This window comes from Hydrogenophaga sp., assembly GCF_026125785.1.
GTDB lineage: Bacteria > Pseudomonadota > Gammaproteobacteria > Burkholderiales > Burkholderiaceae_C > Hydrogenophaga.
In genome coordinates, this window is sequence record NZ_JAHCKL010000009.1 from 1 (window position 1) to 53,430 (window position 53,430).

Annotated in this window: 56 protein-coding genes (1 of these 56 only partly in view); 19 read left to right on the plus strand and 37 right to left on the minus strand. The window is 69.0% G+C overall.

Annotation, left to right across the window (positions count from 1 at the left end):
- Positions 1 to 6: 6 nt before the first annotated feature.
- On the minus strand, positions 7 to 1,371 hold the full coding sequence (locus KIT53_RS10625; protein ID WP_297751837.1) for a M23 family metallopeptidase: 1,365 nt from the start codon (positions 1,369 to 1,371) through the stop codon (positions 7 to 9).
- Positions 1,372 to 1,575: 204 nt separating this feature from the next.
- Between KIT53_RS10625 and tyrS the strand changes: the two genes are divergently transcribed.
- The gene (gene tyrS, locus KIT53_RS10630) at positions 1,576 to 2,841 is read left to right on the plus strand and encodes a tyrosine--tRNA ligase (protein ID WP_297751839.1); all 1,266 of its coding nucleotides are present in this window, start codon (positions 1,576 to 1,578) and stop codon (positions 2,839 to 2,841) included.
- 25 nt (positions 2,842 to 2,866) lie between these two features.
- Here the strand turns inward: tyrS and KIT53_RS10635 are convergent, their stop codons facing one another.
- The 4 genes from KIT53_RS10635 to KIT53_RS10650 form a co-directional block, all read right to left on the minus strand.
- A complete protein-coding gene (locus KIT53_RS10635) occupies positions 2,867 to 3,541 on the minus strand; it encodes an ankyrin repeat domain-containing protein (RefSeq protein WP_297751842.1) in 675 nt (224 codons plus the stop codon).
- Entirely contained in the window at positions 3,538 to 4,017 is a 480-nt protein-coding gene (locus KIT53_RS10640) for a heme-binding protein (protein ID WP_297751846.1), read from the minus strand. Before KIT53_RS10640 ends, KIT53_RS10635 begins: the two co-directional genes overlap by 4 nt.
- 106 nt (positions 4,018 to 4,123) lie before the next feature.
- On the minus strand, positions 4,124 to 4,762 hold the full coding sequence (locus tag KIT53_RS10645; protein ID WP_297751848.1) for a response regulator: 639 nt from the start codon (positions 4,760 to 4,762) through the stop codon (positions 4,124 to 4,126).
- On the minus strand, positions 4,759 to 6,249 hold the full coding sequence (locus KIT53_RS10650; RefSeq protein ID WP_297751850.1) for an ATP-binding protein: 1,491 nt from the start codon (positions 6,247 to 6,249) through the stop codon (positions 4,759 to 4,761). The genes KIT53_RS10645 and KIT53_RS10650 overlap by 4 nt, the downstream gene beginning before the upstream one ends.
- A gap of 42 nt (positions 6,250 to 6,291) precedes the next feature.
- On the opposite strand from KIT53_RS10650, the gene KIT53_RS10655 reads away from it, so the two are divergent.
- Both KIT53_RS10655 and dtd read left to right on the plus strand, forming a co-directional pair.
- The gene (locus KIT53_RS10655; RefSeq protein WP_297751852.1) at positions 6,292 to 7,221 is read left to right on the plus strand and encodes a cation diffusion facilitator family transporter; all 930 of its coding nucleotides are present in this window, start codon (positions 6,292 to 6,294) and stop codon (positions 7,219 to 7,221) included.
- On the plus strand, positions 7,218 to 7,658 hold the full coding sequence (gene dtd, locus KIT53_RS10660; RefSeq protein ID WP_297751854.1) for a D-aminoacyl-tRNA deacylase: 441 nt from the start codon (positions 7,218 to 7,220) through the stop codon (positions 7,656 to 7,658). Before KIT53_RS10655 ends, dtd begins: the two co-directional genes overlap by 4 nt.
- Position 7,659: 1 nt before the next feature.
- Here dtd and ybeY read toward each other — a convergent pair whose 3' ends face one another.
- From ybeY to KIT53_RS10675, 3 genes are read right to left on the minus strand one after another with little or no spacing between them, the layout of a single operon-like run.
- On the minus strand, positions 7,660 to 8,115 hold the full coding sequence (gene ybeY / locus KIT53_RS10665) for an rRNA maturation RNase YbeY (protein ID WP_297751858.1): 456 nt from the start codon (positions 8,113 to 8,115) through the stop codon (positions 7,660 to 7,662).
- A gap of 9 nt (positions 8,116 to 8,124) precedes the next feature.
- Positions 8,125 to 8,553 (minus strand): MliC family protein, encoded by a 429-nt coding sequence (locus tag KIT53_RS10670; protein WP_297751861.1) that lies wholly within the window; start codon positions 8,551 to 8,553, stop codon positions 8,125 to 8,127.
- A 28-nt stretch (positions 8,554 to 8,581) separates the two neighbouring features.
- Entirely contained in the window at positions 8,582 to 9,520 is a 939-nt protein-coding gene (locus tag KIT53_RS10675) for a PhoH family protein (RefSeq protein WP_297751864.1), read from the minus strand.
- A 70-nt stretch (positions 9,521 to 9,590) separates the two neighbouring features.
- Between KIT53_RS10675 and ruvA the strand changes: the two genes are divergently transcribed.
- The 3 genes from ruvA to KIT53_RS10690 are packed head-to-tail and all read left to right on the plus strand — an operon-like array spanning position 9,591 to position 12,314.
- Positions 9,591 to 10,169, plus strand: coding sequence for a Holliday junction branch migration protein RuvA (gene ruvA, locus KIT53_RS10680; RefSeq protein ID WP_297751867.1), 579 nt, complete (start codon positions 9,591 to 9,593; stop codon positions 10,167 to 10,169).
- A gap of 7 nt (positions 10,170 to 10,176) precedes the next feature.
- The gene (gene ruvB, locus KIT53_RS10685; protein ID WP_297751870.1) at positions 10,177 to 11,232 is read left to right on the plus strand and encodes a Holliday junction branch migration DNA helicase RuvB; all 1,056 of its coding nucleotides are present in this window, start codon (positions 10,177 to 10,179) and stop codon (positions 11,230 to 11,232) included.
- A 26-nt stretch (positions 11,233 to 11,258) separates the two neighbouring features.
- Entirely contained in the window at positions 11,259 to 12,314 is a 1,056-nt protein-coding gene (locus tag KIT53_RS10690; RefSeq protein WP_297751873.1) for a rhomboid family intramembrane serine protease, read from the plus strand.
- On the opposite strand, the gene KIT53_RS10695 is transcribed toward KIT53_RS10690, so the two are convergent.
- Positions 12,281 to 14,050 (minus strand): lysoplasmalogenase family protein, encoded by a 1,770-nt coding sequence (locus tag KIT53_RS10695; protein ID WP_297751876.1) that lies wholly within the window; start codon positions 14,048 to 14,050, stop codon positions 12,281 to 12,283. The genes KIT53_RS10690 and KIT53_RS10695 overlap by 34 nt on opposite strands.
- A gap of 98 nt (positions 14,051 to 14,148) precedes the next feature.
- On the opposite strand from KIT53_RS10695, the gene KIT53_RS10700 reads away from it, so the two are divergent.
- On the plus strand, positions 14,149 to 15,234 hold the full coding sequence (locus tag KIT53_RS10700; protein WP_297751881.1) for an SPOR domain-containing protein: 1,086 nt from the start codon (positions 14,149 to 14,151) through the stop codon (positions 15,232 to 15,234).
- A gap of 285 nt (positions 15,235 to 15,519) precedes the next feature.
- Here the strand turns inward: KIT53_RS10700 and KIT53_RS10705 are convergent, their stop codons facing one another.
- Positions 15,520 to 16,695 carry a DSD1 family PLP-dependent enzyme gene (locus KIT53_RS10705; protein ID WP_297751884.1) on the minus strand — a complete coding sequence of 392 codons (1,176 nt, stop codon included), beginning with the start codon at positions 16,693 to 16,695 and terminating at the stop codon, positions 15,520 to 15,522.
- Complete coding sequence (locus KIT53_RS10710) at positions 16,679 to 17,326, minus strand: histidine phosphatase family protein (RefSeq protein WP_297751887.1); 648 nt, start codon at positions 17,324 to 17,326, stop codon at positions 16,679 to 16,681. Before KIT53_RS10710 ends, KIT53_RS10705 begins: the two co-directional genes overlap by 17 nt.
- Positions 17,327 to 17,434: 108 nt before the next feature.
- Here KIT53_RS10710 and KIT53_RS10715 point away from each other — a divergent pair, with 108 nt between their 5' ends.
- The gene (locus KIT53_RS10715; protein ID WP_297751890.1) at positions 17,435 to 19,786 is read left to right on the plus strand and encodes a PAS domain-containing protein; all 2,352 of its coding nucleotides are present in this window, start codon (positions 17,435 to 17,437) and stop codon (positions 19,784 to 19,786) included.
- Between the two features lie 14 nt (positions 19,787 to 19,800).
- Here KIT53_RS10715 and KIT53_RS10720 read toward each other — a convergent pair whose 3' ends face one another.
- The 5 genes from KIT53_RS10720 to KIT53_RS10740 all read right to left on the minus strand — a co-directional run bounded on the left by KIT53_RS10720 (position 19,801) and on the right by KIT53_RS10740 (position 23,981).
- Entirely contained in the window at positions 19,801 to 20,490 is a 690-nt protein-coding gene (locus KIT53_RS10720; protein WP_297751925.1) for a DUF4136 domain-containing protein, read from the minus strand.
- A gap of 34 nt (positions 20,491 to 20,524) precedes the next feature.
- Entirely contained in the window at positions 20,525 to 21,451 is a 927-nt protein-coding gene (ttcA, locus tag KIT53_RS10725) for a tRNA 2-thiocytidine(32) synthetase TtcA (protein WP_297751928.1), read from the minus strand.
- A gap of 62 nt (positions 21,452 to 21,513) precedes the next feature.
- Positions 21,514 to 22,776, minus strand: coding sequence for a divalent metal cation transporter (locus tag KIT53_RS10730; RefSeq protein ID WP_297751931.1), 1,263 nt, complete (start codon positions 22,774 to 22,776; stop codon positions 21,514 to 21,516).
- 25 nt (positions 22,777 to 22,801) lie between these two features.
- A complete protein-coding gene (locus KIT53_RS10735) occupies positions 22,802 to 23,182 on the minus strand; it encodes a dihydroneopterin aldolase (protein ID WP_297751934.1) in 381 nt (126 codons plus the stop codon).
- 7 nt (positions 23,183 to 23,189) lie between these two features.
- Positions 23,190 to 23,981, minus strand: coding sequence for an SDR family oxidoreductase (locus KIT53_RS10740; protein WP_297751937.1), 792 nt, complete (start codon positions 23,979 to 23,981; stop codon positions 23,190 to 23,192).
- Between the two features lie 28 nt (positions 23,982 to 24,009).
- Here KIT53_RS10740 and KIT53_RS10745 point away from each other — a divergent pair, with 28 nt between their 5' ends.
- The 4 genes from KIT53_RS10745 (at position 24,010) to KIT53_RS10760 (ending at position 26,927) form a co-directional block, all read left to right on the plus strand.
- Entirely contained in the window at positions 24,010 to 25,125 is a 1,116-nt protein-coding gene (locus KIT53_RS10745; RefSeq protein WP_297752250.1) for an SAM-dependent methyltransferase, read from the plus strand.
- 8 nt (positions 25,126 to 25,133) lie between these two features.
- Positions 25,134 to 25,328, plus strand: coding sequence for a DUF2905 domain-containing protein (locus tag KIT53_RS10750; protein ID WP_297751939.1), 195 nt, complete (start codon positions 25,134 to 25,136; stop codon positions 25,326 to 25,328).
- A gap of 74 nt (positions 25,329 to 25,402) precedes the next feature.
- Entirely contained in the window at positions 25,403 to 25,849 is a 447-nt protein-coding gene (gene trxC, locus KIT53_RS10755) for a thioredoxin TrxC (RefSeq protein ID WP_297751942.1), read from the plus strand.
- A gap of 76 nt (positions 25,850 to 25,925) precedes the next feature.
- Positions 25,926 to 26,927, plus strand: coding sequence for a glucokinase (locus KIT53_RS10760; protein WP_297751946.1), 1,002 nt, complete (start codon positions 25,926 to 25,928; stop codon positions 26,925 to 26,927).
- 6 nt (positions 26,928 to 26,933) lie between these two features.
- Here KIT53_RS10760 and KIT53_RS10765 read toward each other — a convergent pair whose 3' ends face one another.
- From KIT53_RS10765 to KIT53_RS10810, 10 genes are all read right to left on the minus strand, one after another.
- Positions 26,934 to 27,374 (minus strand): hypothetical protein, encoded by a 441-nt coding sequence (locus tag KIT53_RS10765; protein ID WP_297751949.1) that lies wholly within the window; start codon positions 27,372 to 27,374, stop codon positions 26,934 to 26,936.
- A gap of 62 nt (positions 27,375 to 27,436) precedes the next feature.
- Positions 27,437 to 28,345 carry a mechanosensitive ion channel family protein gene (locus KIT53_RS10770; RefSeq protein WP_297751952.1) on the minus strand — a complete coding sequence of 303 codons (909 nt, stop codon included), beginning with the start codon at positions 28,343 to 28,345 and terminating at the stop codon, positions 27,437 to 27,439.
- Positions 28,346 to 28,417: 72 nt separating this feature from the next.
- Positions 28,418 to 29,800: an alpha,alpha-trehalose-phosphate synthase (UDP-forming) gene (gene otsA / locus KIT53_RS10775; RefSeq protein ID WP_297751955.1), complete on the minus strand. Its 1,383-nt coding sequence runs from the start codon at positions 29,798 to 29,800 to the stop codon at positions 28,418 to 28,420.
- Positions 29,800 to 31,617, minus strand: a complete 1,818-nt coding sequence (locus KIT53_RS10780) for a glycoside hydrolase family 15 protein (RefSeq protein ID WP_297751958.1) — start codon at positions 31,615 to 31,617, stop codon at positions 29,800 to 29,802. The genes otsA and KIT53_RS10780 overlap by 1 nt, the downstream gene beginning before the upstream one ends.
- A complete protein-coding gene (gene otsB / locus KIT53_RS10785) occupies positions 31,614 to 32,354 on the minus strand; it encodes a trehalose-phosphatase (RefSeq protein WP_297751961.1) in 741 nt (246 codons plus the stop codon). Before otsB ends, KIT53_RS10780 begins: the two co-directional genes overlap by 4 nt.
- Positions 32,355 to 32,449: 95 nt before the next feature.
- On the minus strand, positions 32,450 to 33,730 hold the full coding sequence (locus tag KIT53_RS10790) for a multifunctional CCA addition/repair protein (RefSeq protein ID WP_297751964.1): 1,281 nt from the start codon (positions 33,728 to 33,730) through the stop codon (positions 32,450 to 32,452).
- 69 nt (positions 33,731 to 33,799) lie between these two features.
- Entirely contained in the window at positions 33,800 to 34,489 is a 690-nt protein-coding gene (locus KIT53_RS10795) for a glutathione S-transferase family protein (protein ID WP_297751967.1), read from the minus strand.
- 92 nt (positions 34,490 to 34,581) lie between these two features.
- On the minus strand, positions 34,582 to 34,926 hold the full coding sequence (locus tag KIT53_RS10800; protein ID WP_297751970.1) for a metal-sensing transcriptional repressor: 345 nt from the start codon (positions 34,924 to 34,926) through the stop codon (positions 34,582 to 34,584).
- A 95-nt stretch (positions 34,927 to 35,021) separates the two neighbouring features.
- Positions 35,022 to 35,975 (minus strand): complex I NDUFA9 subunit family protein, encoded by a 954-nt coding sequence (locus KIT53_RS10805; RefSeq protein ID WP_297751973.1) that lies wholly within the window; start codon positions 35,973 to 35,975, stop codon positions 35,022 to 35,024.
- Between the two features lie 14 nt (positions 35,976 to 35,989).
- Positions 35,990 to 37,945 (minus strand): lytic transglycosylase domain-containing protein, encoded by a 1,956-nt coding sequence (locus KIT53_RS10810; protein WP_297752253.1) that lies wholly within the window; start codon positions 37,943 to 37,945, stop codon positions 35,990 to 35,992.
- A gap of 75 nt (positions 37,946 to 38,020) precedes the next feature.
- Here KIT53_RS10810 and KIT53_RS10815 point away from each other — a divergent pair, with 75 nt between their 5' ends.
- Positions 38,021 to 38,671: a 5-formyltetrahydrofolate cyclo-ligase gene (locus KIT53_RS10815; protein WP_297751976.1), complete on the plus strand. Its 651-nt coding sequence runs from the start codon at positions 38,021 to 38,023 to the stop codon at positions 38,669 to 38,671.
- Positions 38,672 to 38,686: 15 nt separating this feature from the next.
- Here KIT53_RS10815 and KIT53_RS10820 read toward each other — a convergent pair whose 3' ends face one another.
- The gene (locus KIT53_RS10820) at positions 38,687 to 39,604 is read right to left on the minus strand and encodes a DMT family transporter (protein ID WP_297751979.1); all 918 of its coding nucleotides are present in this window, start codon (positions 39,602 to 39,604) and stop codon (positions 38,687 to 38,689) included.
- A gap of 87 nt (positions 39,605 to 39,691) precedes the next feature.
- Positions 39,692 to 40,741, minus strand: a complete 1,050-nt coding sequence (locus tag KIT53_RS10825) for a LysR substrate-binding domain-containing protein (protein WP_297751982.1) — start codon at positions 40,739 to 40,741, stop codon at positions 39,692 to 39,694.
- A 128-nt stretch (positions 40,742 to 40,869) separates the two neighbouring features.
- Here KIT53_RS10825 and KIT53_RS10830 point away from each other — a divergent pair, with 128 nt between their 5' ends.
- Positions 40,870 to 41,373, plus strand: a complete 504-nt coding sequence (locus tag KIT53_RS10830) for a DUF2917 domain-containing protein (protein WP_297751984.1) — start codon at positions 40,870 to 40,872, stop codon at positions 41,371 to 41,373.
- On the opposite strand, the gene KIT53_RS10835 is transcribed toward KIT53_RS10830, so the two are convergent.
- Positions 41,345 to 41,731 carry a TfoX/Sxy family protein gene (locus KIT53_RS10835; RefSeq protein WP_297751987.1) on the minus strand — a complete coding sequence of 129 codons (387 nt, stop codon included), beginning with the start codon at positions 41,729 to 41,731 and terminating at the stop codon, positions 41,345 to 41,347. The two genes, KIT53_RS10830 and KIT53_RS10835, sit on opposite strands and share 29 nt — an antisense overlap.
- Positions 41,732 to 41,790: 59 nt before the next feature.
- On the opposite strand from KIT53_RS10835, the gene KIT53_RS10840 reads away from it, so the two are divergent.
- The 3 genes from KIT53_RS10840 to KIT53_RS10850 all read left to right on the plus strand — a co-directional run bounded on the left by KIT53_RS10840 (position 41,791) and on the right by KIT53_RS10850 (position 44,816).
- Positions 41,791 to 42,405: a TetR/AcrR family transcriptional regulator gene (locus KIT53_RS10840; RefSeq protein WP_297751990.1), complete on the plus strand. Its 615-nt coding sequence runs from the start codon at positions 41,791 to 41,793 to the stop codon at positions 42,403 to 42,405.
- Positions 42,406 to 42,469: 64 nt separating this feature from the next.
- A complete protein-coding gene (locus KIT53_RS10845; protein WP_297751993.1) occupies positions 42,470 to 43,450 on the plus strand; it encodes an MBL fold metallo-hydrolase in 981 nt (326 codons plus the stop codon).
- Positions 43,451 to 43,538: 88 nt separating this feature from the next.
- Positions 43,539 to 44,816 (plus strand): anion transporter, encoded by a 1,278-nt coding sequence (locus KIT53_RS10850; protein WP_297751996.1) that lies wholly within the window; start codon positions 43,539 to 43,541, stop codon positions 44,814 to 44,816.
- Between the two features lie 203 nt (positions 44,817 to 45,019).
- Here KIT53_RS10850 and KIT53_RS10855 read toward each other — a convergent pair whose 3' ends face one another.
- The 6 genes from KIT53_RS10855 to KIT53_RS10880 form a co-directional block, all read right to left on the minus strand.
- Positions 45,020 to 45,769, minus strand: coding sequence for an amino acid ABC transporter ATP-binding protein (locus tag KIT53_RS10855; RefSeq protein WP_297751999.1), 750 nt, complete (start codon positions 45,767 to 45,769; stop codon positions 45,020 to 45,022).
- Positions 45,756 to 46,406 (minus strand): amino acid ABC transporter permease, encoded by a 651-nt coding sequence (locus KIT53_RS10860; protein ID WP_297752002.1) that lies wholly within the window; start codon positions 46,404 to 46,406, stop codon positions 45,756 to 45,758. The genes KIT53_RS10855 and KIT53_RS10860 overlap by 14 nt, the downstream gene beginning before the upstream one ends.
- Positions 46,399 to 47,070, minus strand: a complete 672-nt coding sequence (locus tag KIT53_RS10865) for an amino acid ABC transporter permease (protein ID WP_297752004.1) — start codon at positions 47,068 to 47,070, stop codon at positions 46,399 to 46,401. Before KIT53_RS10865 ends, KIT53_RS10860 begins: the two co-directional genes overlap by 8 nt.
- 29 nt (positions 47,071 to 47,099) lie before the next feature.
- Positions 47,100 to 47,891, minus strand: coding sequence for a transporter substrate-binding domain-containing protein (locus tag KIT53_RS10870; RefSeq protein WP_297752007.1), 792 nt, complete (start codon positions 47,889 to 47,891; stop codon positions 47,100 to 47,102).
- On the minus strand, positions 47,888 to 48,625 hold the full coding sequence (locus KIT53_RS10875) for a GntR family transcriptional regulator (RefSeq protein WP_297752010.1): 738 nt from the start codon (positions 48,623 to 48,625) through the stop codon (positions 47,888 to 47,890). Before KIT53_RS10875 ends, KIT53_RS10870 begins: the two co-directional genes overlap by 4 nt.
- Before the next feature lie 144 nt (positions 48,626 to 48,769).
- On the minus strand, positions 48,770 to 49,690 hold the full coding sequence (locus KIT53_RS10880; protein ID WP_297752012.1) for a DUF6279 family lipoprotein: 921 nt from the start codon (positions 49,688 to 49,690) through the stop codon (positions 48,770 to 48,772).
- On the opposite strand from KIT53_RS10880, the gene glmU reads away from it, so the two are divergent.
- The gene (gene glmU, locus KIT53_RS10885; protein WP_297752015.1) at positions 49,689 to 51,092 is read left to right on the plus strand and encodes a bifunctional UDP-N-acetylglucosamine diphosphorylase/glucosamine-1-phosphate N-acetyltransferase GlmU; all 1,404 of its coding nucleotides are present in this window, start codon (positions 49,689 to 49,691) and stop codon (positions 51,090 to 51,092) included. The genes KIT53_RS10880 and glmU overlap by 2 nt on opposite strands.
- Before the next feature lie 28 nt (positions 51,093 to 51,120).
- Here the strand turns inward: glmU and KIT53_RS10890 are convergent, their stop codons facing one another.
- On the minus strand, positions 51,121 to 51,855 hold the full coding sequence (locus tag KIT53_RS10890; protein ID WP_297752018.1) for a DUF2726 domain-containing protein: 735 nt from the start codon (positions 51,853 to 51,855) through the stop codon (positions 51,121 to 51,123).
- Between the two features lie 158 nt (positions 51,856 to 52,013).
- The gene (locus KIT53_RS10895) at positions 52,014 to 52,511 is read right to left on the minus strand and encodes an Lrp/AsnC family transcriptional regulator (protein WP_297752021.1); all 498 of its coding nucleotides are present in this window, start codon (positions 52,509 to 52,511) and stop codon (positions 52,014 to 52,016) included.
- A 136-nt stretch (positions 52,512 to 52,647) separates the two neighbouring features.
- Here KIT53_RS10895 and glmS point away from each other — a divergent pair, with 136 nt between their 5' ends.
- A protein-coding gene (gene glmS, locus KIT53_RS10900; RefSeq protein ID WP_297752024.1) for a glutamine--fructose-6-phosphate transaminase (isomerizing) crosses the window boundary here: on the plus strand, positions 52,648 to 53,430 show its start. The gene runs 1,071 nt beyond the window's last position; only the first 783 of its 1,854 coding nucleotides appear in the window; it begins with the start codon at positions 52,648 to 52,650; its stop codon lies beyond the right edge, outside the window.

Sequence of the window (53,430 nt, forward strand, 5' to 3'; positions counted from 1 at the left end):
GCCCTGCTACTCCGCGCTGGCTTGTTGCACGGTGGCGGCGGCGTCGAGTTGCATGCGCTGCAGTTGAGCGATGGCGTCGAAGCGGCGGCGCAGTTCGGCGGGCAGGGGGATGGCTTCGCTTTGGCGGGCGATTTCCAGCGGGTCCATGTGCACGCCGTTGTCGCGGAACTCCAGGTGCAGGTGCGGACCGGTGGAGGCTCCGGTGGAGCCCACGTTGCCGATGAACTCACCCTGGCTTACGCGCTGGCCGGTGCGCACGCCAATGCGGCTGAGGTGGGCGTAGACGGTGGTCTGGTTGTTGCGGTGGCGAACGTAGATCACGTTGCCATAGCCGCGTTGCACGCCGGCGAATTCGACGGTGCCGTCGCCGATGGTGCGCACGGGCGTGCCGGTGGGGGCGGCGTAGTCCACGCCCAGGTGGGCCTTGCGTTCGCCCGAGATCGGGTGGAAGCGCACGCCGTAGCCGCTGCTCACGCGGGTGAATTCGAGGGGGGACGAGAGGTAGTAGCGGCGTGAGCTCTGGCCGTCGAAGCCGTAGTAGCCGCCCTTGTGCCCGGGCTCTTCGAACCAGACGCCGGCGTGGGTACGGCCGTTGTTGACGAACTCGGCGCTGAGCACGCGGCCCGTGCGCAGGCTTTCGCCGTCGGCTTCCAGGCTCTCGAAGACCACGCTGAAGCGGTCCCCCTGACGCAGGTCGCGGCGGAAGTCGATGTTGCTGGAGAACATCTCGGCCAGTTGCACGGCGACCGAATCGGGGATGTTGGCTTCATCGGTGGCGGCGAACAGCGAGCTGCGGATCACGCCTGAGGCCAGGCGGGCGGAGGCGGTGAGCTGGCCCTGTTCCAGGCGCGAGGCATAGCCGCCACTGGGGGTGGCTTCGACGACAAGGCGCGTGAAGGTGTTGCCTTCGGTGGAGGTCAGCCAGCGCGACGTCAGGCGCAGCAGGCTTTGGCGGTCGGTGGTCTCGACGCTGACCAGGCGGCCGGCGCGGCCGGAGAGCAACTGGCGGGCCGTCGGGTCGCTGCGCAGAAAGGCCTGCGCTTGCGGGTCGACGACGCCCAGGCGCTGCAACAGGCTTTGGGCGGTATCGTCGCGGCGCGTGGTCTCGGTGCGGAACAGCACCAGCGGCTGCACATCGGTCAGGGGTGCGAGGTTGGACTGGATCAGAGCGGGCGTGTCGAGGGCCTCGACGACCTGACGCACGGGCAGGTCGGCGGCATCGGGGGCCAGCGGCGCAATGCCGAAGGCGGTCACACCGGTACCGAGAAGGAGGACACCCAGACCGCCCATGATGCGGCGGGGGTGCCGCGCCAGGCTCTGGCTCGTGGCATCGGCAAAGCGTGCCAGCTGGAGGAGAAGCGGTCGAATCAAAACGGGGGTTCCGGCAAGGGCATGCCCGCAGGCTGCGGGCACAACGCACAAAAAAAGAGCGCTTGAGTCACAACAAGTTCACTCAACCGCCCGGGGGGTGACGAGATGCCCTTGTTATCGTGCAAAAAGCGCGCCAACTAAAATCTGTCACCCTGGCCGCGCAGTATAGCCACTGCGACCCTTTCCGCATTCGAAGAAACGCGTATGAACCCCAGTCCGGAAGAAACCAAAAGTACTCTCTTGAACGATGCCTCGCCGCAAGCGCTGACGGACGGCGTGCGGGAGGCCCTGAGCGTGACCTTGCGCGGGTGCGAAGAATTGATTCCTCAGGCCGACTGGGTCAAAAAATTGTCACGTTCGCAGGCCACCGGCAAGCCGCTGCGCATCAAGCTTGGTCTGGACCCGACGGCGCCCGACATCCACATCGGTCACACCGTGGTGCTCAACAAGATGCGCCAGTTGCAGGATCTGGGGCACCAGGTGATCTTTCTCATCGGGGATTTCACCAGCCTGATCGGCGACCCCTCGGGCCGCAACAGCACCCGTCCCCCGTTGACGGCCGAGCAGATCAAGGCCAATGCCGAGACCTACTACAAGCAGGCCAGCCTGGTGCTGGACCCCGCGCGCACCGAGATCCGCTACAACAGCGAATGGAGCTTGCCCCTGGGCTCCATGGGCATGATCCAGCTGGCCGCCAAGTACACCGTGGCGCGCATGATGGAGCGCAACGATTTTCACCAGCGCTTCACCGCCGGGACGCCCATCAGCGTGCACGAGTTTCTCTACCCGTTGATGCAGGGCTACGACTCGGTGGCGCTGCAGAGCGATCTGGAGCTCGGCGGCACCGACCAGAAGTTCAACCTCCTGATGGGGCGCCATCTGCAGGCCGAGTACGGGCAGGAGCCGCAGTGCATCCTGACCATGCCGCTGCTGGAAGGGCTGGATGGCGTGGACAAGATGTCCAAGAGCAAGAACAACTACATCGGCATCACCGAAGACGCCAACACCATGTTCGCCAAGGTGTTGAGCATTTCGGACACGCTGATGTGGCGCTGGTACACCCTGCTGTCGTTCCAGTCCATGGCGCGGATCGACGCCTTGAAAAAGGCGGTGGACGAGGGGGCGAATCCCAAGGATGCCAAGGTCGCTCTGGCCAAGGAGATCACCGCGCGCTTTCACAGCGCGGCGGCGGCCGACGCCGCCGAGCAGGACTTCATCAACCGCAGCCGGGGTGGCGTGCCGGACGAGATTCCCGAGGTATCGCTGTCGGGCGCGCCGCTGGGTATTGCGGCCCTGCTGAAGTCCGCCGGCCTCGCGCCGTCCACCAGCGAGGCCAACCGCCTCATCGACGGTGGTGGCGTTCGGGTGGACTCCAGTGTGGTCAGCGACAAGGGTCTGAAGCTGGCTGCGGGGGCCTATGTGGTGCAGGTGGGCAAGCGCAAGTTCGCGCGTGTCACGCTGAACCCCTGACGGCCGCCCGTCCGTCCGTCCTGCCTCAGCGCCCGCCGGCTTTCTCCAGCATGGTCACCATCGCGGTGTAGCCGCGCGACCGCGCCAGCGCCAGGGGTGTCTGGCCATTGCGGTCGGTCAGTGCGAGGCTGGCGCCCGCATCGATGAGGGCGCGCAGCGTGGCCTGGTGGCGTGCGCCGCCGTCGCCGAGCACGATGGACTCGATCACGGCGGTCCAGTGCAGGTTGTTCACATGATCCAGTGGCGCGCCAGCCGCAATGAGCTGCCTGACCACGCCGTCGTGGCCCAGGTGGGCGGCGGCGATCAGGGCCGTGCCGTCGTAGCGGCTGGTGGTCTGCCCGGCGCTGGCGCCCAGTGACAGCAGCAGCCGCAGCGTGTCTTCGTCGTCGGCCACCGAGGCGATGGTCACCGCGTCGTAGCGGTCGTTTTCCAGTGCGTTCAGGTCCGCGCCAGCCCGTGCCAGCGCGCGGATCACACTGTGCTGCCGTGCGAAGGTGGCCACATGCAGCGGTGTGCGGCCTCGGTCGTCGCGGGCGTCCAGCATGGCCTTGGACGCACCGGCCACGCGCGCGGCGTCGCCGGTCTGCGCAGCGGCCAGCAGGCCCTGGTACCCCCGGACCTCGGCGGCGCTGGGCGCCACCTGGGCCAGGGCCGGCCCTGCCAGCAACACGGCCAGTGTCAGCGCCAGGGAGGCTCTCATTTCAGAAGGTCCGCCACTTTGGCGATGCCCGCCAGGGCGCATTGTTCGTCCAGATGGCCGCCAGGTGCGCCACCCACGCCCACGGCACCGATGACCTCGTTGCCCACGCGCACCGGCACACCGCCGCCCAGCACCAGGAAGCCGGGAATGTCGACCAGGGTCTGCGCGCCGGGGTTCTTCTGTACGTTCTCCAGCATGGCGCTGGTGTTGGCGCGCGCCGAGGCCGAGGTGAACGCCTTGCCTTGGGCCGCGCCCACGGTATGCGGGCCCGCGTTGTCGGCGCGCTGCAGGGCGCGCAGGGTGCCGGCGCGGTCCACCACGGCGGCGGTCACGTTGTGGTTGTTGGCGGCGCAGGCCGCCACGGTGGCGGCGGCGATCTGGTTGGCCAGTTCCAGCGACATGTTCTTTTCGGTGCGCACGGCTTGTGCGCTGGCGGCGGTGGCCGCCAGGGCGAGGGCGAGGACAGCGTATTTCATGGGTTCTCCGTGGAGGTTCGGTCGCGGTGCGATTCACCGTGGGAGAACTGTAGGAATTCGGGCCCGCCGCGCCCATTCGGGCGGCTACGCGCGGGCTTCCGTAGAACTACGGAGTGGTGCGATCGTCGTTCTCGACCAGCGCCGCGTACCGCCGGATGAGTTGCGCCAGGGACTCGGTCCCGAGCTTGCCGAACAGGTTGGCGCGGTGGGTTTCCACGGTGCGCGGCGACAGGCCCAGGGCGCGGCCGATCTCCTTGTTGGTCAGGCCCTCGACGATCAGGCCCAGCACCTCGCGCTCGCGTTCGGAGAGTTGTGCGTAGCGGTCGCGCGCGGCGCGGTCGGCCTCATGGCGCTGGCGCGAACGCACGTGTTGGCGCACGGCCTGCTGCAGGGCTTCGAGCAAGGCCTCGTCGTTCACCGGCTTTTCGAGGAACTCGGCTGCGCCGGCCTTGAAGGCCCGGCGGCACATGTCCACCGTACCGTGACCGGTGAGCATGATGACGGGCTGGTCCACGCCTTGGGCCACCAGGTGGTCGAGTACCGTCAGTCCGCTGATGCCCGGCATGCGCACGTCCAGCACGATGGCGCCTATGCCCTCGCGGTCGAAGTGGGCCAGGAAGTCCTGCGGGTCGCCCCAGGCTTGCACGCGCAGGCCCACGGTGCCGATCAGCAGTGCCAGGCTTTCGCGCACCGCCTGGTCGTCGTCGATCAGGTGGACGGTGGGGGACAGGGTGTCGCCGCTCATGAGGGGGCGTCCTGCGCCCGAGGCAGGCGCAACCGGAACACGGCGCCGCCCTCGGGCCGGTTGGCTGCCGTCAGCGCACCACCCATGCCTTGCGCCAGCGACTCGCACAGGCTCAGGCCCAGGCCCAGGCCGCCTTCCCGGGTGGAAAAAAACGGCTCGAACAGGCGCGGCAGCACCTCGGGCGCGATGCCCTGGCCGCTGTCGCTCACGCTCAGTTCGGCCTGCTCCTGGCGTGGTGTGAGCGCCAGCACGAGGCGGCGGCGCTCCACGGGCACCTGCTCCAGCGCCTGCAGGGCATTGAGGATCAGGTTGTGCACGATCTGCTCCAGCGCGACCGGGTCGGCCAGCACGTGCAGGGACGCGGGGCCCTGCACCGAGGGCGTCACTTCGCGCCGCCGGCTCTCTGGCTCCAGGAGGTAGAGCGCGTGACGCACCGCGGCGGCCATGTCCACCGCCTGAGCCTGGCCCTCGGAACCGGGCCGTTCGACGGCGCGCCGCAGCCGGCCCAGCACATCGGCGGCGCGCCGGGCCTGTTCCGCCGCCTGTGCCATCGCGCCGCGCGCCGTGGCGAGTTCAGGAGGCTCTTCGGCCAGCAGGCGCTGGGCTGCCTGGGTGTTGGCCAGCACGGCCGTCAGCGGCTGGTTGAGCTCATGGGCCATGCCAGCGGCCAGTTCACCCAGGGCATTGAGGCGGCCGACCTGGCCCAGCCGCAGCAGTTCTTCGGCGCGGCGCTGCTCACTGCGCTGGCGCAGCAGTTGGCGCAGCGCGGTCAGCACCGCCATCACGGCGACCACCCAGGCCAGCATGCGACCCCAGGGCAACTGGTCCCAGCCGATGTTCCGCTGTGCCACCACGTCGAAGGGTTGGCTATCGGCGGCCAGCACCTTGTGAAAACCCAGGCGCCAGCCACCGCCCGGGCCTTCGCCCGGCGCCACACGGCCAGGCTGGATCACATGTACCTGCCCGTCCAGCACCAGCGCCACGCGGACCGGGCTGCCTTCGCGCGGCATGGGCCATTCTTCCCAGGGCACCATGGCGCGCAGGTCGATGGTGAGCGCGTAGCTGGTGGGGGTGGCCGCCAGCACAAGGCGGTAGCGGCCGCCCGGCAGATCGGGTGAGGCCAGCGCGGCGCGGCGGCTCTGGCGCGAGCGCGCCTCGGCCTGTGCCAGAGCCTCGTCGTCCCAGTGCTGGTCCGCATCGCGCCGCTGCACGGCCAGGATCTGCGGGTAGAGCGCGGGCAGCCGCTGTTCGGGCGGCGCTGCCTGCATGCCATCGCGCGCTGGCTGCAGCAGTGCCAGCGTGGACAGGATGGCGTCGTGTTGCACCACCCGCTGGCTCAGCAACCGGTGCACGATGCGCGCATCGGTTTCGAAGAGGGCGCGTTGTTCGTCCAGCCAGCGCTGCGCGAGCCAGGCGGCGCCGGCCAGTGCCACCGCCAGGCCAGCGGGCACCCACCACCAAGAGCTCTGCCAGGAACGCTGTCGCATGCGGCGGATTCTGGCACGCCATCAGCCGGCACAATGGGGGGCATGACACCCGCCACCACCCGACTCCTCACGCCCAAGCGCCTGCTCATGGCCTCGATCGTGGTGGCCATCATCACCATCACGCTCAAGACCCTGGCCTGGGTGGTCACCGATTCGGTGGGCCTGCTGTCGGACGCGATGGAATCCCTGGTCAATCTGGCCAGCGCGGTGTTCGGTCTGGTGATGGTGACCGTCGCGGCGCGTCCAGCCGACGAAGACCACCCCTACGGCCACCACAAGGCCGAGTACTTCTCATCGGGCTTCGAGGGCATCCTCATCATCGCGGCGGCGCTGGGCATCATCTGGGCCGCCGGGCACCGTCTGCTGGATCCGCAGCCGCTGGAGCAGGTGGGTTGGGGGCTGGCGTTGTCGGTGGTCAGCTCGGCGCTCAATGGCGTGCTGGCCTGGGTGATGCTGCGCGCAGCGCGGGAGCACCGCTCCATTGCCCTGGAGGCCGACGCCAAGCACCTGTTCACCGACGTCTGGACCTCTGTGGGTGTGGTGGTGGGCATTGGGCTGGTGTATTTCAGCGGCTGGCTCTGGCTCGACCCGCTGATCGCCATGGCGGTGGCGGCCAACATCCTCAAGGAAGGTTTTCATCTCATGTGGCGGTCGTCGCAGGGGCTGATGGACGAGGCCCTGGAGCCCGAGGTGATGGCCACCATTCAGCAGACCCTCGATGGGTTCACCGGCTCGGGCGACAAGGCCCCGATCATCCGCTTCGATCACGTCAGTTCTCGGCGGGCCGGCCAGCGCCGCTTCGTCGACCTGCACATGCACATGCCGGCCTCATGGTCGCTGGGGCGGGCCGCGGCGGTGCGCACCAGCGTCGAGCAGGCACTGATGAGCGCAGTCCCGGGCCTGCGCGCCTCCATCCAGTTGCTGCCCAGCGACGTGGAGGCGCACTTCTACGACGAGCGCGACCTGAAATGATCGCCCTGCTGCAGCGCGTGTCCGAGGCGCGCGTGGACATCGACGGCCATACCGCAGGCGCCATTGGCGCGGGCCTGCTGGTGCTGCTGTGCGCCGAGCCGGACGACACCGAAGCCGTGGGCGAGCGGATGCTGGCCAAGATCCTGAAGCTGCGCATCTTTGGCGACGAGGCGGGCAAAATGAACCGCAGCGTGCAGGACGTGGGCGGCGGCCTGCTGATCGTGAGCCAGTTCACCCTGGCGGCCGACACCCGCGGCGGCAACCGGCCGGGCTTCACCGGCGCAGCGCCCCCCGCGCTGGGCGAAGCGCTCTACGACGCATTCCTCGCGGCCGCGCGCCAGGCGCATCCCGTGGTGGCCAGTGGGCGCTTTGGCGCCGACATGAAGGTTCACCTTGTGAACGACGGACCGGTCACCATCCCGCTGCGCATGGCCTGAGTCAGGCGTATGGGTCGGGCTCGCCCAGGCCCGCCAGGATCTCGGTCTCTCGCGCCTCCATCGCATTCGCATCGGCCTCGCTGGTCTCGTGGTCCCAGCCTTGGGCGTGCAGCGTGCCATGCACCAGCAGATGGGCGTAGTGCGAGGCCAGTGGCTTCTTCAGGGCGGCGGCTTCGCGGGCCACGACCGGGGCACAGAGCACCAGATCGGCCATCACCACCGGATCGTCGGCGTAGTCGAAGGTCAGCACGTTGGTGGCGTAGTCGCGGCCGCGGTAGTCGCGGTTGAGGGTCTGGCCCTCTTCGGCATCGACGATGCGCACCGTGATCTCGGCATCACGCGCCAGCGCATGGCGTATCCATCGCCGCACCGCGTGGCGCGGCAGGGCGGCCCGGTGAGCGTGGGCGTCGGCCAGTTCACCGAACTGAAGGGACAGGCTGAGGGCAGGCAGGGCCATGGCGGAGGATCAGGGGGCGGGAAGGGCGCGGCAGTCGGCCAGCAGCGGGCGTTCACGCGCGGTGTGGTCGGCCGCCATGAAGTTCAGGAAACCTTCGCTGCCCTTGGTGTACCAGCGTAGGCTGTGCTGTTCGTCCAGGGCGATGTAGCGCGCGCCCGAGGCGGCAGGGCGGTTCTGCAGCAGCGCGGTGCGGCCACCGTGGTGGAGCGCGGCGAAGGCCGTGCCATCGGTCAGGTTGAGATAGACCACGTCGAGTTCGGTGCCCCCTTGGCAGCGGTAGCGCACCGTCTGGCTGCTGAAACTGTCGGCGAACACCGTCTGGCCGCTGGGTGCGGGCGTCTTGTCGGCGCCTGGCAGTTTGAGGGCGCAGCCTCCGGCCAGCGTGACGGTGGCGGCCAGCACGGCAACGGTGCCTGGGGCGGTGGAGCGACGGGGCATGGGTCCTCCTGGCGGATGGGTGGTGTGCTCAGGGGGCTGCGCTGCGCCGCGCGCGCCGTGTGGGCGCCACGTCGGCAGTGGGGCGCTGCGCGTCGTACGCGTCCACGATGCGCGCCACCAGCGGGTGGCGCACCACGTCGACGCTGCTCAGGCGGGTGATGGCGATGCCTTGCACCCGCTTGAGCACGCGCTCGGCGTCGATCAGGCCGCTGAGCTGGGTGGGCGGCAGGTCGATCTGGCTCACGTCACCCGTCACCACCGCCTTGGAGCCGAAGCCGATACGGGTGAGGAACATCTTCATCTGTTCGGGCGTGGTGTTCTGTGCCTCGTCCAGGATCACGAAGGCGTGGTTGAGCGTGCGCCCGCGCATGAAGGCCAGGGGCGCGATCTCGATCTGCTGGCGCTCGAAGGCCTTCTGCACCTTGTCCGCGCCCATCAGGTCGTAGAGCGCGTCGTACAGTGGGCGCAGGTAGGGGTCGACCTTCTGGCCCAGGTCGCCAGGCAGAAAGCCCAGCTTCTCGCCGGCTTCCACCGCCGGCCGGGTGAGCACGATGCGCTGCACCGCGCTGCGCTCCAGCGCATCGACCGCGCAGGCCACGGCCAGGTAGGTCTTGCCCGTGCCGGCCGGGCCGATGCCAAAGGTGATGTCGTGCGTGGCCATGTTCTCCAGGTAGCGCGCCTGGTTGGGCGTGCGCCCGCGCACCTCGCCGCGCCGCGTCTGCATGGCCAGGGCGTCCTCGCCGGGCGCGGCCAGGGCGGTGTCGCCGCTGAGCATGAGCTGGACCTGCTCAGCCGGTATGGGGCGCCGTGCCATCTCGTAGAGTGCCTGCAGCACCTCCAGGGCCTGGGTGGCCCGGGCCTTGGGGCCTTCGATGCGGAACTGCTCGAAGCGGTGTGCCACCTTGACCTGCAGGGCGGCCTCGATACTGCGGATGTGGCTGTCCATGGGGCCGCAGAGGTTGGCCATGCGCCCGTTGTCGGGCGGGGTGAAAGTGTGTCTGAGAATCAAGCCGATAATTCCGCCAAAGGAAAACCCGATGATAGGCAAGTTGACCGGCATCCTGCTGGAGAAGAACCCGCCCCAGATCCTGGTGGACTGCCACGGCGTGGGCTACGAGGTGGACGTGCCCATGAGCACCTTCTACAACCTGCCTGCCAGCGGCGAAAAGGTGGCCCTGCTCACCCACTTCGTGGTGCGGGAGGACGCGCAGATCCTCTACGGCTTCGGCACGGCGGCCGAGCGCGAGGCGTTCCGCCAGCTCATCAAGATCAGCGGCGTGGGACCACGCACCGCGCTTTCCGTGCTCTCGGGCATGAGCGTGGCCGACCTGGCCCAGGCGGTGAGCGCCCAGGAGAGCGGCCGCATCATCAAGGTGCCGGGCATCGGCAAGAAGACCGCCGAACGCCTGCTGCTCGAACTCAAGGGCAAGTTGGGTGCCGACCTGGGCCCGGCCGGTGGCGCGGCCACGCACAGCGACGCGCAGAACGACATCCAGCAGGCGCTCATGGCCCTGGGCTACAGCGACAAGGACGCCACCGCTGCGCTCAAGGCACTGCCGAAAGACGTGGGCGTGAGCGATGGCATCAAGCTGGCGCTCAAGGCGCTGGCCAAGTGAGCATGCGATGAGCATCCAGACCGACGACTTCACCCCCGCGCCGCGCGTCGTCTCGGCCAGTGCCGCTTCGCCCAAGGAAGAGGCCATCGAGCGCGCGCTGCGCCCCAAGTTGCTGGACGAGTACGTGGGCCAGCAGAAGGTGCGCGAGCAACTGGAGATCTTCATCGGCGCGGCGAAGAAGCGCAGCGAGGCGCTGGACCACGTGCTGCTGTTTGGCCCGCCCGGTCTGGGCAAGACCACGCTCTCGCACATCATTGCCCAGGAGCTGGGCGTCAACCTGCGCCAGACCAGCGGGCCGGTGCTGGAGAAGCCCAAGGACCTGGCGGCACTGCTGACCAACCTGGAGCCCAACGACGTGCTCTTCATCGACGAGATCCACCGGCTCAGCCCGGTCGTCGAAGAGATTCTGTACCCCGCGCTGGAGGACTACCAGATCGACATCATGATCGGCGAGGGGCCGGCCGCGCGCAGCATCAAGCTGGATCTGCAGCCGTTCACCCTGGTGGGCGCGACCACGCGCGCGGGCATGTTGACCAACCCGCTGCGCGACCGTTTCGGCATCGTGGCGCGGCTGGAGTTCTACACCGCCGAGGAGCTGGCGCGCATCGTGCGGCGCAGCGCCGGCCTGCTGGGAGCGCCGATGGAGGAGGCTGGTGGTTTCGAGATCGCGCGCCGCTCGCGCGGCACGCCGCGCATCGCCAACCGGCTGTTGCGCCGTGTGCGCGATTTCGCCGACGTCAAAGGCTCGGGCACCATCACGCTGGACATCGCCAGCCGCGCGCTGGCCATGCTCGACGTCGACCCGCAGGGCTTTGACCTCATGGACCGCAAGCTGCTGGAGGCGGTGATCCATCGCTTCGATGGCGGGCCGGTGGGGCTGGACAACATCGCGGCCAGCATCGGCGAGGAGCGCGACACCATCGAAGACGTGATCGAGCCCTATCTGATCCAGCAGGGTTTTCTGCAGCGCACGCCGCGTGGACGCATTGCCACGCTGGCGGCCTACCGGCACCTGGGTGTGGCGGCGCCACAGAGCGGCGCCAGTGAACTGTTCGGCGACTGATCCCGGCTGCGTTTCCAGGGTCACGCGTGAAGACATCCTGGCCCTGGTCGCTTTGCCTCGTGGTGGCGCTCAACGCGGGCATCTGGCTTTTCAACGTGGGCGACGGCCTCAGCCCGTGGCGGCCGACATCGGCCGAGCTGTTCGCCTGGGGCGCGAACTCCGCTTCGGCCGTCGTGCAATACCACGAGTACTGGCGGCTGCTGAGCGCCCCCGTGCTGCACGCGGGCGTGGTGCACCTGCTCATCAACATGACGGCGCTCTGGGTGGTGGGGCGGCAGGTATGCCCATGGCTGGGCAATGGCGCGGTCCTGCTGATCTGTGGTGGTTCGGCCCTGGTGGGCAGTGCGGCCAGCCTGCACGCCGCTTCGCGCTACGCCGTTTCGGTCGGCGCCTCGGGGGCGGTGTTTGGCCTGGTGGGCGCGCTGCTCGTCGGTCTGGTCGTGCGGCCTGGTTTGCGGCGTGCGCCTTTGCTGGCCGGTCTGGCCGGGATGCTGGTGCTGGTGGTGGCCCTGGCGCTGACAGGGCGCGGCGGCGACCACGCCGCCCATGCCGGCGGGCTGGTGGGCGGGGCGGCCATGGCCTGGCTGCTCTCTGGCCGCACGCGCATGCGCTCCCTGTCCGCGCTGGGTTTGCTGGCGCTGATGGTGGGCGGTCTGGTGGCGGGCGCCTCACCCGGGGTGGACCACCACCGCACACTGGATGCCCAACTGGCGCTGGACGCGCTGCAGCCGCGCCGTGAGCAGGCCGAGCGGGCGTTGCGAGCAGATGTGGAGGCCGCTCGGCTCGGCCAACTGAGCGATGCGGAACTCGCGCAAGCCATGGCTCAGCGCCACATCCCGGCTTTCCAGGCTCTGGTGGAGGGGCTGTTCCAGGTGCGCCTGCGCGGCAGCCTGCCCGGCGTGTCCGACCTGCAGGAGCACTACGCCATCCGTGAAGAGATGATGGTGATGGAAGTCGGTCAGGTCCGTGGCACGCTGGATCCCGGCTATGCGCGCCAGCGCATGGCGGAACTCAGGCAGCGGCTGCAGACCGTGCGCGCGCGGCTGGATCAGGCCACCGCCGAATCCACGCCCAGCCGCTGAGCTTGCACGGCGTCCTCGGGTGGGCGTGTGCGCAGCAGCCCGGCCACGATCAGGCACTGCGCCGCGTAGTAGGTGGTGAGCACCCAGAAGCCCGGTACGGGCAGTGGCGCGACGAAGCGGTTGACCGCCAGCAAGGCATCGCTGGCCATGAAGCACAGGGCGCCGAAGGCCACCATGCGGGACGGGGTGTCGCGCAGCACCATGGCCCGTCCCAGGGCCTGGGCTGCCATCAGCGAGATGGCCGCCACATACGCGGCCACCGGCGCGCGCAATCCGGTGGGCAGGCCGCTCTGCCACAGCACCACCAGCATGGCCAGCGCCAGGGCCAGCACCCACGCCAGCGCCTGGCGACTGGGCAGCCAGCCGACGCCGCCTTGCCGGAACAGCGCGATGTAGGCCAGATGGGCCAACAGGAACGCCGCCAGGCCGGCAATGAAGTGGCCAGGCAGCATCAGAAACACGTCGCCCGCGAGCGAGGCCGCCAGGGCGGCGAGCAACCAGGGTGCGATGCCGCGCAGGCGTCGGGGTGCCTCGCGCCAGGCCGAGACCACCACCGCCAAGGCCACCAGCATGGTCAGCGGCTTGAAGACGAGGTGCAACACCGTCCAGCCCAGTGCCGAGCTGGCCATGGCCAGCGCCGCGCATTCGATCAGCAGCGCTTCGCCCATGCGGATGCGGCCTTGCATCACGGCCCCCAGGGCCCACTGCGCGGCCAGCAACACGGTGAAGACCACGCCGCTGCGCCACAGCGGCCAGGTATCGGCCAGCCAGAGAAAACCCGCCACGCCGGCCAGCAATGCGAGGAATTGCACCGCCGCGAACACCCGCACGCCGCGGCCCATGGGCGGTGCGAAACGCTGCACGCGTGCCATGTCGAACGCCGCCGACGGGAAACGGGCCGCGACGTCCGCCGGACGCCAGCCCGGGGGCTTGAACCAGACGCGCAACTTGTCGCGCCAGCGGCGCGTGTGCCAGGCGTCGCGCAACAGGCTCCAGTACACCTCGGCGTTGGCCCACAACGGGTCCCAGCTGTCCAGCGGCTTGCGCGTGCCATAGACGCAGCGCTCGTCCTCCTCGCGGAAACTGCCGAACAGCCGGTCCCAGACGATGAGGATGCCGCCGTAGTTGCGGTCCAGGTATCGGTCGTTCACCGCGTGGTGCACGCGGTGATTGGACGGGCTGCAGAACCAGCGGTCGAACCAGCCCAGCTTGCCCACCTGTTCGGTGTGCACCCAGAACTGGTAGAGCAGGTCGATCAGCGCCACCACGCCAAACACCAGCGGCGGCACGCCGGCCACCGCCATCGGCAGGTAGAAGATCCAGCCCAGCAGCGCACCCGAACTGGTCTGGCGCAGCGCGGTTGAGAGGTTGTAGTCCTGACTCTGATGGTGCACCACGTGGGCGGCCCAGAACACGGCGCACTCGTGCCCGGCGCGGTGCAGCCAGTAGTAGCAGAAGTCGTAGAACACCAGCGCCAGCAGCCAGCCGGCCCAGGAGGTCCAGAAGGCCTCGCCGGGTCCGATGGCGACGTGCGCATAGACCAGGGTGTACAGGCCTATTCGCAGCAGGCGGGTGAACACCGCGCTGATCTGGCTGAGCATGCCCAGGCCGATGCTGGTGATGGCGTCGTCGAGCCGGTAGGTGTTGCGCCGCCGGCGCAGGCCCGTCACGTACTCGATGGCGATCAGCGCCAGGAACACCGGCGTGGCCAGCACGATGATCTGGCTGGGGCTCATGGGGTGGCGCTGGCGAGGGCGGAGAAGGGCATGCGGCATTGTGGCGGTGGCCCCGTTGGCGCGGTGCTGGCGTCAACCCGTACGTGACAGAATCGGGCATGCCTGCCTCGCTGCCGCCGCCCGCCGCGACCGCCCCGGAAAGCGCCACCACCGCGCTTTACCGCGCTGCGCTTGGCCCGGTGAACACCGGTGACTACCTGCCGCTGTTCGCGCGTTTCGACGAAGCCGGCCGCGCCGGCCCGGCCTGGAACTGGGCCGCCGCGCTCATCACGCTCAACTGGCTGGTGTTTCGCCAGCTATGGATGGCGGCCCTGGTCTACGTCGCCTGTGCCGAAGGCCTGGCCTTGCTGGTTATCGGCCTGGGCCGCAACGTCCTGCATTGGCCGGCCGCGGTGGAGTGGGGCGTGCTGGGCGCCTTGCTGGTGCTTTGCGTGGCCATTCCCGGTGCGTATGGCAACGCCTGGTTGCATGCGGACGTGCGGCGTCGGATGACGCGCGCGGTGCGTGAAGCGCGCACCGTGAAAGAGGCTTGCACCGCCCTCCAGCGGCAGGCCAGCACCGGGCGGCGGCTGTGGGCGCTGGTGGTGCTCAACCTGTTGCTTGTGGTGGCGCTCCTGGTGGGTTACCGCGCGGTCGAAGCGTTGCGCGCCGGCCCGGAGGACGCAGCGCCCCCGTCAGAGAACTCGGTGACCGGGTCGGTGCAGGAGCAGGTGGCCGCGCCGCAGGCAGAGCCCGATGCCTCGGCGCTGGCCACGCCCTCGGCGGAGGTGGCCGAGGACGCGCCAGCAGCCTCTGCGCCCGATGCCGGCGTGCCTCCCGCAGAGCCAGCGGCTTCGGAGCCCTTGACGACCGTGGAGACCGAGCCTGCGCCCGCCGAGGCTGAACCGAAGTCCGCTCCGAAACCCATTCTGGCGCCACCGACGCCCTCGCGCACCGAGCGGGTGCCGGCCGCGCAACAGGGCTTCGTCATCAACGTCGGCCTGTTCGCCGACCCCGCCAACGCCGAGAAGGCCCATGCCCGCCTGCTCGAAACCGGCTTGCCCGCCAGCCTGCAGGTGCTGGACATGCCCAAAGGCCCCCGCACCCGCGTGCGCGCCGGCCCCTTCACCGACCGGCCCGCAGCCGAAGCCGCTGCCGAGCGCATACGCGCACTGGGCCTCGAAGCACAGATCACCAGCCCCTGACCCGCGAAGCGGCGGAGCGTGGGGGCGACGGACCCCGCCGCCGGGCCGCCCCAAGGCGGGGTCAGCCCCCTCGGGGGGCAGCGACCCGCGCAGCGGTGGAGCGTGGGGGCGACGGACCCGCCGCCGGGCCGCCCCAAGGCGGGGTCAGCCCCCTTGGGGGGCAGCGACCCGCGAAGCGGCGGAGCGTGGGGGCGAGGGACCCCGCCGCCGGGCCGCTCCCAAGGCGGGGTCAGCCCCCTCGGGGGGCAGCGACCCGCGCAGCGGCGGAGCGTGGGGGCTACACCCTCACCACACCGCGCCGCGCGCATCGACGGAGACGATGCGCTCGACGTGTCCTGCGGCCAGGCCGCCGCGCACGCCGACCATGAAGTCGTGCAGGTTGACGGTGGGGTCGCAGTGGCCTGGCACCAGCCAGACGGTCTCGCCCGGTTCGGGCAGGGCGGTGCCGGCGCCGCCGGTGCGAAGCAGGCCGTGCTCGTCGCCGCCGTTGCCGTAGCGCAGGCCGCCGGGGAACCAGACCGCGGGCAGGCCGCTGTCGATGGCATGGCTCTTGTGGCCGGCATCGCACACGGCATGCTGGGCGCTGCGGCTCATGACCTGGCTCTTGACGAACAGGGCATGTTCGAACACCGGTGCCTGCGGCGCGGGTTCGTTGAGTGCGTAGTCGGCGTCCATGAACAGGTAGGAGCCAGCCTGCAGCTCGCCCCAGACCCGGCTGGACGATTCGAGCACGAAGGTGCCGGTGCCGGCACCGGTGATGAGGGGCACGGAGAACCCCCCGGCCTGCAGGCGCTCGCGTGCCCGCGCCGCCGTCCAGGCGGCCTCGCCAATGGCCTGGGCCCGCTCGGCCGCGGTGCGCCGGTGCTGGGCGCTGCCATGGTAGGCCTGCAGGCCTGCGAAATGCAGCACCGGGTTGGAGAGGATGCGGTGCGCCAGCACCAGGGCCGTCTCGCCCGGTGGCACGCCGCAGCGGCCATGGCCGACGTCGATCTCCACGTAGACGTCCACCTTGTGTTCCTCGCGCACGCCCGCATCCGTGAGGGCGTCGGCCAGTCGCTCCACGCCCAGCGCGCTGTCGACCACCAGGCCAAAGCGGGTGGGCAGGTGGCGCACCGCCTGCGCCAGGCGGCGCAGCTTGGGCGGCGCCAGCACTTCGTTGGTGATCAGCACGTCGTGCACGCCGCCGTGCGCCATGACCAGAGCTTCCTCGGTCTTCTGCACGCACACGCCGACGGCGCCGTGTGCGATCTGCAGCCGTGCCAGTTCCACGCTCTTGTGCATCTTCGCGTGCGGCCGCAGGCGCAGCCCGCGCTCGCTGGCAAAGGCCGCCATGCGCGCGAGGTTGCGGTCCATCGCGTCCAGGTCGATCACCAGGGTGGGCGTGTCGATGGCGGCCACGCCCTGGCCGATCCATTCCCGCGCGATCTGCCAGCGGCTGGCGGGTTCAGGTGGTGTGTTCATCGAGGGCGCTTCCGGACTCGGTCTGAAGGTGTTGGGTGTCCGCCCAGCCCACCAGGCTCAGGCCCTCGGGTGACCAGAGCAGGCGGTTGATGGCGGTGTTGGGCAGTTCCCAACTGCGCGGCGCCTGCAGTTCCAGGCGTGTGGCGGCGCGGTAGAGGATATCGAGCACACCGCCGTGCGCCACCATCAGGACTTGTTCGCCCGGGTGGCGCGCGGCCAGTTCCAGCACCGCGGGGATCACGCGCCGTTGCAACTGTTGCAGCGATTCGCCGCCCGCGGGCGCGAAATCGGGCATGCGCTTGCGCCAGGCCAGCGCCTCGGTGGGCCAGCGCGCTTCCAGCTCGGCCCAGGTGTGGCCCTCGAACTGGCCGAAATGGCGCTCCCGCAGCCCGCGGTGGGTGGACACCGCCATGCCTTTGACGCGGGCCACCGCATCGGCGGTCTCGAAGGCGCGGCCCAGGTCGCTGGCGTAGATGGCCGAGATCGGTTCGTCCTGCAGCGCCGTCGCCAGCCGCCGGGCTTGCCAGCGGCCATGCTCGTTGAGCGCGATGTCGGTGTGGCCCTGGATGCGCGTGGCGCGGTTCCAGGCGGTTTCACCGTGGCGAACGGCCAGGATGCGGGTGATCTGCAACGGGTTTCCTGCGGGATGGATGAACGGTCAGAGCGGGACTGTAGCGGTTTGCGGACAGGCTGCAAACGGATGCGGAGTCGCTCCGGCGTTGCGACACAATTCATCCCCATGACACCGACTCCGCCCGACGCGGATTTTTCCACCCTTTTCAACTTCCTGCCGATAGGGGCCTACCGCAGTTCCCCGGACGGTCAGATGCTCCGGGCCAACCAGGCGCTGGTGGCGCTCAATGGCTACCGCACCGAGGCCGAGCTCATACAGGGCGTGAAGGACATTGCCGTCGAGTGGTACGTCGACCCGGTGCGCCGCGCCGAGTTCCGTCGCCTGCTGGAGCGCGACGGCTATGTGCGTGGATTCGTCTCGGAGATCTACCGTCACCGCACGCGCGAACGGGTCTGGATCAGCGAGAACGCGCACGCGGTGCGCGGTCCACATGGCGAGCTGCGGTTCTACGAAGGCACGGTGGAGGACATCACGCCGCTGGTGCGGCACCAGAAGGCGCTGCACGACAGCGAGGAAAAGCTGCGGCTGGTCACCTCGCAGATGCCGGGCATGGTGTATTCGGTCTTTGTCACACCAGACGGCCGCCGGCGCTACGACTATGTAAGCCCGGGTGTGCGCGAGATCTATGGCCTGGAGCCCGAGGACCTGCTGCGCGACCCGCTGGTGGCTTCGCGCTACCGCCATCCTGAGGACGTGGCGCTGTTGGAGCAGGACATGCAGCACATCCGCAAGGGCGAGCCCGTGGACCTGGGCGGCGAGTTTCGCATCGTCATGCCCGATGGCCGCATCAAGTGGGTGCTGCGCCGCTCCTACACGGTGTCCAGCGACGAGGAGGGCACCCACCGCGTCGGCGTGCTGCTCGACATCACCGCGCGCAAAGAGGCCGAGGCGGCCCTGCACGCGAGCGAACGCCTGTGGAAGCTGGCGCTGGAGAGTGCCGGCGACGGTGTCTGGGACTGGAACGTGCAGACCGGCGAAGGCTTTGTCTCACCGGGCATCCGGGCCATGCTGGGGTTTGACGACGAGGTCGACCCGGACATGGAGGCGCTTACGCATCCGGACGACGTGGCCCAGATGCAGGCCGATCGCCAGGCCCATTTTGAAGGCCGCATGCCCAGCTACCGCAACGAGCACCGCATCCGGTGCAAGGATGGCACCTGGAAGTGGGTGCTTTCGCGCGGCATGGTCATCTCGCGCGACGAAGACGGCAAACCGCTGCGCATGGTGGGCACGCACACCGACATCACCGAGGTGAAGCTGGCCGAGGCGCAGCACCGCGCGCTGGAGGTGCAGTTGCGCGAATCGCAGAAGATGGAGGCCATCGGCACGCTGGCCGGTGGCGTCGCGCACGATTTCAACAACCTGCTGGCGGCCATCCTGGGCAACCTGGTGCTGGCGCGCGAGGACGTCGGGCCCCACCATCCTGCGCAGGAGAGCCTCACCGAGATCAACCGCGCGGCCATCCGGGCCCGCCAGTTGGTGCAGCAGATCCTCACGTTCAGCCGGCGGCAGACGCAGGAGATGGTGCGCCAGCCGCTGACGCCGCTGGTGGAGGAGGCGCTGGGGCTGATGCGTTCGCTGCTGCCGGCGGGCGTCCGCCTGATGACGCGTCTGCCCGGGCGCGGCCTGCCGGTGCTGGCCGACGCCACGCAGATGCAGCAGGTGCTCATGAACCTGTGCACGAACGCCTGGCAGGCCATGGACGGACGCCCCGGGGAAATCACCGTGGCCTTGCGCGAGGCGCAGGTGGACCCGGCCCAGGCCCTGCAGCTCGGAGGGCTGCCCGCCGGGCTCTACGCCTGCCTGAGCGTGGCCGACAACGGCCAGGGTATGGACGAGGAAACCCAGCGCCGGATCTTCGAGCCGTTCTTCACCACCAAGGCGCCTGGCGTGGGTACCGGCCTGGGTCTGGCGGTGGTGCATGGCATTGTCAAGGCGCACCGTGGCGCCATCCAGCTCCACAGCCGCCCGGGTGAAGGCACCCGCTTCGACGTTTTCCTGCCGCTGGCGCCGCTGTCGACAGACAGGGACTCGCTCAGTGCCGTGCCTTCTCCGCCCCCCTTGGGCGCGGGAGACCTGGTCGCGACGGACCGGCATGTGATCTACATCGACGACTACGAAGCGTTGGTGTTCCTGGTGGGCCGGCTGCTGCGCAAGCACGGTTACCGCGTCAGCACCTTTGACAATGGCAGTGCGGCGCTGGCATGGCTGCGCGCCCATCCGCAGGAGGCGGTGGACCTGGTGGTGACCGACCAGAACATGCCGGGTATGGCGGGCGTGGACGTGGCGCGCGCCGTGCGCGCACTGCGGCCGGCATTGCGGGTCGCGATCGTCTCCGGCCACGTCAACGACCGCCTGCTGGCCGATGCCGCCTCGGCTGGCGTGTGCGAGGTGCTGGGCAAGCAGGACAGCATGGACGCCCTGAGCGAGGCGATCCGCGGACTGCTGGAGCGCTGAGCGCGTAAGGCCGCTCAGCGCGGGACTTCGATGTCCACCTGGCGCAGCCCGTCCGGTGGCGTGGGGAAGCCCCGCAGGGCCGCATCCAGCATCGCCGACCACAGGCCGTTGGAGCTGTTCCAGCGGCCATCGTGCGCCGCACGGGTTTCGTAGACCACCTGGCCGCTGGCGGCATGCCGGACCACGATGGAGACCTGTCGCTTGTAGTAGGGCGACTCCATGCGCATGAAGACCGGCGCCCAGATCACCTGGCCGGTACCGGTGACGATGTAGTCCCGGCCTGGAATGCCGAAGCCCGGTCCGAAGCCGCGCCAGCCGTCGTACGGGTCCTCCCAGGGTGCGCGGGGCAGCCGCAGCGTGGCGGCGTTCACCTGCACCGTCCATGGGGCGGCGGCCATGCCTTCGGCGCGCGTCCAGCCGACCTTGGCCAGCGCCAGCGCGGTGAGGTTCTCCAGTTCGTCCTGCCCGGTGACACCGGGGCCCTGGGTCTGCGAGGGCAGGCGCTCGAAGCGGTAGATCTGCGGCGCCTGTGGCACCGCCGCAGGCGCACTGGCGCCGGGCCGGTCGCTCCAGCGGGCGAAGCTCTGTACCTGGTTGTCCACCAGGTACACGCTGGCGCAGCCGCTCAGGGCGACCATCGCCACCGCGGCCAGCAGACCGCGGAGCCAGCCGAGGCCAGCGGGTTGGGTGCTTGCTTGTTTCATGGATGGGCCTCCAGCGCGGCGGGGCATCCCGGTTTCAGCAGGCCTCGGGCGTTGTCGCCGCAATCGGTATGACCCCGCGCTGCGCGGTGGCGTTCCCGGTCTTTACAGACGGGTCGGCCAGCGCCGGTTCGGGCAGAGGCTCATGGTCGAAGGCCTTGTCGCCGTTCTCATCGGCCTCGCCGGTGGCGCGCAGCGCCGTGAAGGGGTGCAGGTCGCGGTCCATCAGGTGGCTGGGCACCACGTTCTGCAGCGCGGTGAACATGTTCTCCACACGGCCGGGGAACTTCTTTTCCCAGTCCTGCAGCATCAGGCTCACCTGCTTGCGCTGCAGGTTGTCCTGGCTGCCGCACAGCGTGCAGGGGATGATGGGGAACTGCCGGATCTCGGCCCAGCGAGCGAGGTCACGCTCGGGCACGTAGGCCAGCGGGCGGATCACCACATGGCGGCCGTCGTCGCTCACCAGCTTGGGGGGCATGCCCTTGAGCTTGGCACCGAAGAACATGTTGAGCAGCACCGTCTGCAGGATGTCGTCGCGGTGGTGTCCCAGCGCGATCTTGGTGGCGCCCAGTTCGCTGGCCACGCGGTAGAGGATGCCGCGGCGCAGCCGGCTGCACAGGCTGCACATGGTCTTGCCCTCGGGGATCACGCGCTTGACGATGGAGTAGGTGTCCTGGTTCTCGATGTGGAAGGGCACGCCGAGCCGGGTCAGGTAGGCCGGCAGCACGTCGGCAGGGAAGCCGGGTTGCTTCTGGTCCAGGTTGACCGCGATGATCTCGAAGCGCACCGGCGCGCGCGCCTGCAGCTTCTGCAGGATGTCCAGCAGGCCGTAGCTGTCCTTGCCGCCGGAGAGGCAGACCATCACGCGGTCGCCCTCCTCGATCATGTTGTAGTCGACGATGGCGCGGCCGACCTCGCGGCACAGGCGCTTTTCCAGCTTGTGGTTTTCGAATTCGATGTCCATGGGTGAATGCGGGCAGCGCGGCGGAATCCACTCCGCCGGGACAAGCATGGTACCCGCAGGCGTCAGAACGTGGCCAGGGTCGCCACCACCGTGGCCGACATGGCCAGCGTGGCCAGCCAGCCCAGCCAGCGCAGGCGTCGGCCGATCACGTGCTCGCCCATGGTCTGCCGCCGGCTGGCCAGCAGCATCATCACGGCCATGATGGGCACCGCGATCACGCCATTGAGCACCGCGGCCCAGAACAGTTCGCGCACCGGGTCCATGGGGGTGAAGCAGAGGACCACGCCACCCACCGTGGCGGCCGAGATCACCCCGTAGAAGGCCCGGCCTTCGCCCTTGTCCAGGCGGGCGCTGAGCGTGCCGCTCCAGCCGGCGGCCTCGGCCACCGCGTAGCCGGCCGAGCCGGCCAGCACCGGCACGGCCAGCAGCCCGGTGCCGATGATGCCCAGGCTGAACAGCAGGAAGGTGAAGTCGCCGGCCAGGGGGCGCAGGGCCTCGGCGGCCTGGGCCGACGTCTGGATGCTGGTGATGCCCGCCGCATGCAGCGTGGCGGCCGTGCTCAGGATCACGAAGAAGGCGATCAGGTTGGAGAACCCCATGCCGATCAGGGTGTCCAGACGGATGCGCCGCAGGTGGCGGCGCACGCTGGCGCGTGAGTGTGGCGGCCCGTCGCGTGTGTCCTCCATCTCCTGCGCGGCCTGCCAGAAGAACAGGTAGGGGCTGATGGTGGTGCCGAACAGCGCCACCACCATCAGCAGGGCTTCGTTGCTCAGGTTCAGCCGTGGCAGCACCAGTTCGCGCAGGACGGCCCACCAGTCCAGGCGCACGGTGAACACCACCGCCACGTAAGCCAGCAGCGCCAGGGTCAGCCACTTGAGGCCCCGCACATAGGTGCGGTAGGGCAGGAAGACCTGCAGCAGCAGGCTGACAACGCCGAAGCCCGCGGCGTACAGGTGGGTCGAGCCGCCGATCAGCAGGCGCAGCGCCTCCGCCATGGCGGCGATGTCGGCCGAGATGTTGAGCGTGTTGGCGACCACCAGAAGACCCACCGTGAGCAGCAGCACGCTGCGCGGAAAGGCGTCGCGGATGTTGGCCGCCAGGCCCTTGCGCGTGACGTGGCCGATGCGCGCGCTGATGACCTGGATGGCCGCCATCAGCGGCAACGTGAACACCACCGTCCAGAGCAGGGAGAAACCAAACTGCGCGCCGGCCTGGGAGTAGGTGGCGATGCCGCTGGGGTCGTCGTCGGCGGCACCCGTGATCAGACCTGGGCCGAGCTGGCGAAGCCCCTTGTTCAGCCTGGCCCGCAGCGCCGCTGGCTTCATGCGGGTCGGCCGGCGGGCCCGTTGGTCACCACTGGCCGCTTTCCATGCGGATGGCGACCTCGCAGTCCTCGAAGATCTCCAGCTTGGCGATCTTCACCCGCACGCCGATCACGCCGGGCAACTGCATGAGCCGGCGCGTGAGCTTGCCGATCAGGCTCTCCAGCAGGTTGACGTGCTCGGCGGTGCATTCGTCGATGATGATCTGGCGGACCTTGCGGTAGTCCAGCACATGGCCGATGTCGTCGTCGTGCGGCATCAGTGGCTGCGTGCCCTGGTTGAGCTCGGCGTCCACCTGGATCGGTTGCGGCGAGGATTTCTCGTGGTCGAGGATGCCCAGATTGGCATTGAAGCGCAGGCCGCTCAGGGTAAGGATCTGGGTGCCCGCGTAGGTCAGGGACTTCGGCATGGTGCGCTCACATCAGGGAGAAGTCGCGCTCGAAGCGCATGAGGTGCTGGCCGCCGTCCACCAGCAGCGTGGTGCCGGTGAGGGAGCCGTTGGTCAGCGCGAAGGCCACGGTGGCCGCCACATCCTGCGGCGTGGACGAGCGGCCCAGCGGGGATTGCCGGTGCAGTTCGGCGAACCTGTCGTCGCTGAGCAGGTGACTGGTGAGCGTGAGACCGGGGGCGACGCCGACCACCCGCAGGCGCGGCGCCAGCGCCAGCGCCAGCATGGTGTTGGCGGTTTCCAGGGCGGCCTTGGACAGCGTGTAGCTGAAGAAGTCCGGGTTCAGGTTCCAGAGTTTCTGGTCCAGCAGGTTGACCACCACACCCTCGCCGTCGCGCGCCTCCAGGTGGGCATGCAGCGCCTGCGCCAGCAGGATGGGCGCGCCGGTGTTGGCGCGCAGGTGGGCGTCCAGCGCGGCGAAGCCGAAGGTCTGGGCGCTGTCGTGCTCGAAAGTGGAGGCGTTGTTCACCACCGCGTCCACCTGGCCGAAATGCGCCGCCACGGCAGGCAGCAGCGCGCGCACCGAGTGCTCGTCGGCCAGGTCGGCCTGGAAGGTGGCTGCGCTGTCCGCCCTGCCGCTCAGCGCGTTGCAGTCCTCGGCCGTCTGCTGGGCTTCGGCCTGGGAGTGCCGGTGGTGCACCGCGACGTTCCAGCCCGAGCGGGCCAGCAGCAGCGCGATCTCGCGGCCCAGGCGCTTGCCGGCGCCGGTGACGAGGACCGTGCGCGGGGTGGTGGAAGGGGCGGGGGCGGTACTCGACATGAAGGACAATCCGGGGGTGCGGACCCCCATGGCCAATGACCCCGAGAGTGTAGCGAGCCCCCTGCTGGCGCGGGTGCGCGAGGCCATCGTGCAGGCCGGCGGCTGGATCGGCCTGGACACCTTCATGGCACTGGCCCTCTACGAGCCCGGCTTGGGCTACTACGCGGGGCGCGCGCGCCAGTTCGGCCACCTGCCGCAGGACGGCAGCGACTTCGTCACCGCGCCCGAACTCACGCCGCTGTTTGGCCGCACGCTGGCGCGCCAGGTGGCGCAGGCGCTGCAAGCCACCGGCACCGACGAGATCTGGGAATTCGGGGCCGGATCGGGCGCGCTGGCCCTGCAGGTGCTGGATGCCCTGGCCGCGAACGGCCAGCCGCCCGCACGCTACACCATCGTGGATGTCTCGGGCAGCCTGCGCCAGCGGCAGCGCGAGACCCTGGCCCCGCACGCCGGCCGCGTGCACTGGGCCGACGCGCTGCCCGACCGCATGGCCGGCGTGGTGCTGGGCAACGAGGTGCTGGATGCGATGCCGGTGCAACTGCTGGCCCGGGTCGGCGGCGCGTGGCATGAGCGCGGCGTCGCGCTGGACGGCGCCGGCCGCCTGGCCTGGGCCGATCGCCCCACCACATTGCGGCCGCCGGTCGAGGTGCCAGGCGAGCACGACTACCTGACCGAGATCCACCCCCAGGGTGAAGCCTTCGTTCGCACCCTGGCCGACCGCCTTGGGCGCGGCGCGGCGTTCCTCATCGACTACGGTTTTCCCGAGGCCGAGTACTACCATCCGCAGCGCGCCATGGGCACCCTGGTCTGCCACCGCGGCCACACCAGCGACGCCAACCCCCTGGCCGAGGTGGGTGAGAAGGACATCACCGCCCACGTCAACTTCACCGGCGTGGCCCTGGCCGCGCAGGACGCCGGCCTGGCCGTGCTGGGCTACACCAGCCAGGGCCGTTTCCTCCTCAACTGCGGGTTGGTGGAGGAGGCCCGCGATGCCGGTGTGCGGGACAACGCGCTGATGCAGAAGCTCGTGAACGAGCACGAGATGGGCGAACTCTTCAAGGTACTGGCGCTGGCGCCAGCCGCCAGCAGCACGGGCTGGGTGCCCATGGGCTTCATGGCCGGCGACCGTACCCACCGTCTGTAGGCGTTGCCATGATCCGCTGGATGCTCGTCATCTTCCTGGCCTTGCTGCTCATCAGTTGGTTCACACCGCTGCTGCAGAAACTGGGCTTTGGCAAGCTGCCCGGGGACTTCCGCTTCCGCGCCTTCGGGCGCGAATGGTTCCTGCCCTTCACCACCACCATCGTGCTCAGCTTCGTGGCCAGCCTCATTGGCCAGCTCATCTGAGCATACCCAAGGGAGTGTCTTGAAGCGGGAGGGAACAGCCCCATCTGCGCTGGAAATCCCTTCCGGAGCCGTTCATGAATGCCGATGCCCCGCTGCACGTCGTCTGTCCCCATTGCCACACCACCAACCGGGTCGCCGCGGACGCCCTGGTGCAGGCGCCGGATTGCGGCAAGTGCCACCAGCCCTTGTTCGAAGGCCATCCCGTGGCGCTGGACGAAGCCGCGTTCGAGAAACACGTCGCCCGATCGCAGTTGCCGGTGCTGGTGGATTTCTGGGCCGCCTGGTGCGGCCCCTGCCGCATGATGGCGCCGCAGTTCGAGGCCGCCGCCCGCGAACTGGAGCCCCGGGTGCGCCTGGCCAAGGTGGACACCGAGCAGGCCCAGGCGCTGGCCACGCGCCTGCAGATCCGCAGCATCCCCACGCTGGCGCTGTTCGTCGGTGGCCGCGAGGTGGCGCGCCAGCCCGGCGCCATGGGCGCGGCCGACATCGTGCGCTGGACGCGCTCGCACCTGCGCGGCTGAGCCGGACCCGGCAGCAACCCAGCACCCACGCGGGTTGATCCGGCCGGTGCCGGTGCCGCGCGGTATGGTCGGGGCCATGTCCGTCGCGCCACACCCCTCTCCTTCCCTCCCGTCCCAAGGACGCGGCCGCCTGCTGGCCGATATCGGCGGTACCCACGTCCGCTTTGCCTGGCAGGACGCCTCCGGGGCCCCGATCGAACACGTCAGCGTGCTGCGCGTCGCGGAGCAGGCCTCGCTGCAGGACGCGCTACGCACCTATCTGGCCGGCCTGCATGGGCGGCGCCCGAGTGAGGCCGCGTTTGCCATGGCCAACCCGGTCACGGGCGACGAGGTGCGCATGACCAACCACCACTGGGCGTTCTCCCAGGCCGCGCTCAAGGCCGAGTTCGGCCTGCAGTCCCTGCGCGTGCTCAACGACTTCACCGCCCTGGCCCTGGCGCTGCCGCACCTGGCGCCCGACGAACTTCGCCAGGTGGGAGGCGGCTCTGCGCGCGTGGACGCCGCCATCGGCCTGGTTGGGCCGGGCACTGGGCTGGGCGTCTCGGGCCTGCTGCCCGATGGCCGCGGCGGCTGGGTGCCGCTGCAGGGCGAGGGCGGGCATGTCACCCTGCCGGCGGCCACGCGGCGTGAGCGGCTGGTCATGGATGCACTGGTGCGGCGCCATGGCCACGCCTCCGCCGAGCGCGTGGCCAGCGGCATGGGCTTGCTGGACACCTTCGAGCTGCTTTGCGAGGCCGACGGTGCGGACACGGCAGGGCTGGACAGCGCGGCCGCCGTCAGCGGCGCGGCGATGGCAGGACGGCACCCGCAGGCCGTGGAGGCGTTGGATATGTTCTGCGCCGTGCTCGGCGCGGTGGCCGGCAACCTGGCGCTCACGCTGGGTGCGCAGGGTGGCATCTATATCGGTGGCGGCATCGTGCCCAGGCTGGGCGACTGGCTGGACCGTTCGCCGTTCCGCAGCCGCTTCGAGGCCAAGGGGCGCTTCGAGACCTACCTCGCGTCCATTCCGGTGTGGGTGATCACGGCGAGCCAGTCACCGGCTTTGCTGGGTGCAGCGCGCGCGCTGGACCGGCGCTGAGCGGTCTCAGTCGCTGTCCTCCTCCAGGTTCCAGCGGAAGCCGCAGCGCTTGCAGCACACCGGTACCCAGGACGCCTGGGGACGGTGCTGTGCCTCCACCAACTGCAACTGGCCATAGGCCTTGCATTGCGGGCAATTGGCCTGGTTGGCCATCTCCTCGGCGTGCATCAGCAGGTAGATGTAGCGCCGCAGCGACCACAGCGTGATCACGCCGCACACCACGATGAAGGCAAGGTCCAGGAACTGCTCGCCGGGCGTGCCTCCGCCCAGGGCCTCCAGGCTGGCCAGCAGGGCCACCGCGGAGAGCAGGGCCAGGGCCATGTGCGCGTGGCTGGAGAGCAGCTCGCGCTCGTACCACTTGCGAAATCCCATGCGCCGGATGCCGTCGGCCAGCGTACGGTTGAGGGGATTGCGGTTGGGCATGGTGAGCGCCTGAAGATGTGCCATGTTGGCACAGGGCGTCAGGCGCACCAAGCGGGGCGTGCGATTCCCCACGTCCGCCCTGGGATTCAGCCCTCGCTGCCGAGCTGGCGCCAGGCGAATGCCGGCGCGCGGCCTTCACGGTCCTGTCCCGCGTACACCATGAGGTGAGGCACCGGAATCTGTATCCCTTTGGCGTCGAACGCGGCCTTGAGGCGGCGCAGGTACTCGCGCTTGATCCCCCATTGCTCCAAGGGCTGGGTGCGGAAACGGCAGCGGATGACCACGCCGGAGTCGGCCCAATTGTCCACGCCGGCGATCTCCATTTCGGCCAGGATGAGGGGAGCGAAGGCCGGGTCACCGCGCAGCTGTTCGGCCACGTCGCGCATCACGCCCATCACATCCTCCACGTTCTCCCGGAAAGCCACGCGGATGTCCATGACCGCGTTGCTGAAGTCGCGCGTCATGTTGATCACCGTGTTGATGGTGCCGTTGGGCACGTAATGCACGTTGCCGTCGTAGTCGCGCAGTTGCACATAGCGCAGGGTCACTTCCTCGACCAGGCCCGCGTGGTCGCCGATCTTGACCACGTCGCCCTGGCGGATCTGGTTCTCCAGCAGCAGGAAGAAACCGGTGAAGTAGTCCTTGACCAGGCTTTGGGCGCCAAAGCCCACGGCCAGGCCGACCACGCCGGCCGCGCCCAGGATGGGCGCCACCGAGACGCCGACCTCGGCCAGCACCAGCATGCCGGCCACCAGGCTCACCACCACCGCGATCAGGTAGCGGAACACCTGGTCCAGGGTCTGGGCGCGTTTGGTGGCTTCGCGGTCGTCCAGGCGGCTGGCGATGCGTTCGCGCAGCGTGCGCACGGCGCGGTGCAGCAGCTTGACCAGCAGCCACGCCGCCAGGACGATGAGCACGATGCGCGTGAGGCTGGCGGCTGCCCCGCCCAGGTTGGCCCACCAGCGGCTGGCGATGTCGATGAGGTTGTCATTCATGAGGGGTCCTCCGAAAAGAAGAAAAGGCAAAGCGGGCGACGGCCCTGCGGCCGTCGCCCGCGGCGAAAAGGTTCACGGAGCTGGAATGGCCGCCAGCGAGGCGAGGAAGCGTTCGCGCCACCAGTGCACGTCCTGTGCGCGTATCTGCGCCAGCAGGACCTGGTGGCGGCGCTGGCGTTCCTCCAGCGGCATCTGCAGAGCGCGCTGGATGGTCTCGGCCGTGCGCGCCGTGTCGTAGGGGTTGACCAGCAAGGCCTCGCTCATCTGCTCCGCGGCGCCCGCGAAGCGCGAGAGCACCAGCACGCCCGGGTCTTGCGGATCCTGCGCGGCGACGAACTCCTTGGCCACCAGGTTCATGCCGTCGCGCAAGGGCGTGACCAGCGCCACGCTGGCCGCGCGGTACAGGCCCGGCAGGCGTTTGCGGGCCACGCTGCGGTGGATGTAGCGCACCGGCATCCAGTCGAGTTCGCCGAAGTTGCCGTTGATCGCTCCGCACAGGCTTTCCAGCTCCTGGCGCAGCGCGGCATACGCATCGACCGATTCCCGGCTGGGCGCGGCGATCTGGATCAGCGTGGCGCTGCCCAGGTTTTCGGGGTAGCTCTGCAGCAACTGCCGGAAGGCCTTGAGCCGTTGCGGCAGACCCTTGGAGTAGTCCATGCGCTCCACGCCCACCAGCAGGCGGCGGCGCGAGTATTCGTCGCGCATCTGCGCGTACATCTCCTGCGACTCGCGGCCTGCTCCCAGCTCCAGGAACTCGTCGACGTCGATGCCGATGGGGAAGGCCTGCGCGCGCAGGGTCTTGCCGAAGGCGCGGAACTCGTGCTCGCCCAGCACGTCCGCCGGCGTCTCGGTGCCGACGTAGCGGGCGAAGTGCGAGACGTCGGCCTCGCTCTGGAAGCCCACGAGGTCGTAGGCGAACAGCGAGCGGATCAGCCAGTCGTGTTCCGGCACCGCGGCCAGGATCAGCGGCGGCGGCAGCGGGATGTGCAGGAAGAAGCCCATGCGCTGGCGGCAGCCCATGGCGCGCAGCTCGGCGGCCAGCGGGATCAGGTGGTAGTCGTGCACCCAGACCACGTCGTCGGGCTGCAGCAGGCCGGCGAGCTTGTGCGCGAACATCTGGTTCACGCGCCGGTAGCCGGCCACGTAACCGGCGTCGAAGTCCGCCAGATCCAGCCGGTAGTGGAACACCGGCCAGAGCACGCCGTTGCTGTAGCCCAGGTAGTAGCTGTCGTGGTCTTCGCGGCTGAGGTCCACCGTGGCCAGTTGCACGCGCCCGGCCTGCTGCAGGTGCAGGTCACCCTCGCCGGGCGTGCCGTTCTCCACCACCTTGCCGCTCCAGCCAAACCACAGCCCGCCCGACGCCTCCAGCGCCTGCCCCAGGGCCACGGCCAGGCCGCCCGAGGCGGTCTTGCGCGGGTCGGCGATGCGGTTGGAGACGACGACGAGGCGGCCCATCAGATCACCGAGTCCCAGGGGGCGGACAGCCGCACCGCCGCGTTGATGATGCCCACCATCGAGTAGGTCTGCGGGAAATTGCCCCACATCTCGCCCGTGGTGGCGTGGGTGTCTTCCGACAGCATGCCCAGCGGGTTGCGCGCGGCCAGCATGGTCTCGAAGATGGCGCGCGCCTCGTCCGCGCGGCCAATGCGCGCCAGTGCGTCGATGCGCCAGAACGTGCAGATGTTGAAGGCGGTCTCCGGCTTGCCGAAATCGTCGGCGGCTTCGTAGCGGCGCATGTAGGGGCCGTCGCACAGGTGCGCTTCCAGCGCGGCCAGGGTGGCGATGAAGCGCGGGTCGCGGGGGTCGATCAGGCCGACCTCGGCCATCAGCAGCACGCTGGCGTCCAGGTCGCGGCCGCCGAAACTCTCCACGAAAGCCTGCCGCTCCTCGTTCCAGGACTCCCGCAGAATGCGTTCGCGCATGGTGTCGGCATGTTGCTGCCAGTGGCTGGCGCGCTCGGGCAGCGCCAGGGTGCGCGCGATCTTGGCCAGGCGGTCGCAGGCGGCCCAGCACATCAGCGCCGAGCTGGTGTGCACCCGCGCACGCGTGCGCAGTTCCCACATGCCGGCGTCGGGCTTGTCGTACACGCGCACGGCCTGCTCGCCCACGGCTTCCAGCCGCTCGAAGTCGGCTCGCCCCGCCGGTCGCAGCAGGCGTTGGTCGTGAAAGGCCTGTGCCTCGGCCAGCACGATGTTGCCGTAGACGTCGTGCTGGAAATGTTCCTGCGCCTGGTTGCCCACGCGCACCGGCCCCATGCCCCGGTAGCCGGGCAGCGTGTCGCAGAGGCGCTCGGGCAGTTCGCGTTCCAGCCCGATGCCGTGCAGCGGCTGCACATGGCCGCCGCCCGCGCCCACCACCACATTGGTGAGCCAGCGCAGGTAGTCCTCCATGGTGCCCACCTCGGCCAGGCTGTTGAGCGCGCGCACCACGAAGAAGGCGTCGCGCAGCCAGCAGTAGCGGTAGTCCCAGTTGCGCTGCGTGCCCGGCGCCTCGGGGATGCTGGTGGTCATGGCGGCCACGATGGCGCCGGTGTCCTCAAAGAGCGAGAGCTTGAGCGTGATGGCCGCGCGGATCACGGCGTCCTGCCATTCGAGCGGCAGCGCCAGCCGCTGGCTCCAGCCGCGCCAGTAGGCCAGCGTCTCCTGCTCGAAATGCCGCGCGGTGTCGCCCACGCCGTCCTGCAGGGTCTCGTCGGGGCCGAGCAGGAAGTTGTGTTCGCGGGTCAGCAGAAAGGGCTGGCGCGCAAGCAGGTGGCTGATCGATGCATCCGTCTGCAGGCGCAAGGTCTGCTGCTCGCCGACGTACCGGATGTGGTTGCTGCCCGAGGTGATGGTGGGTGGCAGGCGGCCCCAGTCGAAACGTGGCGAGATGTTCACGCGGATGCGTGGCGTGCCCTTGAGCGGCCGGATGCGCCGCACCAGCATGGTGGGCCGGAAAAAACGGCCCCGAGAGGGAAACCGCGGCGCGAAATCCGTGATGGCCAGGCCTTGGCCTTGTTCGTCCCAGAGTTCGGTGACCAGCACGGCGGTGTTCGGCTCGTAGTACTGGCGCGTTTCGGCCAGGTTCTCGATCTCGATGGCGAAAGCCCCGTGGTCCGGCTGCTGGCCGCCCAGCAGCGCGTGAAACACCGGGTCGCCGTCGAAACGCGGGAGGCAGCACCACACCACGCGCCCTTGGGGGTCGATCAGCGCGCTGATGGCGCAGTTGCCCACCATGCCCAGCGACAGCGAGGCTGCCGCGGGCGGGGCGAAACCCGTTGGCTCGTGGTTCATGGGGCGGTGTCCTCCTGGATCAGGTTGTCCGCCAGCCAGGCGCGCAGGGCTTCGGGACTGGCGCAACGGTGGCGCGCGATGCTCGTACCGGCGCCGACCTTGATGCCCGCGCCACCCAGGCGCTGCACCACGCCGAAGCCGGCCTCGTCGGTGACGTCGTCACCCGCGAACAGCGGTTCACGCCCGGCGAAGGGTGTCTCCCGCATGAAGGCCTCGATCGCCAGCCCCTTGTTCACGCGCGAGGGCTTGACCTCGATCACGGCCTTGCCATGCAGCAACTGCAAATGGGCATCGTTGCCCACCGCGCGTTCCAGCGTGTCCAGGCACGCGGCCTCCAGTGCCGGCGCCAGGCGAAAGTGCAGTGCCACCGACGTGCGCTTGTGCTCGACCAGCAGGCCTTCATGGCGCGCCGCGAGCTCGCGCGCGGCCCGCAGCACGCGCAGCAGCCCGACCGGCTCGGGTTCCGTGAAAAGTCCATGGGACGACTGGCGCACCGAGCCATGCTCGAACGCCGCTGGCCAGCGCCAGGGCGACAGCATGGGCTCGATGTCCTCGCGCGCGCGGCCTGTCACCAGCGCAAGCGCGCCGTGCAGCCGTTCGTGCAGCCGGTCCAGCAGGGGCACCAGTTCCCGGGGGATCACCACCGCATCGGGCCGCAGGGCCAGGTCGGCAAGGGTTCCATCGAAGTCCAGAAACAGCGCCGAGCGGTCTGTCAGCAGTCTGGGGAGTGTGCTCATCGAACTCCCAACCGTAACAGACTTGGTGCCGTTGCCGCGCGTGCACCGGATTTGCCCGACCCATGTACTGCGGGACTGCGGGCCGCCCGCCGCGTTCAGTGCACCAGGTCGGTGCGCAGGCCGCCGGCCACCGCGTGCACGCGCGCCTGGTGGATGCGCTCTCCCACCTGGGCACCACCCAGGCCATCGGCCTGCGCCTGCGCGGCCACGGCCGCCGTGTCGACCGACAGCGCCAGAGACAAGGCCTGCGCCAGCCTGCGGCCCTGCGGGTAGTCGCGTGCCTCGTGGCCCAGGCGGCCGCGCGCATCGCACTCGCAGGCCAGCAGCACCTCATGGAAGCGCTCGGGTTTGCGCAGGGCATCGCAGCGTTCAAGCAGGCGCACCAGCGCGGCGGCACCGAAGTCGCCGCTGCGGTGGATGTTGCCGTGTTCGCGCGCCACCACATCGGCCAGTTCTTTGCATGCGGTCGGTACGCGCAGGCGTTCACAGACGGCCTTGAGCAGGCGTGCGCTGCGCTCCTCGTGGCCGATGTGGCGTGGCAATACATCCGCCGGCGTGGTGCCTTTGCCCAGGTCGTGTCCCAGGCAGGCAAAGCGCACGGGCAGGCTGGCGCCCAGCCGCGCGCTCATGTCCAGCACCATCATCAGGTGCACCCCGGTGTCGATCTCGGGGTGGTAGTCCGGCCGCTGCGGCACGCCCCAGAGCCGGTCGACTTCGGGCAACAGGCGCCGCAGCGCACCGCACGCGCGCAGCACTTCGAACAGGCGGCTGGGGCGCTGCTCCATCAGGCCGCGCGCCAGTTCCTGCCACACACGCTCGGCCACCAGGTGATCGACCTCGCCGTCGGCCACCATGCGCCGCATCAGGTCCATCGTTTCGGGGGCCACGGTGAAGTCGGGAAATCGTGCCGCGAAGCGCGCCAGGCGCAGGATGCGGACGGGATCTTCCGCGAACGCGCCGGTCACGTGCCGCAGCACGCCGGCCTGCAGGTCACGCAGGCCGCCATGCGGGTCGATCAGCGGCGCGCGCGCCGGATCGTCCGCGTGCTCGGCGGCCACGGCCATGGCGTTGATGGTGAGGTCGCGGCGCGCCAGATCGTCCTCCAGCGTGACGCCGGGCTCGGTGTGGAAGGCAAACCCATGGTAGCCGGGAGCCGTCTTGCGCTCGGTGCGCGCCAGCGCGTGTTCCTCTCGTGTGACCGGGTGCAGGAAGACCGGAAAATCCCGTCCCACCGGCAGAAAACCCGCCGCCGCCATCGCTTCGGGTGTGGCGCCCACCACCACCCAGTCTCGGTCCGCGTGCGAGGCCGCACGCGCGGCATCGGCCTGCGCCATCAGCGCGTCCCGCACCGCGCCGCCCACGAGATAGATCTTCATGCGGCGAGTGTAGGTGCATCGAAACCGGCGCCCTGGGAGCGATCGGGCACCCCAGGCAGGCCCCGGGGCCTACCTTCCCAGGCGGTACGGCTCGTCGAAGGGGATGAAGTCCTGCTCGGCCAGGGCCTCATCGATCCAGGCCTTGACACCCGGCAGCGTGCTCACGCGCTCCACATAGGCCGCGAGGTCGGCGGGCAGCGGCAGCTCGTAGGTGCGCAGCCGCATGCAGACCGGCGCGAAGTAGGCGTCGGCGATGGTGAAGTCGCCGAACAGCAGAGCGCCGGCGGGTTGCGCGGCCAGCAGCTCGCTCCACAGGCCGCACAGCCGCGCGACGTCGGCGCGCACGGCGGCCTGGTCACGCCAGACCAGGCGACCGATGTCGGGCAGCGAAGCCTCGATGTTCATGGGGCAATGGTTGCGCAGCGCGGAGAAGCCGCTGTGCATTTCCGCGCAGACGCTGCGCGCGCGGGCCCGTGCGCGCACGTCGGTGGGCCAGAGGTGGTGTTCGGGGAAGCGTTCGGCCAGGTACTCGGCAATCGCCAGTGTGTCCCACACGGCAAAGCCGTCGTCCACCAGCACCGGGACCTTGCCCACCGGCGAGATGGCGCGCAGGTGCTTCTTGAACGTGGAATCGGACTCGAAGGAGTCGAAGCGCACCATGACCTCGTCGAACGGGATGCCCGCCTGTTTCAGGAGCACCCAGGGCCGCATGGACCAGGACGAGTAGTTCTTGTTGCCGATGTAGAGCTGCAATGCCATGAGGTCCTCCTTGGGGGGACCTCATGTTAGTGCGGGTCGCACCGGTGATTGATGCGCATGCGCGGCCTCATTGATGAGCTGAGGCCGGCGGTTCAGGCGTACTTTTCAAGGATGCGCGTCGAGCGCTCGACTTCGCGGAAGGTGTCCACCTCGGAAGGGGAGGCGGAGACGGCCTCCATCACCGAGCAGGCCATCATGCGGTAGAAGGCCTTGTCCATGGCCTTGCGCGCGGCCGACATCTGCTGCGCGATGTCCTCGCAAGGCCTGCCGGAGTCCACCATTTCGATCAGGCCGCGCACCTGACCTTCGATGCGCTTGAGCCGGTTGATGACCTCGCGCTGGTGTTCGGTGCGGAAATGTGCCCTGGCGGACGCACCGGCGCTGACCAGCGGTCGGGCGGCAAGGGGCAGTGGGCTCGGGATGAAGCTGGCGGTCATGGTCTCTCCTGTCGGTTGAAAGTATTCGTTTCTGGCACGGCGGCGAAGTGTGCCAAACAAATACCTCACCCGGGTCAGTTGGAGACCGATCTGTTTTATCGGCGGGCCGAATAGCGGAAATCGAGCAACCGACTGCGGCCGCCGCGGTGGCCCAGGTAGGTCGGCGCGATGGTGCGCAGGCTGGCCGCCTCGATGCCGAGGGAGGACAGCCCGGGCCACTGGTTGGTGGCGACGTTGTCCACCGACATCGAATCCAGGTTGTCGCGACTCACCAAGGGCTCGCCGGGCAGCCGTTCCATGACGGCCGCCTGCAGGCGGGCCAGGAAGCCGGGCAGGGGCAGCACGGCGCGCTGCCGGCTGCCCAGTCGGCCGGCGAGCCGCACGAGTTCGGCCAGCGTGAAGATCTCTGGGCCCGCGCATTCGAAGGTCTGTCCGATGCTGCTCATGGGCAGGCCCTGGTCGATCAGGCTGGCGACGATGGCGCTGGCCACGTCTTCCACCCACACCGGTTGGAACTGGGCGCCCGCGCAGGCCAGCGGCACGATGGGCAGGCCAGCTTGCAGCCGGGCAAACAGGTTGAGGAAGCGATCGCCGTCGCCAAAGATCACGCTGGGCCGAAGGATGGTGAGCTGGAGTGCGGAGGCCCGCAGAACCTCTTCGCCGCGCGCCTTGCTGCGCAGGTAGTGCGATGGGCCGTCTAGGCTGGCGCCCAGCGCGCTCACATGGACCAGCCTGCACTGGCCATCGGCCGTGCAGGCTTCGGCCAGCGACAGGGGCAGCTCCACATGAACCCGTTCGAAGTCGGCCTCGCCGCCGTGCAGGATGGCCACCAGGTTGACGGCCGCATCGTGGCCGTCGAGCAGCCTGAGCAACTGGCCAGGGTCGTGCACGTCGGCCTCGATCACGGTGACCCGGGGCAGGTGCTGCACAGGGGCCGCATTGGCCATGCGGCGCGTGGGGACGGTGATGCGCCAGCCCTGGCGGTGCAGCTTTTCGCACACGTGGCGGCCCAGGAAACCGGTGCCGCCGAGCACGAGGACGTTCTTCATGGCGGGCCCTTTCTTCAGGGCAGGTCGCGGTTGATGGCCTGTGCGGTCTGGTCGCGCGGGCCCACGGTGCCCAGGCGTTCGCGCAGCGACTGCGGGCGCCCGCTGAGGATGGCCGCGTAGTGAACCGTATTCGCCAGCACGCGCTTGACGTAGTCACGGGTCTCGTCGAACGGGATGTTCTCGGCCCAGATCTCACCCGGCAGCGCGGGGCCATTGCGCCAGGCGCGCGGGCGGCTGGGGCCGGCGTTGTACGCCGCGGCCGCCATGGGCAGGGAGCCTTCGAAGTCGTCCAGCGCGAACTTCAGGTACGCGGTTCCGATGAGGATGTTGATGTCGCGGTCGGTGATCTGCCCTGGCCTGAAGTCGGTCAGGCCGATCTTGCGCGCGGTCCAGCGTGCGGTGGCGGGCATCACCTGCATCAGGCCCGAAGCGCCCACGCCGGACCGGGCCTCGGTGACGAAACGGCTTTCCTGGCGGATCAGTCCGTAGACGTAGGCCGGATCGAGGCCGATCTCCCGTGCGCGCGCCACCACCTGCTCGCGGTGCGGCATCGGAAAACGCTGCGCATGGTGCAGGGCATCGGGCGTGCGTTCGCTGGTGTTGATGCAGCGGTCCCACAACTCGTTGCGGCAGGCCAGGTCGGCGGCGGCCAGCAGTTCGCGTTCGCCCAGCCCGCCGGGGGTGTGCAGGGCGATGGTGTAGTTCCACTCGCGCACGCCCTCGCTGCGCAGGCCCAGCCGGATGGCCGCCAGGGCACGGCGCAGGCCGGGGTCGTTCTGTGCCGCGGCCACCTCCTCGCTGCTCAACGGGGCGGGCGGGGGCGGCTCGACGATGGGGCGGCCCAGCGCTTCCATGGCCAGCATCTCGTAGAAGCCGCGCGGTGCCGCAATGGACTCCAGCAGCGCAGTCGCCTGCGCCGTGGCGGCGGCGGCGTCGGGCTGGCGCAGCTCCTGGATCGCGCGGGCGCGCCAGTACACCCAGGTGGATTCGTTGCGCTGGGCCTCGCTCATGGCGGCCACCGCGTCGCGCACGTGGCCCCAGGCGCCGGCCCGCAGGGCGGCGCGCGCCTTCCAGGCCAGGTGGTCGTCGTGCATGTAGCGGTCTTCGCCGTTGGCGAAGTAGGCCAGCGCCTCGGGTTGCAGGCGCTGGGCGGCACGTTTGCCGACCACCCCCCACACCCAACTGCGCTCCTCCTTGGTGAGCTGGGTCTTCCAGCGCAGGTGGTCCAGCTCCAGCGCCGCCGCTGCAGGGTCGTTGGCGGCCAGGCGGATGAGGGCCAGCGTCACCAGTTCCTTGGTGCGTGGCCGGATCGCGGTGAGCTTTTCGTCGAGGTACTTGGCCGGATCGGCGCTGATCTGGTCCACGATGGCCGCCCAGTCGGCATCGAGCAGGGCCACGGCCTGGCTGGCCACCCGTGGCCGACCGGACTCCATGGCCAGGCGGGCCCGCAGCCAGGCCGCTTCGGGTTTGAGCTGGCCGCTGGCCAGCAGGGCCTGTGCCGCGGTGGCGCAGCCATCGTCGGTGTCTCGCTGGGCCAGCCAGTTGGCCTGCACCTGCGCGGCGGCGGCTTCGGGCGCCAGCCGGCCGGCGGCGGCGTCGAGCATCAGGCCGTAGCAGCGGACCTGGCGATCGTCGCGCATGCGGAAGCGGGGCAGTTCGGTTTCGAAGGTGCGCCAGTCGCGCGCCTTGCCCAGCACCAGCAGCCAGTCGTTGCGCAGCCGGTCTTCCCAGTAGGTGCCGGCCATGCGGTCGAGTGCCGCCCGAACCTGAGCCGCGCCAGCGGTTTCCAGGCGGGGCTTGGTGTCCCAGTAGATCGCCAGCGGCTCCAGCGTGTGGCCGCGCAGGGCCGGCAGCAGGCTGGCCATCTGGGCCGTGTTGTTGCGCCGGAAGGCGTCGCGCATGTTCAGCAGCGTGTCGTCGCCGCCGGTCTGTGCCCAGGCGGTGCAGGCTTGCAACAGTGTCGCGGCCATAATGAGCCGGACGCCCTGCTTGATGCGGTGTTCGATCCCTTGCGTCATGCCAACAACCCGTTTCATGTGCTGATTATGGACAACAAAGACGGCCAGAGTTCCCCTGAAAAGCCCACGCGCCCGGCCGAAGGATCGACGGCTGTTCTGAAGGCTGAGTGGCGCAAGGCCCTGATCGAAAAACGACAGGGACTGGCCGACCGCAACCTGCGCAACGACTTGCTGCAGCGCGTCATGCGCGTCTGGCTCATCCACCGGCCCGACACCATCATCGGCGCCTATTGGCCGATCAAGGGCGAGTTCGACCCGTTGCCGGCCCTGTTCCGCTGGCAGGAGGCGGGGCTGGAGGAGGACGCCCAGAGCGCCGCGCGCCACCGGCGCATCGGCCTGCCGGTCGTCAACAAGATCGACAAGACCCTGACGTTCTACACCTGGTACCCCGGCTGCCCGATGGAGGAGGACGCCTATGGCATTCCCAAGCCCAAGGACACCGAGATCGTCCAGCCCACGCTGATCTTCGTGCCTTGCGTGGGTTACGGCCCGGGGGGCTACCGGCTGGGCTATGGAGGCGGCTTCTACGACCGCACGCTGGCCAGCCTGCAGCCCAAGCCCTTCACTGTCGGGCTGGGCTACGACTTCGGCCTGGTCCCGGAGCTGGAGCCTGAGCCGCACGACGTACCGCTGGACGCCATCCTGACCGACACCGGGGTGCAGTGGTCACGCCGCTGAGGCGCGCGCTCGTCGTCAGGGGTGCTCGGCGGTGGCGTGCGCTTCGGTGATGCGCCGTTCGCGGCGCACCAGGTAGAGGCCGCTGCCGATGACGATGGCCGCGCCGATCCAGGTGTGCGAAGCCGGCAGGGTGTGCCAGATCAGCCAGTCCAGCCCCAACCCCCAGGCCAGCGCGCTGTATTCGAAGGGCGCCACGGCCGAGGCCTGTCCGTGGCGAAAGGCCTCGGTGATCGCCAGCTGGCCGCAGAAACCGGTGACGGCCAGGGCCAGCAGCAGCAGGGCGTCGGCCTGCTGCACCGGCACCCAGTTCGGCCAGGCGAGCGCGCCTGCGCCCAGGGCCATCATCACCATCATCCACAGCACCAGGCTTTCCACGCTGTCGGTGCGGCTGGCCAGCCGGCCGGCAATGGCCGCCACGGAATAGCCCAGGGCCGCGGCCAGCACCGCCAGGCCACCGATGGAGACTAAACCGGCCTGCAGGTCGGCCCCGCTCGGGCGCAGCGCGATCATCACGCCCACGAATCCGAAGGCGATCGCCCACCAGTGCGCCGCCGGCACGCGCTCCTTGAGAATCGGCACCGACAGCGCCGTAATCATCAGCGGTGCGATGAAGAACAGCGTGTACGCCGCGGACAGCGGCAGTTCGCGCACTCCGAGCGTGAAGAGCGACAGCATGGCGATGCCCAGCGCGCCCCGCAGCAGGTGCAGCGGCCAGCGGATGCGCCAGACCGTGCCCCAGGCGCGGCGCCAGGTGATGAACAGCAGCACCAATGGCAGCGCCGTCATGCCCCGCAGCGCCGCGATCTGCAGCACCGGGTAGCGCGCCGACAGCGTCTTGAGCACCGCGTCCATCAGGGCGAAGAACCCCACCGCGACCAGCATGAAGACGATGCTGCGCAGATTGCCGCTGGAGGAGTGGGCCGGAGGCGTCATGGAGGGCGGTGAGGCAAAGCGCGAGAGTGTGCACCAGTTCCGTGCATCCCGCAGGTGCCAAAGGCCAATGCCCCGGCCAGTCCGGCCCTAGTCGATGTTGTCGAGCGTGTCGGGGTCCGGTACGTCGCCAATGGCTTCGCGCGTGGCGGCGGCCTGCAGCAGCAGCCAGTCGCAGAAGGCCTTGACCTCGGGCCGTTGGCCGCTGCGCGGTGCGACCAGCAACCAGTACACCAAAGGGGAGTCCAGGCGGGTGTGGGGCAGCGGCTCGACCAGATCGCCGCTGGCCAGGCTTTCGGCCACCAGCGGCAGGCGCGCCAGCGCCACGCCCTGCCCGGTAAGGGCGGCTTGCACGATCTGGTTGGCGTAGTTGAAGTACAGCCAGCGTTGTGGCGAAAGCTTGGGAGCCGAGGCGCTGGCGCGTGAGGTGCGCTTGCCACCACCGGGTTTGCCGCTGCTGGCACCGGTTGCGCTGCCAAAGGTGTCGAGCCAGCGTTGCCAGGTCAGCCATTCGAGGTGGCGTGTGCGGTGGGCATCGCCGGCCTCGATCAGCGCGCAGCGCGAGAGGTCTTCGATGCTGTGGATGGGGTGGGTCCGCAGCAGCCAGGGGCTGGCCACCGGCGTGAGCTGTTCGCCAAAGAGCCGCTGGGCCGACGCCGGCACCGACTGGGGGACGGCGTAGCGCAACGCCAGGTCCACATCGGCGGTGGCCAGGTCCACCGCGTTGTCGGTCGCGTCGATGCGGATGTCGATGTCGGGATGGTCGCGCTGGAACGCCTCCAGCCGCGGAATCAGCCACATCGAGGCAAACGAGGCCCAGGTGGAGATGGCCACGCTCTTGCGGCCGGCGCTCTGGCGGATCTGGCGCACGGCGGTGTCGATGCGCTCCAGCGCCATGCCCGATGCGCGCAGCAGTTGCGAGCCCGCGCTGGTGAGTTCCACCGCGCGCGTGTGGCGCAGGAAGAGCGCGGTACCCACCTCGTCTTCCAGCGCCTGGATCTGCCGGCTGACCGCGCTTTGCGTGAGCGAGAGCTCCTCGGCCGCGGCGCGGAAGTTCAAGTGGCGCGCCACCGCATCGAAGGCGCGGAGATGGCCCATGCCGATCGGGCGGGTCCTGGGGTGGCTGCGGGTGAGCTGCATGGTGGGGGGTGGGGTATTGATGCGAGCGGCGAATCAATAGCTTATCCCCAATTCATTGGACGCAGAGGGGGGATGACGGGAAGATTGATGCCCAGGATGAGCCTTCGTCCCCCACCAGGAGTTTTCCCATGACCACCCGTTCTGCTTCCTTTCCTCTCGCCACGGAGCGCGCCGACGCCGTCGCCCCGGCACGCGGTTGGCGGCTGGACGCGCGCCGCGCCATGAGCCTGCGCCCCAAGGTGCCCAGCGTGCTCTCCATCACCCAGGGCCGTGCCTGGGTGACGCTGGGGACCGCGGCCAAGGGTGCGGGCAATGAACTGGGCGACCACATGCTGGAGGCGGGGCAGAGCCTGCGCGTGCCGGCGGGTGCCCGGCTGGTGATGGAGCCCTGGCAGCCCGGGGTGGTCGAGCCGGTGCGCTTCGAGTGGTGCACCGAGCCCGAGGCCCGGCAGGCCACGGCACCCAGCCGCTTCCGCCGCGAGGTGGTGCATCCCTCGCACGAACTGGCTGTGGCCCTGGGCCAGGCGGCCTGGGCCTTGGCGCGGCTGGCGCGCGGCCTGCTCGGCTACACCGAATACCTGGTGGCCGGGCGCGGCAGGGTGCTCACCCGTTTCGAGTCGAACCCGCCCTGAGCTTCTTTCGGGCCGGCCTGGCAGGCTTGCGCGCCGCCACGGCGGCCTCCAGGGCCAGCCGCGCCCAGGGCAGCATGAGCGCGGGCGACTCCAGGGCTTCCGCCGGAGGCGTGTGGTAGTGCAACTGCATGCGCCGGCCCTTGGCCTCGTAGACAAAGGGTTCGGCACCCGCCGCCAGCCACCGGGGCTGCGTTTGCGCGTTGGTCTTGAGAAACAGCGTTTCCCAGGCAATGATGGCGATGTTCATGCCATCGACCGAGATGCCCCAGCCGCCGAACATGGGCTTGGCCACGCAGGGCCCCACGCCAGAGAGCAGCTCGCACGCATGGGCAACGAAAGGGTCGATGGGCTTGGCCATGCGCCATCTTAGGGCCGGTTGGTGCCGCCCGCCCTGGCCGGGGTGGACAATAGGCCGCCATGGCCAGGCCCAAATCCGCATCCCATGACCTCAAGCGCGACGAGATCCTCGACGTGGCCGCGCAGTGCTTCGCGCGCCAGAGTTTTCCCGCCGCCAGCATGAACGACATCGCCGCCGCCTGCGGCACCAGCAAGGCGCGGCTCTACCACTACTACGAGAGCAAGGAAGCCATCCTGTTCGACCTGCTGGACCGCTACACCCAGCGGCTGCTGGCGATCATTGGTGAAACCGAGGCGCGTGCGCAGCGCCGCAACCTCAACGAGCGCGAGGCGCTCAACGAGCTGGTGAGGGCCTTCCTGACCGAGTACGAAAGCTCGGCCACGCGCCATGTGGCCCTGGTGTCCGACACCAAATTCCTGGGCGAGGTGCAGCGCGAACTCATCCTCAATCGCCAGCGGGACGTGGTGGCCGCGTTCACCCGTTTCCTCAAGCGGGCCTACCCGCAACGGGTGAACGCGGCCAACCAGACCGCGCTGACCATGATGCTCTTCGGCATGATCAATTGGACCTTCACCTGGCTGCGGCCAGGGGGAGCCATGAGCTACAGCGCCTTCGCGGACGAGGTGGTGGCCATGCTCGAAGGCGGCATGACCAGCGGCGCGGCGGGGTCTTGATGGTTTACTTATCCGTAATTGATTTCGTATAGTTAAAATTTTCCTCCCCCACACGGAGACTCCCATGAGCAAAGCATTTGCCTCCCAGGCCGACCTGGCCGACAAGAAGATCACGTTCGAGCAGCTCAGCCCGCACTGCTGGGCCTACACCGCCGAGGGCGACCCGAATTCGGGCGTGATCATTGGCGAGAAGTACATCATGGTGAGCGACGCCACCGCCACACCCGCCATGGCGCGCGACCTGATCCAGCAGATCCGCAAGGTCTCCGACAAGCCCATCAAGTACGTGCTGCTCACGCACTACCACGCGGTGCGCGTGCTCGGTGCCAGCGCCTACGCGGACGAGGGCGCCACCGAGATCATCGCCAGCCGGGGCACCTACGAGCTCATCGTGGAGCGCGGAGCCGAGGACATGCAGAGCGAGATGGAGCGCTTTCCGCGTCTGTTCCGCGGCGCCGACAGCGTGCCCGGGCTGACCTGGCCGACGCTGGTGATCGGAGATGGCAAGCCGGGCCGCCAGGGCAGCCTGGAGGTGGACCTCGGCGGCGTGAAGGTGCAGATCTGGCACCCGGGCGCCGGCCATACGCGCGGCGACACCATCGCCTGGGTCGAGGAAGAGAAGGTGCTGTTCAGCGGCGACCTGGTGGAGTACGAGGCCGGCGTGTACACCGGCGACGCCCAACTGGAAGAGTGGCCCGCCACGCTCGAAGCGCTGCGCGCGCTCAAGGCCGAGTACATCGTGCCCGGCCGGGGCGAGGCCATGAAAGGCAACGCCGACGTGAACAAGGCGCTGGACTACACCCAGCGCTGGGTGACCACACTGTTCCAGGCCGGCAAGGAAGCCGTCGCGGCCAACATGGACCTCAAGGCCGCCATGGCCCACACCCGCAAGAGCATGGACCCGGTGTTCGGCCACGTGTTCATCTACGAGCACTGCCTGCCGTTCGACGTGAGCCGTGCCTACGACGAGGCCAAGGGCATCAAGAACCCGCGCATCTGGACCGCCGAGCGGGACAAGGAGATGTGGAGCGCACTGCAGGCCTGAGGGCGTTGCAGCCGCACCAACAGGCCGCCTTCGGGCGGCTTTTTCATGCCGGACCGGCTACGATCCGCAGCACGCATCCAGGCCCTCCATGCCCACCACCGTCCTGCACCATACCGCCACCGACTGGGGCATCGTTGCTGTCTTCGCGATCGTCTACCTGGGCATGTTCCTGGGCGGGTTGCCGCGGCTGAAGCTGGACCGCTCCGGGGTGGCCCTGCTGGGCGCGATCGCTGTGATCGCCTTGAGCAGCCTCCCGGTGGAAGACGCCGCGCGCGCCATCGACCTGCCCACCATCGTGCTGCTGTTCGCCTTCATGGTGGTGTCGGCCCAGATGCGGCTGGGTGGGTTCTACGGCGCGGTCACACGCCAGGTGGGCGCGCTGCCGCTCTCGCGCGGGGGCCTGCTGGCGGTGCTGATCCTGGTGGCCGGCGCGCTCTCCGCGGTGTTCTCCAACGACATCATCTGCCTGGCCATGACGCCGGTGGTGGCCCGCCTGTGCCTGCAGCGCGGGCTCAATCCGCTGCCCTTCCTGATCGGGCTGGCATGCGCCGCCAACATCGGCTCGGCCGCGACGCTGATCGGCAATCCGCAGAACATGCTGATCGGCTCCGTGCTGCAACTGCCTTTCGGGTCTTATGTGCGGCAAGCACTGCCGCCGGTGTTGGCGGGCTTGTTCGTGTTGTGGCTGTGGCTGGTGGTGGGGCCGGGCGCCCGTGCAACAGCGGGCCCGGCGGCGGTGGACGCTCCATTCGCTGCAGTGGCGGATGTGCCGCCCGAAGAACCGGATTTCGACCCCTGGCAGACCGCCAAGGGCCTGCTGGTGGCCGGTGCGCTGATGGCGATCTTTCTGTTCACCGACTGGCCGCGCGACGTCGCGGCGCTGGTCGGCGCCGGCGTGCTGCTGCTCAGCCGCCGCCTGCATTCTTCGCATGTGCTGGGTCTGATCGACTGGCCGTTGCTGATCCTCTTCATGGGGCTGTTCGTGGTGAACCATGCCTTCGAGACCACCGGACTGGCCGCGCAGGCGGTGGCCTGGCTCGGGTCCCAGGGCGTTCACCTGGCTCAGCCGGGGCCGCTGCTGGTGGCCGGCGCACTGCTCTCCAACCTGGTGTCGAACGTGCCAGCGGTCATGCTGCTGCTGCCCCACCTGGCGGGCGCAGGCGAGCACGCGGGCGTGCTGCTCGCCCTGGTGACCACCTTCGCGGGCAATCTGCTGCTGGTCGGCTCGATCGCCAACCTCATCGTCGCCGACCTGGCTCGCCAACAAGGCATCACCATCGACTGGAAGAGCCACGCCGTCACCGGCATACCGGTGACCCTCCTCACGCTGGCGCTGGTCTGGGGCTGGATGCGTTTTGTGAACTGACGACCCGCGCAGCGGCGCAGCGTGGGGGCCACGGACCCCGCCGCCGGGCCGCTCCCAAGGCGGGGTCAGCCCCCTCGGGGGGCAGCGACCCGCGCAGCGGCGGAGCGTGGGGGCCACGGACCCCGCCGGCGGGCCGCCCCCAGGCGGGGTCAGCCCCCCTGGGGGGCAGCGACCCGCGCAGCGGCGGAGCGTGGGGGCTCCACCTAGCCGTGGATCGACGAGAGGAACTGCCGCAGTTCCGGGGTCGCCGGAGAGCCGAACAACTGCTCAGGCGGCCCCACCTCATGCACGCGGCCCTGGTGCATGAAGATCACGCGGTCGGCCACCTTGCGGGCGAAGCCCATCTCGTGCGTCACCATGAGCAGGGTCATGCCTTCTTCGGCCAGGGATTCCACCACCCTCAGCACTTCGCCCACCAGCTCGGGGTCCAGTGCCGAGGTGATTTCGTCGCAGAGCAGCACGCTGGGTTCCATGGCCAGGGCGCGTGCAATCGCCACGCGCTGCTGCTGTCCACCCGAGAGCTGGTCTGGAAAGGCGTCGAACTTCTCGGCCAGCCCCACGCGCGCCAGCAGCTTGCGCGCCTGCTCGGCACCCTGGGTGGGTGCCGTCTTCTTCACCAAACCGGGCGCGAGCATCACGTTGCGGCCCACGCTCAGGTGGGGAAACAGGTTGAAGTTCTGGAAGATCATGCCCACGTGCTGGCGCAGTTCGCGCATGGCCGCCGCGTCCTTGTGCAGCAGCGGGCGTTCGTCCACGGTGAGCGAGCCGGACTGGAACACCTCCAGTCCGTTGATGCAGCGCAGCAGCGTGCTCTTGCCCGAGCCGCTCTTGCCGATGATGGCGATGACCTCGCCCGCCTTGACCTGCAGGTCGATGCCCTTGAGCACTTCGTTGCTGCCGTAGGACTTTCGCAGTTGCTGGATGTCGACGATGGTGCGCTCAGCGGCTGGCATGAAGTTTCCTTTCCAGAAAGCGCGCGTACAGGCTGACAGGGAAGCACAGCGCGAAATACATCAGCGCCACGCAGCTGTAGACCAGGAAGGGCGCGAAGGTGGCGTTGGTGATCATGGTGCCGGCCTTGGTGAGTTCGACGAAGCCGATCACCGAGGCCAGAGCCGTGCCCTTGATGACCTGGACCAGGAAGCCGACGGTGGGCGCGATGGCGATGCGCGTGGCCTGCGGCAGGATCACATACCGCAGCTGTTCGCCAAAGCTCAGGGCCAGGCTCTGCGCCGCCTCCCATTGGCCCTTGGGCACGGCCGCCACACAGCCGCGCCAGATCTCCACCAGAAAGGCGCTGGTGTAGAGCGTGAGCGCCACCGAGGCCGCTGTCCAGGCTGAGGTCTCGAAGCCGAAAAGGGCCAGGCCGAAGTAGGCCAGGAAGAGTTGCATCAGCAGCGGCGTACCTTGGAAGAGCTGCACGTAGCTGCTCACGAACGCCTCGGCGCCTGGCCATTTCGCGGTGCGCGCCACCAGCAGCACCAGCCCGACGATGCCGCCGCCGATGAAGGCGATCAGCGACAGCACCACCGTCCAGCGGGCCGCCAGCAGCAGGTTGCGGACGATGTCCCACAGTGAGAAATCAACCACGGCGGCCTCCGAACAGGTAGCGGGGTCCCAGCCAGTTCAGCAGCGCGCGCACACCGATCGACAGCAACAGGTAGATGCCGGTGGCGACGATGAAGGCCTCGAACGCGCGGAAGTTGCGGCTCTGGATCAGGTTGGCGGCGTAGCTGAGTTCCTGTGTGGAGATCTGGCCGCAGACCGCCGAACCCAGCATCACGATGATGATCTGGCTGGTGAGCGCGGGCCACACTTTGCGCAGCGCGGGCGGCAGCACCACGTGCAGAAAGGTCTGTGCGCGAGAGAGCGCCAGGCTGGCCGCCGCTTCGACCTGGCCCCGGGGCGTGGCCTCGATGCCGGCGCGGATGATCTCCGCCGCATAAGCGCCGAGGTTGATCACCATGGCGATCACGGACGCCAGTTCGGGCGTGAGCTTCACGCCCGCGGCCGGCAGGCCGAAAAACACGAAGAACAGTTGCACGATGAAAGGCGTGTTGCGGATCAGCTCCACATACGTCGCAGCCAGCCAGCGCAGCGCCAGCGGGCCGTGGCTGCGGGCCCAGGCGCAGGCGGTGCCTATCACCAGGCCGATGACCGCCGAGATGGCGGTCAGGCCCAGTGTCCAGAGCACGCCTTTGGCCAGCAGCGGCCATTGCGAGAGGACCGCGGGGAAGTCGAGTTCGATGCCCATGGACGCTTGAGCGCAGGGTGTTCAGCGGCTCATTCCGGCAGCGTGCCGGCCGGGCGGCCCAGCCACTTCTTGGCCAGGGCATCGAGTTCACCGGCCTTCTTGGCCGCGAGCACCACTTCGTTGACCTTGGCGCGCAAGGCATCCTCGCCCTTGGCCACGCCGATGAAGTTGGGGCTGTCCTTGAGCAGCAGCTTGTATTCGGCACCCAGAGCGGGGTTGCGCTTGATCATGTTGTCGGCCACGGAGACGCCGGTGGCGATGAACTGGGTCTGCCCGGAGACGAAGGCCGAGACGGTGGCGTTGTTGTCCTCGAAGCGCTTGACGTCGGTGCTGGCGGGGGCGACCTTGGTCAGTTCCTGGTCCTCGATGGCGCCACGCGTGACCGCTATCGACTTGCCGCCCAGGGCGTTGAAGTCCGCCAGCGCAGCGCTCTTGGGGCCGTAGACCGCCTGGAAGAACGGCGAGTACGCGACGGTGAAGTCGATCACCTTTTCGCGCTCCGGGTTCTTGCCCAAGGTGGAGATGACCAGGTCGGCCTTCTTGGTTTGCAGGTAGGGGATGCGGTTGGCGCTGGTCACCGGCACCAGCTCCACTTTCACGCCCAGCTTGGTGGCGATCAGGTTGGCCATGTCGACATCCAGGCCCTGGGGTTTGAGATCGATGCCCACGAAGCCGTAGGGAGGGAAGTCGGTGGGGACGGCGATCTTGATGAGCTTGTTCTTCACCACGGTCTCCAGCGCGGTCTGGGCATGGGCTTGGCCCAGACCCAGGGCGGAGATGGCCAGGGCGGAGGCAATGAAGGTGCGTTTGGTGAGGGTCATAGCAGGGCTCCTAGGTAGGTGTCGCTCGGGGGGGATGAAGGGGGTTTCTTGCCGCGTGCGCCGGCTTCGCGCACCGGCGCGAGCGCCTCGCGCAGGTTGGCCAGCGGGTCGCTCGGGGTGCCCAGGCGCAGCGCGGCCTGTACCTGGCCAATGTGCGCCGCCATCAGTTGTTCGGCAGCGGCGGTGTCGCCGCGTTCCAGGGCGGCCACGATGTCCACGTGGTCCTGGCAGGACTGCACGGCGTCGTGGGTGCTCTGGTAGAGCATGGCGATGAGCGTGGTGCGGGCGGTGAAATCGCGCAGCGTGTCGGCCAGCAACTGGTTGCCCAGGCATTCGGCCAGGCACACATGGAAGTCGCCCAGCAGGTAGCTGCGCTGGCCGACGTCGTCGCCTTGGAGGGCGGCCTGCTCCTGCTTCAGGTGCTGGCGCAACCGCCTGAGGGCGGCCTTGTCGACTTGTGCGGTGCCGCGGATCAGCCCGGTCTCGATCACGCGGCGGGCCTCGAAGGCCTCGCGCGCCTCCTCGTGCGAGGGCTGGACCACGTACCAGCCGCGGCGCGAACTCACGGTGACGATGCCGCGCGCGGCCAGACGCACCAGCGCCTCGCGCACCAGCGTGCGGCTGCAGTCAAACAGAAGAGACAGGCTCTGCTCGCCCAGGCGCGTGCCGGGCGCCAGCCGTTGCGCGAGCACGGCCTCGATGATGCGTTGGGCGATGTCGGTGGAGCTGACCATGGTGCATGAAGACCTTTGCCCACTCTTCATGCGAATTCCGTGCCAAGGCCATACAAGCCTTGTATGCAAGCAAGATGCACCAGGGTCGTGCGCAAGAGGCCGACACCGCACCACGGCGGGCGGTGCATCCGCGCCCGGTGCGGGTCAGCGCTGTGCGCTCAGGATGCGGAAGTCGTCCTCGTAGCTGCCCAGCACGCGGGCCGCGTGTGCCCGCTGCTCGGGGGAGGTGCTGTTGTGCAGCGTGGTGAACAGCGTGCAGCCGTGGCGCACCAGATCCCGGCTGTAGGCGTCGTAGCCCGGCGTGGGCGAGTGGCCGATGCGCGCGAAGTACGCCCGCACCAGTGAGGCGGCGCGATCCGGGGAGGCCTGGGCGTCGCGCACCGTCTGCAACAGGTCGGCCTGGCGGCGCAGCCGTTCGGTCTGGGTGCGCTGGGCGTCGAAAGGCGAGGCCTGCAACAGATCGCGCAGGCGCTGACGCTGCGCGGATGAGAGCGTGCCGTAGATGCGCTCGTTCCGGCCGACGGCGTCGTCCAGCCGCTTCTTGATCCGCTGGTCCGCGCTGCCGCGCAGAAAGTCCTTTTCGAACGCCTCGTTGCCGCGCGCGAGGTGGCGCTGGAGGTGTTCGATCTGCGCCGGGGTCAGTTGCAGCGCGAGCCGTGCGAAGGGCTCGACGGTCTGGTCCGCCGCCAGTTCGAGCCGCCGACGCACTTCGTCGAACTGCTCGCAGGCTTGCCCGGCCGTGATGTCCGCGGAAGCCATGACCTGCCAGCGGCGCAGCACGTCGGCATAGACCGGGAGCTCGTTCTGGCGGTGCCACAGGAAGAAGCGGTCCAGCGCTTCGCGGGCCTGCGTGGCCTGCAGGTCATCGAGGTCGACATGGCTGTCCAGCCACCAGTAGCTCAGCGTGGGAGCCTGGTTGTAGGCCAGCCGGGCGGCCGTACACGCCGACAAGGCCACCGCCAGCACCAGCAGCGCGCCAAGCCGGCCCACATGGCGGGCGATAATCCGCCGCAGGTGATGGCCGGCAAGAACGCCGCGCAGCCATTCCCCGAGAGAGGTATTCATGTCGTTCCCTGTGGATGTGGTGGTGATGGCGGCCGGCAAAGGCACGCGCATGAAGAGTCAGCGGCCCAAAGTGTTGCACCGTTTGGGCGGCCGCGCACTGGCCCAGCATGTGATCGACTGCGCCGCGCGGCTATCCGCCCGCTCGGTTGTGGTGGTCACGGGCCATGGCGCCGAGCAGGTGGAGTCGGGCCTGAGCGCTCCTTGCGCCACCGAGCTTCGCTTCGTGCGCCAGTCGCCGCAGCTGGGGACCGGCCACGCGGTGCAGCAGGCGGTGCCGGTGCTGCCCGACGACGGCGTGGTGCTGGTGCTCAATGGCGATGTGCCGCTGATCGACCCGGGCACTCTGGAGGCGCTGCTGCAGGCCTGCGGCGGCGAACACCTCGCCCTGCTCAGCGTGGACACGGGCGCCGACGCCACCGGTTATGGTCGCATCGTGCGCGCACCCGATGGCGAGCGTGCCGTGCTCGCCATCGTGGAGGAGAAGGACGCCAGCGACGAACAGCGCCGCATCACCGAGTGGTACAGCGGCGTCATGGCCGCGCCGGCGCGCCTGCTCAAGTCCCTGCTGGGGCGCCTCACCAACGACAACCGCCAGGGCGAGTACTACCTGACCGACGTGGTGCGGCACGCGGTGGCTGCCGGGCAGGCCGTGAAGGCCCTGACCACGCGCGACGAAATCCAGGTGGCGGGGGTGAACAGCCCGCGGCAACTGGCCGAGCTTGAGCGGGCCTACCAGCGGCGCGTGGCTGAGACGCTGATGGACCAGGGCGTGCGGCTGGCGGATCCCGCGCGCCTGGACGTGCGCGGCGAGCTGGTGTGCGAGGAGGACGTCGAGATCGACGTCAATTGCGTGTTCGAAGGACGCGTGGTGCTGCGCGCCGGTGCCCGCATCGGTCCGAACTGCGTGATCGCCAACGCCGAGATCCAGGCCGGGGCCGAGCTCCAGGCTTTCACCCACATCCAGGGCGAGAAGCTGGGCGTGACCGTCGGCCCGGGCGCGCAGATCGGCCCGTTCGCACGGCTGCGCCCGGGGGCGCAACTGGGTGCGGACGTGCACATCGGCAACTTCGTCGAAGTCAAGAATTCCACGCTGGCCGCGGGCGCCAAGGCCAACCACCTGGCCTACCTGGGCGATGCCACGGTGGGCGAGCGCGTGAACTACGGCGCCGGCAGCATCACCGCCAACTATGACGGCGCCAACAAGCACCGCACCGTGATCGAGGCCGACGTGCACGTTGGCAGCAACTGCGTGCTGGTGGCGCCCGTGACCATTGGCGCGGGCGGTACCGTGGGGGCCGGCTCGACCATCACCAAGAGCACCGCGCCTGGCGCACTCTCCGTGGCCCGAGGCAAGCAGGTGGCGCTCGAAGGCTGGCAGCGCCCCACCAAGAAGAAGGGCTGATGGGCGCGGCGTGCGTGGGGGGGCTTGCTCAGCCCCCGTGCACGTCGAAGGAACTGCCGTCGAAGCGGCTGTTGCCGCCGAACTTGCTGTTGCCGTTGCGCGTGCGGCCGGTACGCTCCAGGTCCATGAGCTGGCTCAGGCCCATGATTTCCGACTCGCGGTAGCCGGTGTGTGAAGAGTTCGGGCCGAACTCGGAGAACTGGCTTTCCAGTTGTTGCATCACGCTCTCGCGCCCGTTGTCTTCCTTGGGCTTGGGTTTGGGCAGCACGGCCAGGTTGAGCTGGGCGCGGAAATCCGCTGGCGAAGGCATGCGGTGCAAACCGTTCTTGAGGAACACGAAGCGCACCCCCGCTGTCTTGAGGATGCGGTTCTTCAGCTTCACCTGGAAGGCGCGGGCTTTGGCGTTGCTCAGGTGGTATTGCTCGATGTCGAACGCAAACGTAGGGCGACCGTCTTCGCCACAGACCACGAAATCCACCTTCTGGTGGGCCAGGCGTTCTTCCGCGCGCTTGCGGTCCTTGGCCCGGCGCACCGTCAGCATGTGCCTGAGCGACACGTTGGGCAGCACCACCTGACCAGGAAACGTGTCCTGCAGGTAGTCGAGCATGTGCACCTGCTCGGTGGTGAGAATGCGCTCCGGCGCATAGCGGTCGTCGCGGCCTGTCGACTGACGGTTGGCCGCGCGCCGGTAGATCCATGCGCCCAGCCCTGCCAGGATGACCACGGCGGCGGCCGCCGCGATGGCGATCCACGTGACTTCCATACAACCTCCTTGGACCCAGCAGCGGCCTGCCGGGTGCGAGGAGTGGAGGTTGTTACATATGGGGGGGAGCGTCAACACGGCGGACGCGACGCGGTCGGTTCTACCGTGCGTTTTGCATCAAAAGCCGGTTGCATCTGTGGTCCAAGGTACACATCCGCTCATGGGCCGCTGCCCTGGCCCAGGGGCAGGCGGGGTTGGAACTTGGCGCGTTTGAGACTGAAGAAGGCCTTGATGTTGCGCACGTTGGCGTCGCTGGTGAACAAGCGCTGGGCCAGCGCCAGGTAGCCAGGCATGTCGGCGCAGTGCACCACCAGCACGAAGTCGGGTCCGGGGCTCACGCGGTAGCACTGCTGGACCTCGGCCACCGGCAGAACCCGGTTTTCGAACGCGTCCAGGTGTTCGGCGCCCTGGCGTTCCAGGGTGATTTCCACCAGGGCGGTGAGCCCGTGGCCGAGCACCGGGGCCAGGCGGTCCGGGCTGAGCAGGGCGACCTCGCGTTCGATCAAGCCGAGTTGGCGCAGCCGTTTCACCCGCCGCAGGCTGGTGGGAGGGGACAGATGCGCCAGTTCGGCCAGGGTCTGGTTGCTGCGCGAGGCATCTTCCTGCAGCAGGTCCAGCAGACGCAGGTCGGCTTCATCCAGGTCGATTGATTCCATAAACGGCAGTTCAGTGAAATATTTGACGGACAAATGCGGGGGGAGAAATTATCTGCCATTCATGCTGAAACTATGAACAACTATTTCTAATGGCTATGGGTAGCATCCCATCACTTTCATTTTTCAGGAGTGCGGCATGTGCGGCATCGTGGCGGGGGTTTCGGGGCGTGACATCGTGCCTGTGCTGGTTCAGGGGCTTCAGCGGCTGGAGTACCGCGGGTACGACTCCTGCGGCGTAGCGGTGCACAAGTCGGGGCTGCAGCGTGCGCGCAGCACCGCCCGTGTGGCCGAACTGGCGCAGCAGGTCCAGGCCGAAGGCATTGCCAGCGGCACCGGCATCGCCCACACCCGCTGGGCCACGCACGGCGCGCCCGCGGTGCACAACGCCCATCCGCATTTCAGCCATGGGCCGGCCGGCACCAGCAGCGTGGGGCGCGTGGCCCTGGTGCACAACGGCATCATCGAAAACCACGATGAATTGCGCGCAGCCTTGCAGGCCAAAGGCTATGTGTTCGAGAGCCAGACCGACACCGAGGTCATCGCTCACCTGATCGATTCGCTGTACGAAGGCGACGTGTTCGCCGCGCTGCAGTCCGCCGTGCGGCAATTGCACGGTGCCTACGCCTTGGCCGTGTTCCACAAGGACGAACCGCACCGTGTGGTGGGCGCGCGTGCCGGTTCACCGCTGGTGCTGGGCGTGGGCTCTGCCGATGGTGAACACTTCCTGGCGAGCGACGCCATGGCGCTGTCGGGCGTGACCGACCAGATCGTCTACCTGGAAGAAGGCGACCTGGTGGATCTGCAGCCCGGGCGCTACTGGGTGCTCGACGCCGACGGCCGTTCGCTCAATGCCTCGCAGCGACCGGTGAAGACGGTGCTGGCGCACAGCGGGGCGGCCGAGCTCGGGCCCTACCGCCAC

What these genes read in the sequence shown, in the direction of transcription:
- tyrS (WP_297751839.1), top strand. Translation starts at nt 1,576, where the DNA reads ATGAACCCCAGTCCGGAAGAAACCAAAAGTACTCTCTTGAACGATGCC.
- KIT53_RS10635 (WP_297751842.1), bottom strand. Translation starts at nt 3,541, where the DNA reads ATGAGAGCCTCCCTGGCGCTGACACTGGCCGTGTTGCTGGCAGGGCCG.
- KIT53_RS10640 (WP_297751846.1), bottom strand. Translation starts at nt 4,017, where the DNA reads ATGAAATACGCTGTCCTCGCCCTCGCCCTGGCGGCCACCGCCGCCAGC.
- KIT53_RS10645 (WP_297751848.1), bottom strand. Translation starts at nt 4,762, where the DNA reads ATGAGCGGCGACACCCTGTCCCCCACCGTCCACCTGATCGACGACGAC.
- KIT53_RS10650 (WP_297751850.1), bottom strand. Translation starts at nt 6,249, where the DNA reads ATGCGACAGCGTTCCTGGCAGAGCTCTTGGTGGTGGGTGCCCGCTGGC.
- KIT53_RS10655 (WP_297751852.1), top strand. Translation starts at nt 6,292, where the DNA reads ATGACACCCGCCACCACCCGACTCCTCACGCCCAAGCGCCTGCTCATG.
- dtd (WP_297751854.1), top strand. Translation starts at nt 7,218, where the DNA reads ATGATCGCCCTGCTGCAGCGCGTGTCCGAGGCGCGCGTGGACATCGAC.
- ybeY (WP_297751858.1), bottom strand. Translation starts at nt 8,115, where the DNA reads ATGGCCCTGCCTGCCCTCAGCCTGTCCCTTCAGTTCGGTGAACTGGCC.
- KIT53_RS10670 (WP_297751861.1), bottom strand. Translation starts at nt 8,553, where the DNA reads ATGCCCCGTCGCTCCACCGCCCCAGGCACCGTTGCCGTGCTGGCCGCC.
- KIT53_RS10675 (WP_297751864.1), bottom strand. Translation starts at nt 9,520, where the DNA reads ATGGCCAACCTCTGCGGCCCCATGGACAGCCACATCCGCAGTATCGAG.
- ruvA (WP_297751867.1), top strand. Translation starts at nt 9,591, where the DNA reads ATGATAGGCAAGTTGACCGGCATCCTGCTGGAGAAGAACCCGCCCCAG.
- ruvB (WP_297751870.1), top strand. Translation starts at nt 10,177, where the DNA reads ATGAGCATCCAGACCGACGACTTCACCCCCGCGCCGCGCGTCGTCTCG.
- KIT53_RS10695 (WP_297751876.1), bottom strand. Translation starts at nt 14,050, where the DNA reads ATGAGCCCCAGCCAGATCATCGTGCTGGCCACGCCGGTGTTCCTGGCG.
- KIT53_RS10700 (WP_297751881.1), top strand. Translation starts at nt 14,149, where the DNA reads ATGCCTGCCTCGCTGCCGCCGCCCGCCGCGACCGCCCCGGAAAGCGCC.
- KIT53_RS10705 (WP_297751884.1), bottom strand. Translation starts at nt 16,695, where the DNA reads ATGAACACACCACCTGAACCCGCCAGCCGCTGGCAGATCGCGCGGGAA.
- KIT53_RS10715 (WP_297751890.1), top strand. Translation starts at nt 17,435, where the DNA reads ATGACACCGACTCCGCCCGACGCGGATTTTTCCACCCTTTTCAACTTC.
- KIT53_RS10720 (WP_297751925.1), bottom strand. Translation starts at nt 20,490, where the DNA reads ATGAAACAAGCAAGCACCCAACCCGCTGGCCTCGGCTGGCTCCGCGGT.
- ttcA (WP_297751928.1), bottom strand. Translation starts at nt 21,451, where the DNA reads ATGGACATCGAATTCGAAAACCACAAGCTGGAAAAGCGCCTGTGCCGC.
- KIT53_RS10730 (WP_297751931.1), bottom strand. Translation starts at nt 22,776, where the DNA reads ATGAAGCCAGCGGCGCTGCGGGCCAGGCTGAACAAGGGGCTTCGCCAG.
- KIT53_RS10735 (WP_297751934.1), bottom strand. Translation starts at nt 23,182, where the DNA reads ATGCCGAAGTCCCTGACCTACGCGGGCACCCAGATCCTTACCCTGAGC.
- KIT53_RS10740 (WP_297751937.1), bottom strand. Translation starts at nt 23,981, where the DNA reads ATGTCGAGTACCGCCCCCGCCCCTTCCACCACCCCGCGCACGGTCCTC.
- KIT53_RS10745 (WP_297752250.1), top strand. Translation starts at nt 24,010, where the DNA reads ATGGCCAATGACCCCGAGAGTGTAGCGAGCCCCCTGCTGGCGCGGGTG.
- KIT53_RS10750 (WP_297751939.1), top strand. Translation starts at nt 25,134, where the DNA reads ATGATCCGCTGGATGCTCGTCATCTTCCTGGCCTTGCTGCTCATCAGT.
- trxC (WP_297751942.1), top strand. Translation starts at nt 25,403, where the DNA reads ATGAATGCCGATGCCCCGCTGCACGTCGTCTGTCCCCATTGCCACACC.
- KIT53_RS10760 (WP_297751946.1), top strand. Translation starts at nt 25,926, where the DNA reads ATGTCCGTCGCGCCACACCCCTCTCCTTCCCTCCCGTCCCAAGGACGC.
- KIT53_RS10765 (WP_297751949.1), bottom strand. Translation starts at nt 27,374, where the DNA reads ATGGCACATCTTCAGGCGCTCACCATGCCCAACCGCAATCCCCTCAAC.
- KIT53_RS10770 (WP_297751952.1), bottom strand. Translation starts at nt 28,345, where the DNA reads ATGAATGACAACCTCATCGACATCGCCAGCCGCTGGTGGGCCAACCTG.
- otsA (WP_297751955.1), bottom strand. Translation starts at nt 29,800, where the DNA reads ATGGGCCGCCTCGTCGTCGTCTCCAACCGCATCGCCGACCCGCGCAAG.
- KIT53_RS10780 (WP_297751958.1), bottom strand. Translation starts at nt 31,617, where the DNA reads ATGAACCACGAGCCAACGGGTTTCGCCCCGCCCGCGGCAGCCTCGCTG.
- otsB (WP_297751961.1), bottom strand. Translation starts at nt 32,354, where the DNA reads ATGAGCACACTCCCCAGACTGCTGACAGACCGCTCGGCGCTGTTTCTG.
- KIT53_RS10790 (WP_297751964.1), bottom strand. Translation starts at nt 33,730, where the DNA reads ATGAAGATCTATCTCGTGGGCGGCGCGGTGCGGGACGCGCTGATGGCG.
- KIT53_RS10795 (WP_297751967.1), bottom strand. Translation starts at nt 34,489, where the DNA reads ATGGCATTGCAGCTCTACATCGGCAACAAGAACTACTCGTCCTGGTCC.
- KIT53_RS10800 (WP_297751970.1), bottom strand. Translation starts at nt 34,926, where the DNA reads ATGACCGCCAGCTTCATCCCGAGCCCACTGCCCCTTGCCGCCCGACCG.
- KIT53_RS10805 (WP_297751973.1), bottom strand. Translation starts at nt 35,975, where the DNA reads ATGAAGAACGTCCTCGTGCTCGGCGGCACCGGTTTCCTGGGCCGCCAC.
- KIT53_RS10810 (WP_297752253.1), bottom strand. Translation starts at nt 37,945, where the DNA reads ATGGCCGCGACACTGTTGCAAGCCTGCACCGCCTGGGCACAGACCGGC.
- KIT53_RS10815 (WP_297751976.1), top strand. Translation starts at nt 38,021, where the DNA reads ATGGACAACAAAGACGGCCAGAGTTCCCCTGAAAAGCCCACGCGCCCG.
- KIT53_RS10820 (WP_297751979.1), bottom strand. Translation starts at nt 39,604, where the DNA reads ATGACGCCTCCGGCCCACTCCTCCAGCGGCAATCTGCGCAGCATCGTC.
- KIT53_RS10825 (WP_297751982.1), bottom strand. Translation starts at nt 40,741, where the DNA reads ATGCAGCTCACCCGCAGCCACCCCAGGACCCGCCCGATCGGCATGGGC.
- KIT53_RS10830 (WP_297751984.1), top strand. Translation starts at nt 40,870, where the DNA reads ATGACCACCCGTTCTGCTTCCTTTCCTCTCGCCACGGAGCGCGCCGAC.
- KIT53_RS10835 (WP_297751987.1), bottom strand. Translation starts at nt 41,731, where the DNA reads ATGGCCAAGCCCATCGACCCTTTCGTTGCCCATGCGTGCGAGCTGCTC.
- KIT53_RS10840 (WP_297751990.1), top strand. Translation starts at nt 41,791, where the DNA reads ATGGCCAGGCCCAAATCCGCATCCCATGACCTCAAGCGCGACGAGATC.
- KIT53_RS10845 (WP_297751993.1), top strand. Translation starts at nt 42,470, where the DNA reads ATGAGCAAAGCATTTGCCTCCCAGGCCGACCTGGCCGACAAGAAGATC.
- KIT53_RS10850 (WP_297751996.1), top strand. Translation starts at nt 43,539, where the DNA reads ATGCCCACCACCGTCCTGCACCATACCGCCACCGACTGGGGCATCGTT.
- KIT53_RS10855 (WP_297751999.1), bottom strand. Translation starts at nt 45,769, where the DNA reads ATGCCAGCCGCTGAGCGCACCATCGTCGACATCCAGCAACTGCGAAAG.
- KIT53_RS10865 (WP_297752004.1), bottom strand. Translation starts at nt 47,070, where the DNA reads ATGGGCATCGAACTCGACTTCCCCGCGGTCCTCTCGCAATGGCCGCTG.
- KIT53_RS10870 (WP_297752007.1), bottom strand. Translation starts at nt 47,891, where the DNA reads ATGACCCTCACCAAACGCACCTTCATTGCCTCCGCCCTGGCCATCTCC.
- KIT53_RS10875 (WP_297752010.1), bottom strand. Translation starts at nt 48,625, where the DNA reads ATGGTCAGCTCCACCGACATCGCCCAACGCATCATCGAGGCCGTGCTC.
- glmU (WP_297752015.1), top strand. Translation starts at nt 49,689, where the DNA reads ATGTCGTTCCCTGTGGATGTGGTGGTGATGGCGGCCGGCAAAGGCACG.
- KIT53_RS10880 (WP_297752012.1), bottom strand. Translation starts at nt 49,690, where the DNA reads ATGAATACCTCTCTCGGGGAATGGCTGCGCGGCGTTCTTGCCGGCCAT.
- KIT53_RS10890 (WP_297752018.1), bottom strand. Translation starts at nt 51,855, where the DNA reads ATGGAAGTCACGTGGATCGCCATCGCGGCGGCCGCCGCCGTGGTCATC.
- KIT53_RS10895 (WP_297752021.1), bottom strand. Translation starts at nt 52,511, where the DNA reads ATGGAATCAATCGACCTGGATGAAGCCGACCTGCGTCTGCTGGACCTG.